The organism is Streptomyces sp. NPDC059668 (genome assembly GCF_042734135.1).
GTDB lineage: Bacteria > Actinomycetota > Actinomycetes > Streptomycetales > Streptomycetaceae > Streptomyces.
In genome coordinates, this window is the sequence record NZ_JBHWEL010000026.1 from 56865 (window position 1) to 98240 (window position 41376).

At 67.4% G+C, this 41376-nt stretch carries 39 protein-coding genes and 6 pseudogenes (1 of these 45 cut by a window edge); 12 read left to right on the forward strand and 33 right to left on the reverse strand.

Annotated features, from left to right (window positions below; genetic code table 11):
* Together ACFV2J_RS20405 and ACFV2J_RS20410 are read left to right on the forward strand one after the other, a co-directional pair.
* Positions 1 to 1069, forward strand: the 3' portion of a protein-coding gene (locus tag ACFV2J_RS20405) for a carboxylesterase/lipase family protein (protein WP_385085934.1). 503 nt of this gene lie to the left of the window's left edge; the window shows 1069 of its 1572 coding nt (coding positions 504-1572); its start codon lies off the left edge, out of view; it ends in the stop codon at positions 1067 to 1069.
* A 161-nt stretch (positions 1070 to 1230) separates the two neighbouring features.
* The gene (locus ACFV2J_RS20410; RefSeq protein WP_385085932.1) at positions 1231 to 1929 is read left to right on the forward strand and encodes a hypothetical protein; all 699 of its coding nucleotides are present in this window, start codon (positions 1231 to 1233) and stop codon (positions 1927 to 1929) included.
* Here the strand turns inward: ACFV2J_RS20410 and ACFV2J_RS20415 are convergent.
* From ACFV2J_RS20415 to ACFV2J_RS20440, 6 genes and pseudogenes are all read right to left on the reverse strand, one after another.
* Positions 1884 to 2432 carry an SDR family oxidoreductase gene (locus ACFV2J_RS20415; RefSeq protein ID WP_385085930.1) on the reverse strand — a complete coding sequence of 183 codons (549 nt, stop codon included), beginning with the start codon at positions 2430 to 2432 and terminating at the stop codon, positions 1884 to 1886. The genes ACFV2J_RS20410 and ACFV2J_RS20415 overlap by 46 nt on opposite strands.
* Before the next feature lie 124 nt (positions 2433 to 2556).
* Positions 2557 to 2691 (reverse strand): hypothetical protein, encoded by a 135-nt coding sequence (locus ACFV2J_RS20420; RefSeq protein WP_385085928.1) that lies wholly within the window; start codon positions 2689 to 2691, stop codon positions 2557 to 2559.
* A pseudogene (locus ACFV2J_RS20425) lies at positions 2688 to 3008 on the reverse strand (substrate-binding domain-containing protein); the annotation flags it as partial. The pseudogene ACFV2J_RS20425 and the gene ACFV2J_RS20420, both read right to left, overlap by 4 nt.
* Before the next feature lie 241 nt (positions 3009 to 3249).
* Positions 3250 to 4161 (reverse strand): CPBP family intramembrane glutamic endopeptidase, encoded by a 912-nt coding sequence (locus ACFV2J_RS20430; RefSeq protein WP_385085926.1) that lies wholly within the window; start codon positions 4159 to 4161, stop codon positions 3250 to 3252.
* A 154-nt stretch (positions 4162 to 4315) separates the two neighbouring features.
* Positions 4316 to 5002 (reverse strand): response regulator, encoded by a 687-nt coding sequence (locus ACFV2J_RS20435; RefSeq protein WP_385085924.1) that lies wholly within the window; start codon positions 5000 to 5002, stop codon positions 4316 to 4318.
* Positions 4999 to 6237 carry a sensor histidine kinase gene (locus ACFV2J_RS20440; protein WP_385085922.1) on the reverse strand — a complete coding sequence of 413 codons (1239 nt, stop codon included), beginning with the start codon at positions 6235 to 6237 and terminating at the stop codon, positions 4999 to 5001. Before ACFV2J_RS20440 ends, ACFV2J_RS20435 begins: the two co-directional genes overlap by 4 nt.
* Before the next feature lie 674 nt (positions 6238 to 6911).
* Here ACFV2J_RS20440 and ACFV2J_RS20445 point away from each other — a divergent pair.
* Entirely contained in the window at positions 6912 to 7694 is a 783-nt protein-coding gene (locus ACFV2J_RS20445) for a FadR/GntR family transcriptional regulator (protein ID WP_385439854.1), read from the forward strand.
* Here ACFV2J_RS20445 and ACFV2J_RS20450 read toward each other — a convergent pair.
* The 6 genes and pseudogenes from ACFV2J_RS20450 to ACFV2J_RS20475 form a co-directional block, all read right to left on the reverse strand.
* Complete coding sequence (locus ACFV2J_RS20450) at positions 7679 to 8095, reverse strand: amidohydrolase family protein (RefSeq protein WP_385439857.1); 417 nt, start codon at positions 8093 to 8095, stop codon at positions 7679 to 7681. The genes ACFV2J_RS20445 and ACFV2J_RS20450 overlap by 16 nt on opposite strands.
* A gap of 329 nt (positions 8096 to 8424) precedes the next feature.
* Positions 8425 to 8655, reverse strand: a pseudogene (locus ACFV2J_RS20455) (L-rhamnose mutarotase); the annotation flags it as partial.
* 33 nt (positions 8656 to 8688) lie between these two features.
* Positions 8689 to 9870: a mandelate racemase/muconate lactonizing enzyme family protein gene (locus tag ACFV2J_RS20460; RefSeq protein ID WP_385083137.1), complete on the reverse strand. Its 1182-nt coding sequence runs from the start codon at positions 9868 to 9870 to the stop codon at positions 8689 to 8691.
* Positions 9871 to 9901: 31 nt separating this feature from the next.
* Positions 9902 to 10804 (reverse strand): carbohydrate ABC transporter permease, encoded by a 903-nt coding sequence (locus ACFV2J_RS20465; protein WP_385083138.1) that lies wholly within the window; start codon positions 10802 to 10804, stop codon positions 9902 to 9904.
* A gap of 2 nt (positions 10805 to 10806) precedes the next feature.
* Positions 10807 to 11760: a carbohydrate ABC transporter permease gene (locus ACFV2J_RS20470; protein ID WP_385083139.1), complete on the reverse strand. Its 954-nt coding sequence runs from the start codon at positions 11758 to 11760 to the stop codon at positions 10807 to 10809.
* Position 11761: 1 nt separating this feature from the next.
* The gene (locus ACFV2J_RS20475) at positions 11762 to 13132 is read right to left on the reverse strand and encodes an ABC transporter substrate-binding protein (RefSeq protein ID WP_385083140.1); all 1371 of its coding nucleotides are present in this window, start codon (positions 13130 to 13132) and stop codon (positions 11762 to 11764) included.
* A gap of 335 nt (positions 13133 to 13467) precedes the next feature.
* On the opposite strand from ACFV2J_RS20475, the gene ACFV2J_RS20480 reads away from it, so the two are divergent.
* Positions 13468 to 13752, forward strand: coding sequence for a hypothetical protein (locus tag ACFV2J_RS20480; protein ID WP_385083142.1), 285 nt, complete (start codon positions 13468 to 13470; stop codon positions 13750 to 13752).
* Positions 13753 to 14104: 352 nt separating this feature from the next.
* Here ACFV2J_RS20480 and ACFV2J_RS20485 read toward each other — a convergent pair whose 3' ends face one another.
* From ACFV2J_RS20485 to ACFV2J_RS20515, 7 genes and pseudogenes are all read right to left on the reverse strand, one after another.
* Positions 14105 to 15247 carry an ROK family protein gene (locus tag ACFV2J_RS20485; protein WP_385083143.1) on the reverse strand — a complete coding sequence of 381 codons (1143 nt, stop codon included), beginning with the start codon at positions 15245 to 15247 and terminating at the stop codon, positions 14105 to 14107.
* Positions 15248 to 15323: 76 nt separating this feature from the next.
* The gene (locus ACFV2J_RS20490; protein ID WP_385083144.1) at positions 15324 to 16604 is read right to left on the reverse strand and encodes a sugar ABC transporter permease; all 1281 of its coding nucleotides are present in this window, start codon (positions 16602 to 16604) and stop codon (positions 15324 to 15326) included.
* Positions 16601 to 17377: an ATP-binding cassette domain-containing protein gene (locus ACFV2J_RS20495; protein WP_385083146.1), complete on the reverse strand. Its 777-nt coding sequence runs from the start codon at positions 17375 to 17377 to the stop codon at positions 16601 to 16603. Before ACFV2J_RS20495 ends, ACFV2J_RS20490 begins: the two co-directional genes overlap by 4 nt.
* Before the next feature lie 120 nt (positions 17378 to 17497).
* Positions 17498 to 18592: a sugar ABC transporter substrate-binding protein gene (locus ACFV2J_RS20500; protein ID WP_385083147.1), complete on the reverse strand. Its 1095-nt coding sequence runs from the start codon at positions 18590 to 18592 to the stop codon at positions 17498 to 17500.
* 786 nt (positions 18593 to 19378) lie between these two features.
* Positions 19379 to 20835, reverse strand: a pseudogene (locus tag ACFV2J_RS20505) (NF041680 family putative transposase).
* A gap of 141 nt (positions 20836 to 20976) precedes the next feature.
* A complete protein-coding gene (locus tag ACFV2J_RS20510; protein WP_385083148.1) occupies positions 20977 to 21705 on the reverse strand; it encodes a hypothetical protein in 729 nt (242 codons plus the stop codon).
* Positions 21706 to 22376: 671 nt separating this feature from the next.
* Positions 22377 to 22787 carry a hypothetical protein gene (locus ACFV2J_RS20515; protein ID WP_385439866.1) on the reverse strand — a complete coding sequence of 137 codons (411 nt, stop codon included), beginning with the start codon at positions 22785 to 22787 and terminating at the stop codon, positions 22377 to 22379.
* 33 nt (positions 22788 to 22820) lie between these two features.
* Here ACFV2J_RS20515 and ACFV2J_RS20520 point away from each other — a divergent pair, with 33 nt between their 5' ends.
* The 4 genes from ACFV2J_RS20520 (at position 22821) to ACFV2J_RS20535 (ending at position 26384) form a co-directional block, all read left to right on the forward strand.
* On the forward strand, positions 22821 to 23204 hold the full coding sequence (locus tag ACFV2J_RS20520) for a hypothetical protein (protein ID WP_385083151.1): 384 nt from the start codon (positions 22821 to 22823) through the stop codon (positions 23202 to 23204).
* 32 nt (positions 23205 to 23236) lie between these two features.
* Positions 23237 to 24577, forward strand: coding sequence for a caspase domain-containing protein (locus tag ACFV2J_RS20525; protein ID WP_385083153.1), 1341 nt, complete (start codon positions 23237 to 23239; stop codon positions 24575 to 24577).
* 483 nt (positions 24578 to 25060) lie between these two features.
* Entirely contained in the window at positions 25061 to 25729 is a 669-nt protein-coding gene (locus tag ACFV2J_RS20530; protein ID WP_385083155.1) for a hypothetical protein, read from the forward strand.
* Between the two features lie 157 nt (positions 25730 to 25886).
* Positions 25887 to 26384 (forward strand): GNAT family N-acetyltransferase, encoded by a 498-nt coding sequence (locus ACFV2J_RS20535; RefSeq protein WP_385439870.1) that lies wholly within the window; start codon positions 25887 to 25889, stop codon positions 26382 to 26384.
* A 36-nt stretch (positions 26385 to 26420) separates the two neighbouring features.
* Here ACFV2J_RS20535 and ACFV2J_RS20540 read toward each other — a convergent pair.
* Positions 26421 to 26612 (reverse strand): annotated as a pseudogene (locus ACFV2J_RS20540) (IS630 family transposase); the annotation flags it as partial.
* Between the two features lie 110 nt (positions 26613 to 26722).
* On the opposite strand from ACFV2J_RS20540, the pseudogene ACFV2J_RS20545 reads away from it, so the two are divergent.
* A pseudogene (locus ACFV2J_RS20545) lies at positions 26723 to 26917 on the forward strand (ATP-binding protein); the annotation flags it as partial.
* Positions 26918 to 26984: 67 nt separating this feature from the next.
* Here the strand turns inward: ACFV2J_RS20545 and ACFV2J_RS20550 are convergent.
* The 4 genes from ACFV2J_RS20550 to ACFV2J_RS20565 form a co-directional block, all read right to left on the reverse strand.
* Positions 26985 to 27650, reverse strand: coding sequence for a hypothetical protein (locus tag ACFV2J_RS20550; protein WP_385083157.1), 666 nt, complete (start codon positions 27648 to 27650; stop codon positions 26985 to 26987).
* A gap of 206 nt (positions 27651 to 27856) precedes the next feature.
* The gene (locus tag ACFV2J_RS20555) at positions 27857 to 28090 is read right to left on the reverse strand and encodes a hypothetical protein (RefSeq protein WP_385083158.1); all 234 of its coding nucleotides are present in this window, start codon (positions 28088 to 28090) and stop codon (positions 27857 to 27859) included.
* 43 nt (positions 28091 to 28133) lie between these two features.
* A complete protein-coding gene (locus tag ACFV2J_RS20560; protein WP_385439873.1) occupies positions 28134 to 29090 on the reverse strand; it encodes a PDR/VanB family oxidoreductase in 957 nt (318 codons plus the stop codon).
* Positions 29087 to 30394, reverse strand: coding sequence for a Rieske 2Fe-2S domain-containing protein (locus ACFV2J_RS20565; protein WP_385083161.1), 1308 nt, complete (start codon positions 30392 to 30394; stop codon positions 29087 to 29089). Before ACFV2J_RS20565 ends, ACFV2J_RS20560 begins: the two co-directional genes overlap by 4 nt.
* Positions 30395 to 30663: 269 nt before the next feature.
* On the opposite strand from ACFV2J_RS20565, the gene ACFV2J_RS20570 reads away from it, so the two are divergent.
* Positions 30664 to 32058, forward strand: a complete 1395-nt coding sequence (locus ACFV2J_RS20570) for a carboxylesterase/lipase family protein (RefSeq protein WP_385083162.1) — start codon at positions 30664 to 30666, stop codon at positions 32056 to 32058.
* Between the two features lie 64 nt (positions 32059 to 32122).
* On the opposite strand, the gene ACFV2J_RS20575 is transcribed toward ACFV2J_RS20570, so the two are convergent.
* The 7 genes and pseudogenes from ACFV2J_RS20575 to ACFV2J_RS20605 all read right to left on the reverse strand — a co-directional run.
* Positions 32123 to 32902 carry an IclR family transcriptional regulator gene (locus tag ACFV2J_RS20575; protein WP_385083164.1) on the reverse strand — a complete coding sequence of 260 codons (780 nt, stop codon included), beginning with the start codon at positions 32900 to 32902 and terminating at the stop codon, positions 32123 to 32125.
* Positions 32899 to 33795, reverse strand: a complete 897-nt coding sequence (locus tag ACFV2J_RS20580) for a sugar phosphate isomerase/epimerase family protein (protein ID WP_385083166.1) — start codon at positions 33793 to 33795, stop codon at positions 32899 to 32901. Before ACFV2J_RS20580 ends, ACFV2J_RS20575 begins: the two co-directional genes overlap by 4 nt.
* A gap of 19 nt (positions 33796 to 33814) precedes the next feature.
* On the reverse strand, positions 33815 to 34354 hold the full coding sequence (locus ACFV2J_RS20585; protein WP_385083167.1) for a MarR family winged helix-turn-helix transcriptional regulator: 540 nt from the start codon (positions 34352 to 34354) through the stop codon (positions 33815 to 33817).
* Positions 34355 to 34556: 202 nt separating this feature from the next.
* Positions 34557 to 34892 (reverse strand): non-oxidative hydroxyarylic acid decarboxylases subunit D, encoded by a 336-nt coding sequence (locus ACFV2J_RS20590; RefSeq protein ID WP_385083169.1) that lies wholly within the window; start codon positions 34890 to 34892, stop codon positions 34557 to 34559.
* Between the two features lie 248 nt (positions 34893 to 35140).
* Positions 35141 to 36370: an Ig-like domain-containing protein gene (locus ACFV2J_RS20595; RefSeq protein WP_385439879.1), complete on the reverse strand. Its 1230-nt coding sequence runs from the start codon at positions 36368 to 36370 to the stop codon at positions 35141 to 35143.
* A 784-nt stretch (positions 36371 to 37154) separates the two neighbouring features.
* A complete protein-coding gene (locus ACFV2J_RS20600; RefSeq protein WP_385083170.1) occupies positions 37155 to 38153 on the reverse strand; it encodes a YdcF family protein in 999 nt (332 codons plus the stop codon).
* A gap of 242 nt (positions 38154 to 38395) precedes the next feature.
* Positions 38396 to 38922, reverse strand: a pseudogene (locus tag ACFV2J_RS20605) (integrase core domain-containing protein); the annotation flags it as partial.
* Between the two features lie 82 nt (positions 38923 to 39004).
* Here ACFV2J_RS20605 and ACFV2J_RS20610 point away from each other — a divergent pair.
* The gene (locus ACFV2J_RS20610) at positions 39005 to 40153 is read left to right on the forward strand and encodes a serine hydrolase domain-containing protein (RefSeq protein WP_385083172.1); all 1149 of its coding nucleotides are present in this window, start codon (positions 39005 to 39007) and stop codon (positions 40151 to 40153) included.
* 115 nt (positions 40154 to 40268) lie between these two features.
* Here ACFV2J_RS20610 and ACFV2J_RS20615 read toward each other — a convergent pair whose 3' ends face one another.
* Positions 40269 to 40580, reverse strand: a complete 312-nt coding sequence (locus ACFV2J_RS20615; protein ID WP_385083173.1) for a hypothetical protein — start codon at positions 40578 to 40580, stop codon at positions 40269 to 40271.
* A 135-nt stretch (positions 40581 to 40715) separates the two neighbouring features.
* Here ACFV2J_RS20615 and ACFV2J_RS20620 point away from each other — a divergent pair, with 135 nt between their 5' ends.
* The gene (locus tag ACFV2J_RS20620) at positions 40716 to 41114 is read left to right on the forward strand and encodes a hypothetical protein (protein ID WP_385083175.1); all 399 of its coding nucleotides are present in this window, start codon (positions 40716 to 40718) and stop codon (positions 41112 to 41114) included.
* A 9-nt stretch (positions 41115 to 41123) separates the two neighbouring features.
* On the opposite strand, the gene ACFV2J_RS20625 is transcribed toward ACFV2J_RS20620, so the two are convergent.
* Positions 41124 to 41264, reverse strand: coding sequence for a hypothetical protein (locus tag ACFV2J_RS20625; RefSeq protein WP_385439884.1), 141 nt, complete (start codon positions 41262 to 41264; stop codon positions 41124 to 41126).
* Between the last annotated feature and the right edge of the window lie 112 nt (positions 41265 to 41376).

The following is a 41376-nucleotide window of genomic DNA, read 5'->3' on the forward strand; positions in this document are numbered from 1 at the left end:
CGGGGCGCTCGGTTTCCTCGCGCACAGCAAACTGCCCGGCTCCGGCACCCTCGGCCTCGCCGACCAGCAGGCGGCACTTCGCTGGGTACGCGAGGAGATCGGCGCCTTCGGCGGTGATCCGCACAACGTGACACTGGCCGGAGAGTCGGCGGGCGGCTACAGCGTCTGCGCCCAGCTCGCCTCACCCGCCGCCATCGGGCTGTTCGACCGGGCAATCATCGAGAGCGGTCCCTGCACAGGCCGCCAGGACAGGCCGTTCGCGCCATCCTCCCTCCCGCTGCGGGCTGCTCGCATCGACGGCTCGGAGTTCACGGCGAAGGTCGGCTGCGGCTCCGCCCCCGACGCCCTGACGTGCCTGCGGCGCCTACCCGTCTCCCGTCTACTCGAGGCCCAGGACACCGATCAACCGCCGGCTCACGACACCCCGTTGCTTCCCAATGATCCGGCGACGGCCATCGCGACAGGCCGCCTCCTCCAGGTTCCCGTACTCATCGGCAACAACCACGACGAGGGCAACGGCTGGGCAGCCGGAATCGTCCAGGCCGGCCATCCCGTGACCCCCGACACCTGGCCCGAGATCGTGGCCGCCTTCTTCCCCTTCCCTGGACAGGCGAAGGCGATCGTCCGTGAGTACCCGGTGCACCGCACCGACGGCGGTCCGGTGTTGGGAGCGGTCATCGGCGACGCGAACTTCGCGTGCCCTACGGCATCCACCGCCGGCCTGCTCGACGCCGAAGTCCCCGTCTGGCGCTACGAGTTCGCCGACGAGCACGCTCCACCACTCACCTCGGGCACACCACAGTTCCCCCTCGGCGCACCCCACGCCAGTGAACTGCCCTACCTCTTCGATCTCGGCGGCCGCACCCGCACCCTGACCGCGGCCCAGCACCGGCTGGCCGACACCATGATCGACTATTGGACCCGTTTCGCCCGTACTGGCAATCCGAACGCCCCGTCCTTGCCGCATTGGTCCCGCCAGACGGTGCTGTCCCTGGCACCCGACCACATCGTTCCCACTGACACGGCGAAGTCCCGCCACCACTGCGCGTTCTGGGACACCCTCGGGTGACCCCGAAGGCGATGGCCGTGAGGGTCGGTCAACTCGGCCGGCAGACCGTCAGGATCTGTCCGACTAGATGTGCGGTCCAACGACGAGGAAGTCTGCGGGCCACGGAAAACACATCGCCGCACCAATGAGGAACCCACCACACGAACCCTGAGGGGACAGCCATGAACGAAACCGTCGTCAGGCGGCTGACGGGCCTCGCAAGCATCGTCACTGCGGCCGCCTTCATCGTCGAAGTACCCCTGTACTTCGTCTACTCCGGTCCGCCACCGGACTCGAACGTCCTCGCCAGGCTACTGATCGGCATCCTCGCGCTGGCGTTTCTAATCGTCTTCGTCACGGCCTTCCGTGAACTGGTCAAACAGGTGAACCCCGCCTACGAATGGATCGGCACGATGGCCTTCGCCACCGGACTGGTCTACTCGACGATCACACTGGTCTCCAGCGGGTTGGAAGCAGGTGCGGTCATCGCCGCCGACCATCCGATCGACCCGACCGTCACGGTCAGCGGCACATACGTCCTCTACGGAGCGATAAGCCGCCTCATGATCGCTCTCTTCCTGACCGCCGTGGGCTTTGCCATCTCCCGTACGAACCTGTTGCCGCCCTGGACCGGCCGATCTGCCATCGCTCTGGCGGCGGTCAACCTGCTCTTCGTGCCGTCTCTGTTCTTCGGTAACACCCCCGCACACTTCTACGCGGCGAACGGCTGGGGCACTACCGCTCTGATGGGCGCGATTTTCAGCTTCTGGATGCTCGCCCTGGGTACCTCCATGTATCACAGCGCCACGCATCCCAGAGGCGCGCCCATGGGTCATCAGACGGCGGTGCGTCCGGCGTCCACCGGAAAAGGTACGCCCTGAACGAAGCTTGCGGCGTCGCCGGCGAGGTAGAGGACGGCAGATGCGATTTCCTCGGGCGTGGAAGTGCGGGCAGTGGGTGGTCGCGCGGGGCGAACGGGTACGGTCGCCGATGCGCGAAGGAGATCGGCGTTACCGCCGACTCCGTCAACCGCTACGGGCGCGGCGCCCGCAAGCCCGCCCGCCCGCCCCGACGTCACGTAGCCGGCGGTCCGGACGACGAACAGCCCGCCGAGCCCCTGGGCGAAGATGATTTCGGCGGCCGAGGAGGAGTCCGAAAAGCCTGGCGCCACGCCGAAAGGCGCCTGGCCCGCGGCGAGTTCACCGAGCCGAACGGCGCCCTGGCTCGGATGCAGCGAAGCGCCGCTCACGAACGACTGGTTGCCGTCGAGGAGCGCAGTGGAAGCTTGCGCCGGGGACTGTCGGACAAAGCGTGCTGGATGGCGTCTTCGGTGGTCTCGCTCTAGGGTCCGGTTCTCCTTGCTGGACTGAAGATTCTCGGGCACCTGGTGAGGTGGGTGCGGTCCTGAGCGGATGGCACCGCTCTCATCCGACGGGCTGGCGATGGCCGCCTGGCCCTGGCCCAGGAGTGCGGCGACGTTCAGGAGCTCCGCTTGACTCCCGAGAGCATCAGTCGAACGTCGCCACCGTGGCGCGGGCCTGCCGGGCGAGATAGAGACCCCAACAGAAGTTGTTGATCATGTGACTTCGGCGGTCCGCGCAGAAGTCGTCTCCGACCCGTTCACTGATGCTGCAACCCCTCACCTGCGTACCGAAGTCTCTCCGCGGGGTCTCGCCGTTGAACCGCTTACCACGAGTTCGGTAGCGAGTTCGATGTGGTGGGACTCGACCTATTCGCCGTTGGCCAGCCGAAGGGCGGTGCGCAGGGCGGCACCGTCCATCTCCCGGAGTGGCTGGCGCACGGTGGTCAGTGGCGGCGAGGCCATCTGGGCGAGGCTTGTGTCGTCGAAGCCGACCACGCTCAGATCGTCGCGAACGCGAACGCGAAGGCCTCGGGCACGGGCACTTTCGATGACACCGACGGCGATCTCGTCGTTGCCTGCGAAGATCGCCGTCGGAGGTGGGGTGCCGCTGGTTTTCCGACGCCGTTGTGCTCCCAGGACGTACGGTCCGACCCGTGCGGCGCCAGGCTCCAGTGACGTCCACCGCCGAAGCCGGCTCATGCTGGGCGACGCTGAACCCCTCGCTCCCCGCTGCCACGCCGACTGCGACGACGTCGGCCCCTGGCCGCCGCGAGCTCAGCCGTCCGACCCGTACCGAGCTCCCAGGTCGGCGGTACGGGTCGGCGATCGTGTCCTGTGTTCAGGGCGCCGTCGTGGTCTCGACTCCCGTGCCCGTGGTCATTTTCAGTTCCGCGCGGGTGTGCAGGTGGCCCCGGCGCTTCGCCGTGCGCAGGAGCAGGACCGTGGGGACGGCGCAGATGATGATGGCGAAGATGCTCGCCTCGGGACCGAAATGACCGCCAGTGATGGCCGCCGGACCGGACAGTACGCCGTGGAGCAGGCCCGCCGGGGTTCCCTCGTTGCCGGAGACCGTAGTGCCGAAGATGCCGCTCTCGGCGAAGTTCCAGCCGAAGTGCAGGCCGATCGGCAGCCACAGGGTGCGGGTGGCGGCGTAGGCCGCGCCAAGCATCAAGCCAGCCTCCACCGCGATAGCCAGCGCACCCCAGACCGTGGCCCCGGAGTTGACCAGGTGCAGGCCGCCGAAGAGCACACCGGTGATAACCAACACATTGCGGGTTCCTACGAGTTGTTCGACCAGCCGGAAGACGATCCCGCGGAAGAGCAGTTCCTCGACGACGGCGACCCCCGCCATCGTCCCGAGCACGGCGATCGCCGCGCCGAACGAGACACCGCCCTTCGTGCCGTATCCGCCGAACACGGCGATCAACGCGATCGTCGCGGTGAACAGGACGAGTCCGAGAAGGGTGCCGTTCCGGAGTCCGGAGACGGCGGCCGTCGCGTCCAGTTCAGGGAGCGCGCGCTTCTCCACCGCCCGTACGACCACCGAGTAGACCTTCAGCGCGCCCACCGCCACGACGGCGCCGGCGATCACCGACAGGAACGGGTTGGTTCCCGCAACAGCCCGTATCCCGGCGGCCAGTGCCGTCACCACCAGGAACAGCACCACCATCAGCACCAGCCGTCCGCCTGTGGACATCGGCGGCCGCACGTTCTTGAACGGGGTGCGCGACCTGAGCGAACTCTGCGTCATTGCGTTTCCTCACCTGCGGCACTGCGGCCCGACTGCCGCTGTGTTGACGACAGGAACGCTACGAGTGAGTACCGGCGAGGCACGTCGCCCCCGGGTGGACAGTCGCGTGTAGCTCGCTCGGGGGACAGTCGCGTCCGCGGGGCAGAGGAAGGGGTCAGTCGTGGGCGGTGACCAGGCCCACCCGGTGGGCGAGGACGACCGCCTGAACGCGGTCGCGCAGGTCGAGCTTGGTCAGGATGCGCGACACGTACGTCTTGACCGTCTCGCGGCTGATGACCATCCGGTCGGCGATCTCGGCGTTCGACAGTCCCTCGGCGATGAGCTGCAGCACCTCCGTCTCCCGGGGCGCGAGAACCGAGAGCGCCTCGGTCGCGACGGTCCGGCGCGGGGTACGGATGCGGTCGGCGAACCGGCCGACGAGCTGCCTGGTGACGGCGGGCGCCAGCAGCGACTCGCCCGCTGCGATCGTCCGAATCCCGTGTACCAGATCACGCGGCGGCGCGTCCTTGAGCAAGAACCCACTGGCTCCGGCCCTCAGCGCCTCGTACACATACTCGTCGAGGTTGAAGGTGGTGACCACCAGGATCTTCACGGGATCGACGACGCCAGGTCCCGCCAACAATCGGGTCGCCTCGATGCCGTCCAGGACCGGCATCCGGATGTCCATCACCGCCACGTCCGGGCGCAGGCGCCGCGCGGACTCCACCGCCGTGCGGCCGTCCGCGGCCTCCCCCACGACCTCCAGGTCCGGCTGTGCGCCGAAGATGGTGACGTAACCGGTACGGACCAGTTCCTGGTCCTCACAGACCAAGACGCGTATCAGAGTATCGGCGGCAGTCATACGGGCTCTTGGGAGGGAATGCGGGCATGGACGACGAAACCGCCGTCCGGACGACTGCCCGACAGTAGGTCGCCGCCGAACACCCCGACCCGTTCACGCAGTCCGAGCAGCCCGTGTCCGCCGCCGCGGACGGGCGGTCCGGATCGGGATAGGGCAGCTACACAGGGCGTTCCGTCGGTAGTCACCTCGACCTCTATTTCCGCCTGTCCGTAACGGACTTGGACTGTCGTGCGATGCCCGGGGGCATGCTTGAGCGCGTTGGTCAGAGTCTCCTGCACCACGCGGTAGGCGGCCAGTTCCACGCCCGTGGCCATCGGGCGCCGCTCCCCCGTCTCGGTCAGCTCCACGGGCTGTCCCAGCGCTCGCGACTGCTCCACCAGGTCGCTCAGCTTTCCGAGGGCCGGTGTCCGGCCCCCCACGGTGTCGCCCGCGGGAGACGTATCGCCGGACGCCTTGAGCACACCGAGCAGAGACTGAAGATCTGTCAGAGCGTGCCGGCCCGAGTCGCTGATCGCTTCGAGCCCCACGGCCACCCGGTCCGGCGCGCCGGCGAGCAGGTACTGTGCAGCGTCCGCCTGTACGACCATCGCGGTGACGTGATGGGTCACTACATCATGCAACTCCCGCGCGATGCGTGCCCGTTCCTTCGCCATTGCCGCCTCCACGCCGAAACGTCGTTGCTCCTCCTCGGCCGCCCGCCGCGCCCGCACCGTCCGACCGACACCCCAACAGCACACCAGCACCAGGTAGATGAGGACGAAGTCGGTCGCCCGTTGCGGCGAGCCCCTGCCGTGCAGCCCGAGCGCGAACAGCACGTAGAGCCCGGTCGCCGCTGCCGCCGCCAAGCCGAGGCGTACGCCTCCCGCACGCCTCCCGTGAGCACCGAAGTTGTAGAGAGCGATGTACAGTCCCCAACTCGCCAACGTCTGCGGACAGCCCATCAGTTCGTGCACGCCGAACGCACTTGCTACCAGTGCCAGGCAGATTCCGGGCCACTGTCGCCGCAGCACCAGTGGCAGCCACAGCGCCATCGCCAGCAGGACTCCGGCCAGGTCGTAGGAACGCTGCGGCAGATCGCCGAACTCCGCGCCGATCCGGGCTGTCACGGGCACATACACCACAGGAGTGAGCAGCAACGTGAACGCCACGTCCCGCTTCCAGACGCTCAGCGCACCCCAGCGCGCCGCGCCGGCCCGCACGTTCTCGACGAGAGATGACGCCGTTGGCTTGGACACGCGCAGAGCCTAGTCGCACCGGGGACATCGGAGGATCGGGTCCGGACAAGACATATGTACGGGAGCGTCACCCCCCGGTACCGCGGACACGGCCTCCTTCCTTGGCCGGGTCATGACCCGGCTCGCGGTCGGCAGCGGCGTCGACTTCAATTCCGCGTCTGTGTCCGCGATCAGCCTGCCCTTGGAGTGGACGGAGCCCACGCCTCTGATGGCACCGGGCTCCGGCCACTTTCGCGTGGCCGCAGCAAGTTCCCCCTCGGTCCGCTCATGGGAACCTGTGCGCTCCGCTCGGTGCACCGTGCTGTTGGCGATGGTGCTGCGCACCGCACGAGGCGGCGACACCATGGTCAGCAGCGCGCGGACGCCGGCGACCGCGCGCGAATAACTCGTGCGCGTCGTCCCCGTCCGACTTTCAGCTCAGGCGCGGCTTCGGACCGGACCACGGTCACGATCCGCGTCCGGAGTCCAGGGGATCGACTACCGCCCGCCCCGGACACACAGCACCTTCCGCGGCAGACATCAGCGGCCCACGCGCCAAGGCAAGGGCCCTCTGCGCACCTTCGGATCAACCCTCCACTCCTGATCCGCTCACCGCACGGGCGCGGATGGTCCCGGCATGTCGTGACGGATGGACCTCTTCAACCGTGGATTGATTGAGCGATAAGGTCATACGTATGCCAACCGAGTCGCAGCCCTCGAACCGCCTGTTCCCGCCCCGTCTGCCCGCCGGCCGCTTGGGTGTCGCAGTCGTTGCCGAGCTCGTCGACCTCATCGTGACGGGTCAGCTGCAGGAAGGCGCATTGCTGCCGCCGGAGGGTCCGCTGAGCGAGCACTTCGGCGTGAGCCGCACAGTGCTGCGTGAATCGGTGAAGCGGCTCGAAGAGAAGGGCCTGGTGATCGTTTCCCAGGGGCGCGGCACCCAGGTGCGCGCACCTGGGTACTGGAACATGCTGGATCCGGTGGTGCTGTCCGCGTTGATCGACAACGACGCGACGCTCGGTGTCCTTGACGAACTGACGATCGTGCGGGCGAGCCTCGAGTCGGCGATGGCGGGCGCGGTTGCCGCGACTCGCGGTGCGGACGGACTGAGGAGACTGGAGCACGCGTTGACCACGATGCGTGAAAGCGAGTCCGAGACGGACTCCTTCCGACAGGCGGATGTGGTGTTCCACTACGCCCTCATGGAGATCTCCGGCAACCGGCTGGCGGAGAACATCGCCAAGCATCTGTACAAGCGAGCCGTGGAGTCCAGCCGCTACCAGGGCATCGACCCTCCGGATGCAGTCGCTCTGACGCTGGACGAACACGCGGCGATTGTGGATGCCATCTCGAGGAAGGACGTCGCCGCGGCCCAGAAGGCGATGCATGATCACATCCACATCTCGTGGGAGCGTCGGCGGCTGCCCGACCACGCGCCACGGGCGCGCGGCCGGGCAGCCGATCAGAAGAGCGGGTAGACGTCGGCGGCGTTGCCGCCGAATACACGTGCCCTTTCCGATACGGAGAGCCCGTCGAGCAGGGTTTCGGCAGCGGACTTCCAGAGCTGCGCTCCCTTGCCGAGTTCGACCAATGGCCACTCGGAGCCGTAGAGCAGACGCTCAGGGTCGAAGGCTCCCAGGGCGACCGTCACCGTCTCGGTGAGATCGGCTGCTCGCCATGATCCGCGGGCGAGACCCAACGTCAGTCCTGAGACCTTCGCGACGACGTTCGGTTGCCGCGCGAGATCCCGCAGCCGCATTGCCCAGCTGCTCCTGTCCTGCCCTGGCTCGGGCGGGCCGCCCAGGTGGTCGAGCACGAAGCGCAGTCCGCCGTGGCGCGCGGCCAGGCGAGTTGCCTGCGGGAGCTGCCACTCACGCACGACAGGTCGAAGCAGAGGCCCTCACACTCAAGTAAGGCGAGGGCCGCGCCGACCTCCTCGCGCATCATCCACTCCGGGTCCGGATCAATATGGGCCAGATGCCGCACCCCGACGACGGGGACAGCGGCGTTCTCGCCGATCTGGTCGAGTTGAAGTTCCACCTGCGCCGCGAGGTCGACCCACGCGACGAGGCCGACGATAGCCGATGAGTTCAGCCTGGCGAGCCGGATGCCCTCATCGAGGCTGTTGCTCGACTGCACGACCACGGCACCGTCGAGTCCGGTCGCGGCCAACATGTCGCTCGGAATACGCTCCCCGGCGATCCTGACCTGGCACGGGTCGGTCTGCGTCCACCGCTCCCGCGAAACCGGGTCAGCGGCGATCCGTCGCATGTCCGCCTCGTGGTCCTCGCCGAAGTATTCGTAGTAGGCGAACAGGATGTCTCCGAAGATGAAGATGCCGTAGTTGCCCATGTTGCATTCGGTGAGCTTTCGCTCGACGTCCGGCCACTCGGAGCGGTGCAGCGCCAGATATTCCTCACGCTTCTCGGGGCCGCACACCCACGACAAAGGCCCTGCGCTCAGGTCGACGGGTCACGAGAGTCCGCCTCCGCGGTACGACGGGTCACCCGTCACGTCCGGCTCGTCCACCAGCCGCAGGGCGGCCCGTTCGGGCCGGATGTGCGGTCCGGCCGCCGCGGGCCGGGATGTCGCGGCGCCCGCCGGTGACATCTGGGATTCGTCGATCACGATCCCGATGCCCGGGCGATCGCCCAGGACGATTCCTCCGTCGTCGAACTGCTGGTCGACCTCGAGGCCGACGGGAAAGCCGAGATCCTGGACTTCGAAGGCCAGGTGGTTCGGCACGGCGGCGGCGGCGTGTGCCACCGGGTTCGCGTGGTACGCGACGGGACTCACCGGCAGATCGTGGGCGTGCGCGAGCGTCGCGACGCGGAGGAAGTGGGTGATCCCCCACACGTTGCCGACCTGCACGATGTCGACCGCGTTGGCGTCCAGCAGGGGCCGGTACTGCTCGAGCCCGGTGAGGTTCTCGCCACTCGCTATCGCCGCGCGCACCTTCCCGCGCAGCGTGGCCATTCCGGCCGCGTCCCACCGACGCAGCGGTTCTTCCACCCAGGTGAGGTCCATGCGCTCCTCGATGGCCGCGACATAGCGAGCAGCCTGGGCGTGGTTCCACGACTCGTTGGCGTCGAACATGAGCGCCGGCCGGCGGGTGTTGCGGCTGAGGATGTCGTGCATGATCTCCAGTCGGGGCAGGTCGCGGTCGAGGTCGCGGCCGCCTTTCAGCTTGCCGGCCTTGAACCCGTGATCCGCGAAACGCCGGTAGAGGTCTGCGAGTTCGTCCTCGGTCAGGCCGTACTCGAGACCGGACGCATAACCGGGGACGAAGCGCTCCCGGGCACCGAGGGTCCGCCAGAGGGGTTCGTCGGCGGCCTTGGCCTTGATGTCCCAGAGGGCCATGTCGACGGCGCCGATGGTGCCGAAGGTGGATCCTGAGTGACCGGCCTTGAACACCCAGTCGAGCATCCGGTCGTAGAGCCCCGCGACCGACCGCGGGTCGTCTCCGTCGATCGCGGGGAAGACACGGGCGATGTCGGAGTGGGACCCGAGCCCCACTCCCTCGATTCCGGTGTCAGTCTCGATGATGAGCACAGGGACCGGAGTGACGTGGCCGGGCTGGACTCCGTTGACGTCCCCGGTGATTCTGCCCCAGTCGTGAACGGTGTTCAGACTGCGGTATCCGGTGATCTTCATCGGGAGTGGTTCTCCTTGCATGTGCGAGTGGTCATTCCTTGGTTCCCCCCGCTGTCATGCCCGCGACCAAGAATCGCTGGGAGAACAGGAAGACGAACAGGACGGGCAGGATCGACACGATCGTCCCCAACGCCAAAGTGGGCAGCTGAACGGAGCCGGATCCCGCGGAGCTGGGATTGAAGGCCGGGGTCGAGGCCAGCAGCGAGGTGAGCCCGACCTGGATCGGGTACCCGTCGCTCGATGGCAGCATCACAAACGGCAGGAAGAAGTTGTTCCAGTTCTGCACGAAGCTGAAGAACGCCACCAAGGCGACGATCGGGGCGGCCAGCGGAAGGGCGACCCGGGTGAAGACCTGCAACCCGTTGCAGCCGTCGATGCGCGCGGCGTCGAGGATGTCACGGGGGATGCTGGTCGAGAAGTAGATGTAGGTGAGATAGACGCCGAACGGGAAGAACGACATGGGCAGGATCACCGACAGCGGGCTCCCGATCAGATGGACGCTGTTCAGCTCGAGGAAGATTGGCAGTACCAGTGCGGTGTTGGGGATCAGCATGACGACGAGCGTCAGCACGAGCATCGCCTGCCGTAGCCTGAACTCCGTGAGCGCGAGCACGTAGCCAGCCGGGATGCTCACGAGGAGCGTGATCACCAAGGCACCGATCGCATACAGCGCGGAGTTCCCGATCCAGGTCGTCACCGCGCCGTCCTGGAAGTCGAACAGCTGATGCCAGTTGGCGACGAAGTCCGACCACGACCCGAATGAGAAGGGGTCGGCCACGACGAGTGACTTCGAGGACTTCGTGACCGCGAGGAGCAGCCAGACGATCGGGACGGCAAAGAACAGGACGAAGACGATGAGCAGGACGCCGGTGATGGACCGCCCGCTCCACCCGCTGAGGCTCTGCCCGCGGCGTCCGGCCGAGAGTGCTGCCATGGTCATTCCTTCTCGAAGAGGCCGCCGCGGGTCACGAACACCCAGGACAGCAGGAGTGCGACGACCAGCAGGATCAGCGAGATCGCGGCCGCGCCGTTGAAGTCGTTCTGCTGGAAGGCGTACTGGTAGGCCAGCTGGTTGAGCGAGTAGTCGTTGGGCACCACTGCGTTGCTGGCCTGGCTGAGCAGCTGTGGCTCCACGAACAGCTGGGTGCCGGCGGCGAGCGACATGACTCCCATGTACGCAACCCACTTGCGAAGCATCGGCAGTTGGATTCGCAGCGCGATCTGAACGGCGTTCGCACCGTCGATGCGGGCGGCCTCGATCACCTCGGTGCTGATGTTGGTGAGGGCGCCGTACATGATGAGGATCCATCCGCCGGCTCCGGTCCAGAACGCGATGATCGCGAAGATCGCTGGAAGGTGGCTGGGCTGGATCACTTGTACGAAGCTCTCAAACCCCATAGTCCTGAGCAGAGCGCTGACCGGGCTCGCGGTCGGGTCGAGGACGAAGAGCCACAGCAGCACGCTGGACGCACCGGCGAGTGCGCCGGGCAGGTAGTAGACGAAGCGCAGGGTCGTGCTCATCCACCGGACACTGACGGCGTGCACCACCAGCGCCAGGCCGACGACGAAGACGAGCAGTCCGAGGAACCAGATGAGGAGGTAGGAGGCCACGTGGAACACGGCCGGCCAAAACCGGAAGTCGCCGACGACCTTGGTGAAGTTGTCGAACCCTGCGAAGCCACCCTCTGTGTTGGTGAACGCGAGTGTCACCGCATAGAGCGACGGGACGATCCCGAAGACGATGGCGAGCAACGCGTAGGGGGAGATGAAGAGATAGCCGATCGGGTTGCGAGTGAAGGCGCGACCGGCGAGCCGGCCGCCGCCCCGGCCTGACCGCCGATGCCCCGAGGCGTCCACGGCCGGCCGGCCACTCCGGGAAGCGACGGTCATGTCAGTTCACCTTGTATCCGTTGACCTTGGCCTGGTTCTCGATCGCCTTCTGCCAGGTCGGCAGCAGGTCCACGATCGATTTGCCGCCCGTGATCCCCGGGGTCACCGTCTTCGCCCATATCGCCTCCTGACTGAAGATGGGGTAATCCCAGCCGTCCCACACCTGCGACGCCGCGGTCACCACCGGCTGCAGCGGGGTGGCGTAGTACTTGCTCGCCTCCTTCTTGGCGATCCACTTCTGTGCGGCGGGTGCGTACGCCGGGTATCCCGGTGCGACATCGACCTGATAGCTGTCGACCGTAGTGACGAACTGGACGAATTTCTCGGCAGCCTTCAGGTTCTTCGAATGGCTGGATACGAACCAGGTTCCGCCACCCACGTTGCCCGTCGCAGGCTCGCTCTCGCCCTTCCACGGCAATGGCGCGGCGACGCCCAGCCGCCCAGCCGGCACGTTGAGCGAATCGGGGTTGTTGAAGATCGCGCCGGCGTACCAGGCCGGACCCGGCATCATCAGCACTTTGCCTGAGTACTTCTTCAGGAACTCGGGCGTGAAGACGCTGACCACCGGCGCGGTTCCGTTCTGGCGGAGGGTGTCGAGCATCGACGCCGCCCGCTTGCACTCGCTCGAATCGGTCTTGACGGTGACGGACTTGGGACCGGTCACGTCATTGGCCTGGCACCTGCTCCCCCACATGAACACCTCGGGCGTCCAGGCATCCCCGGCCGTCCCGATGATGTAGCCGGGGTGCTCCTTGGCGACCTTCTCCCCAAGCGCCTGGTACTCCTCCCATGTGGTCGGGAGGGTGTAGCCGAACTGCTCGAGCAGGGACTTGTCGTACCAGAGCACCGCCTGGGCGAGGTCGTTGCGCAGGCAGTAGACACGGCCGTCGACCGTGCAGGGGTTGAGCGAGCCTGCGGTGAAGTTGCTGAGCGTGTCCTTCGGGACCAGGCCCTTGTCCAACACGGCCGCGAACGCCTGCTTGCCGCCGCTCTTCTGGCCGGCCCATGCGGCGTCGTTGTTCTGGCTGGAGAAGACGACATCGGGCCAGCCACTGCCCGCGCGGTCGAAGAGCTGCATCTTCGTCCGGAAGGAGTTGGACCCGTTGGCCGATCCGTCATAGCTGACGACCTTGATCTTGGTGTCCGGGTTCTCCGCCTGGAACGTCTTCGCGGCCGCCTGGCGGTCGGCGTCCACCCAGACCGTGATCGCCGAGGAGGCTTCCTGTTTGGCTTCGGGAAACCCGTACGCCCCGTTCGCCGAACTGCCTTGACCGCCGCAACCGGCGAGGGCCATAAGCGCCGTCGCGACGCACATTACGGCGATGGTCGACGTAGTACGGCGCCAAAGCACCACAGAGTGGATTCCGACCATGGGATGTCCTTGTCTTGTCGACTTCGTTGACGACTCCGCGCCTGGACTTTAGGGCATACGTATGATGTTTGTCACGAGCTGGAGTGACAGCACCTTGGGCAGCATTTCCCTTGGGGGATGGCGAGTTGACGGTGGTCTCGTTCGTTTGATCCGCGTCGACCCCAGGTGGAGAAGCGGGGCCTCTTCGCAACCCGAGGTCGCGAAGCCGGCCGACATCCGGGAAGCCCTGTCGCCGCACCGCTCGGTCCAATGGGGTTGAATTCGGCGGCGGACGCACCAAGGCCGGAAGTTCGGCCGGGTATGCGGTCGTCGCTGTTACCGCCCGCAGCGGTGTCGTGTTCGACTGGGACGCGGACGGTGACGGATATCTGGACACCGACGCCCGCGCCAGCGTCGACAACTACCGCCCCATCTGGGTGGAGCTCACCCGATCGGGCACCTCGCTCAGTGCCTCGTACTCCTACGACGGCGCCAACTGTGTACCCGTCGGTCGGTCCGTGGCGTTGACCTCGGTGGCGGCGAAGCAGGACGCGGGGATCTTCTCCACGTCCCATGACGCCGCCCAGTCGGCGATCAAGCAGTTCGACTCTGGCTCCTTCACGGCTGCAATGATCCCGTAGGCGCCGCTCAGGATCGGTCGACGGCGGGCACGGTGGAATCTTCTGGAAGGCGTCGACAGACCGTCCCCTCGCATACCCCGGCTGAGGGCGCGACGGAGGGCCAGGGCACTGACCTGCCGTCTACCATCCGGCTGCACGGGGCGGGCATGAGCTCGCCCCGTCTGCCTCCGTGAGCCGTATGACGACCGTCCACCCCACAACCAACCACCCCACCGCCGCCCAGAGCGACGGTCACGCTCTGTCGCCTCGCGATCCGCCGGACACGGGCCAGTCGGAAGGGTTCGCGACATCAGGGACGCGGGCCGGGTGGGCGCCGCGGTCCGGCCACGTGCCGGCCCCGTGGCCGTGACCGCTATGCACCCGCGCGAGCCAGCGTCTCCAGAGGGCCGTCCAGGATCTCGGAGAAGGCGAGTTCGGCGGCTCCCACGAGTACCGCGTCGTCACCGAGTTCACCCGTCCGCAGCCGGAGGTTCTCGCGGGAGGCCGTGAGGACGATTCGGTTGATGCGGCTGCGGATCTGAGCTGCCGAGGCGAGAAACACCTCGCGAAGCGTCCCACCGAAGATGACCGTGCGCGGGTTGAGCACATTGACCAGGTTGGCGACGCCGACGCCGAGCCAGTCTCCGACATCGTGCAGGGCGGCGCGGGCAGTGATGTCTCCCCGGTCGGCCGCTTCGACGACGGCGTGCACGGCTTCCCGGCCGGTGGCCGACGGGTCGCGCCGCGCGGCCTCCAGCAGGGCCCGCTCTCCCGCCTCGGCTTCGAGGCAGCCGCGTGCCCCGCAGCCGCAGGACCTGCCATTGCGCGGGTTGATGACCATGTGCCCGATCTCGCCGCCGTATCCGCCGTCGCCGTACAGCAGTTGGCCACCGGTGATGACACCGCCACCGATGCCGATGTCGCCATGCAGGTACACCAGGTCTTGGCAGCCTGTTCCGGCACCGCGGAGGTGCTCCGCGAGCGCACCGAGACTGGCCTCGTTACCCACGGACACGGGAAGGCCGAGGCCCAGCCGGTCTGTGAGGTTCTTGCCGAACTCCTCGTCCTTCCAGCCGAGGTAGGGGACGGCGCGGACGAGGCCGTCGGGGCGGCGCACCATCCCGCGGACAGCGGCGGCCGCCCCGACGCAGTGGGTACCGTGCGGTGCTGTGCTCAGCATTTCCAGCGCGGAGCCGGCGAGGACCTCGGCCACCTTGTCGGCGTCGCGAGGGCCTGGGGGCATCAGGATCTCCCTGCGGTCGAGGAAGATGCCACCCAAGCCGATGCGGGCGGCGGCCAGCCGATCAACACCCACGTCGAACGCGAGGACGTACACGCGGTCGGACTCCGGCCGTACCACCAGAGACGGCCGGCCGGCCTTGCCGGTCTCACGGGGAAGTTCTTCGCGGACCAGGCCGACCGAGCCCAGCTCGCTCACCAGACCCAGGATCGTACTGCGATTGAGCCCCATGCGCTCCGCCAGGACGGCCCGCGACACGGATCCGCTGATGTGCACATGACGGAGGAGGGTGCCAAGGTTGTGCCGGCGAATCTCCTCCTGCGAGGGACCGGCTCTCATGGAACCCCAGACGTCATCGTTGTACGGCCCGGCGACGGGACAGCGCATCCACGCCTGCGGCCACCAGCAGAACCGAACCCGTGACAGCGTACTTGACGCCTGAGCTGTACCCCATCAGGCCCATGCCGTTCTGGATGACTGCGACCACCATGCCGCCGAGCACGGCATCCCTGACTCTGCCGCGCCCGCCGAACAGGCTCGTCCCGCCGATCACGGCGGCGCCGACCGCCAGCAGCAGCACATTGCTGCCACCGGTGTTGGGGTCGACCGAGTTGCCCCGGGACGCGGCGATGATGCCGCCGACCGCGGCCAGGGAGGAGCAGATGACAAACGCGGTGATCCGAATGGCTGCCACGTTGATGCCCGCCCGGCGGGCCGCCTCGGCGTTACCGCCCACTGCGTAGATGTGCAGGCCGAACGAGGTGCGCTGGAGCAGGAACGTACCGGCGATGAGCAGGACGGCGATGACCGGCACCACGATCGGCACGCCCTTGAGCGAGTCGACGATGATGTTGCGGCTGCGTTCCTGGTTAAGCAGGTGGACGGCGATCGCACCGAGCACGGCCAGGCCCCCGATCCTGACCGCGAGCAGGGCGGGCGGATCGGGGGCGAGCCGACGCCGCCGGCGGTTGCGGCTCTGCCGGAGCTGGATCGCCGCGTACACCCCGACACTGACGGCGAGCAGTACCCAGCCCAGCACGGGTGACAGGTTGTTGTTTGCGACGGCCAGGATCGTCTCGTCCCGGATCGAGATGTTGGTGCCTTCCTTCAACAGCATCAGCACGATGCCCTGAAACCCAAGGAAGGCCGCCAGCGTGACCACGAATGAAGGGATGCCGACCTTCGCCACCAGCAGACCGAGCACCAAGCCTATGACCGTGCCGGTGAGTATCGCCGCGCCGACCGCGCCGTACCAGGGCCATCCGTGGTCGGTGAGCAGAATGGCGAGGACAGCGGCGCAGACGCCGCTGGCGTAACCGGCCGACAGGTCGATCTCGCCGAGGAGGAGGACGAAGACCAGACCCATGGCGATGGCGATGCTGCCCGCGCCCTGAGTCAGTAGGTTGGCGAAGTTCAACTCGGACAGGAAGACCGGGCGCAGGACGGCGAAGAACACGCACAGGACGATCAGGCCGAGAACAGCAGGGACAGCGCCCAACTCGCCTCCCCTGACCCGTTCGACATAGTTCCGGGCGGCCGAGCGCAGACTCGCGGCTTTGACCGCCCCGTTCGTCTTCGACTGACCGGGACCGCGCGGCATTTCCGGCTTCTCGGGGGCGACTGCGGCAGTCATGCGGTGACTCCGTTGCTGTGGGCGAGGCCGAGGTCTCCGCTGCGGCCCGAGGTGATGAGTTCGACGACCTGGGAGTGCGTCACGTCCGACGTGCTGACCTGAGCGGCCATCCGGCCCAGGTAGAGGGTGGCGATCCGGTCGGACACCGCGAAGACGTCGTTCATGTTGTGCGAGATCAGGACGACGGCGAGACCGTTGTCGGCCAGGCGCCGGACCAGTTCGAGCACCTGTGCCGTCTGGGCGACACCGAGTGCGGCGGTCGGTTCGTCCAGGATGACGACCTTGCTGTTCCACAGCACAGCCTTGGCGATTGCCACGGTCTGCCGCTGGCCGCCGGAGAGACTGGAGACCTGTTGGCGGATGGACTTGACGGTGCGTACCGACAGCCCCTCGAGGGTGCGGGTGGCCATCTCCTCCATCGTCGTGTTGTCCAGGACGAGCCCCCGGCGCTTTTCGCGGCCGAGGAACATGTTCTGCACGATGTCGAGATTGTCGCAGAGCGCGAGGTCCTGGTACACGATCTCGACGCCAAGGGCCCCCGCATCACGGGGGCCGTGCACCTGGACCTGCTCGCCTTCGAACCAGTACGCGCCGCCGTCAATCGCGTGGATCCCGCCGATGCACTTGACCAGTGTGGACTTGCCTGCACCGTTGTCTCCGACGAGAGCGGTCACCTCCCCCGGATGGACGTCGAAGGACACGTCGTGCAGCACCTGCACGGCGCCGAAGCTCTTGTCGATCCCGCGCAGTTGAAGGATCGGGGTCGCTGTCATGGAAGGCGGCTCCTTATGGTCGTGAGGTCGCGGGTCCCGGGTCCCGGCCAGGTGGGAGCCCCGGGGCCCGCGGTCGGGTCGGCCGCACCAGGGGGCAGCGGTCCGAGCAGCCGGGCAGGGCTACTTGATGCCGGCCTCGGCGCACAGGGCGGCGTACTTGCCCGTGCACAGCTGTTCTTTGGTGACGTAGCCGTCGTCCACGACGTCCTGGACGTTGTCCTTGTAGATGGCCACGGGTGTCTCCAGCACGGACGGGACCTTGCGCTTGCCCTCGGGATCCTCGACCGTTGCGTTCGTCTCGCCCTTCTCGGCCTTGGCGAGCGAGACGGCGAGCTTGACCGTGGCGTCCGCCTCTTTCTTGACCGCCTTGTAGACAGTCATGCACTGGTCGCCCGCGAGGATGTTCTGCAAGGCCTGCACGGTGGCGTCCTGGCCGGTGACCGGGACCTCGCCGTTGCGGTGCTGCTTGCGCAGGATGGCGATGGCCGCGTTGCCGAGAGTGTCGTTGGCGGCAAGCACGCCGCCGATCTTGGGCTCGCTGGTGAGCATCTGCTCGAAGATGGTGCTGGCCTCAGCGCTGTCCCAGTCCGGGACGGACTGGTCCGGGCCCTTGACGTAGTCGCCCGACTTGTACTTCGGGTCGAGGACGCCGTTGTAGCCGTCGGCGAGCAGGGTGGCGTTGTTGTCCGTCGGCGAGCCGTTGAGTGTCGCGACGATGGGCTTCTTGGCCTTCATGTCGTTCAGACACTTGCTGAGGCCCTCGCCCTGAAGCTTGCCGACCTCGGTGTTGTCGAAGCTCACGTAGTACTGGGCGGAGCCGCCGAGGGTGAGCCTGTCGTAGTCGATAGTGGCGACGCCCTGCGCCTTGGCCTTGTCGAGAACTGCCTTGCCCGTGCCGCTGTCCAGGTTCACGATGACCAAGACGTTCACACCGCTGGTGATCATCTGGTCCGCGATGGTCTGGAACTGCTGCTTGTCGTTCTGGGCGTTCTGGATGTCAAAGTCGACGCCCGCCGCCTTGAACGCCTCGGAGAGGTACTTGCGGTCCGCGGTCTCCCAGCGGGCGGAGGACTTGCTGTCCGGCAGGATCACGCCGATCTTCGGCTTGGCGTGGGAGCCGGAGCCAGTGCCGCCCGACGAGGAGTCGTCGCAGGCAGCGAGCGAACTGACCAGTGCCACTAAGGCGACGGTGAGGAGGAGGAGTCCCTTGCGCATGGCAGGGTCCTTTCTGGTGTTACGGCCGGAGACCGGACGTTCGAGCGCGGTCAGGAAGCCGAGAAGTGCGCTCTCGGGAATTGGCGGGTGTGGGGCGGCCCGGATCGAATGTTGTGAGCGGGAACTTACGGCGCTCCGGACCCGCTGCCCAGAGCACGGGAGGCGGTATTTGTCATCCGCCATAACAATTAGGTGACGCCCGTCACAACGTGCTATCCCCTGCGCCTCGTGAACCCCGTCAGGCACACGAGGACCTGCTGTGGGCCAAGCAGTACAAGTCCCCACAGTCGCGTGGCGCGAAATGTCCGAACTGCAGGCCCTTCCCAGACCGCGAGCACGCCCAATGCGGACTGCACTCCAGCGCAGCCCAATGCCAGCGGCTTCGGGCGGCGAATGGCTTTCCAACCAGCGACCGGCGTGGACAACCGATACCCGGGCCGGCAGCGCCCCCTCGCCGACCTCGGCCTTACCCTCGAGCGGCCTCCGCGGCCCAGCCCCGCCACAAGCACATGGCCGCTTCCCGCGCCGTACGACCTCGCTTGCGCCAGCCGATGCCCACACCCACCGCACACCCGGAAGCGCGACCACCGACACCGCGAGGACGGGCTGATGTTGGGGCGATCGCTGTCCAGCCAGCACAGCGACGACCCAACGCTCCCCCGATGACCTCCATTGCCGCACACGGCCGCCCGGAGCCCTGCCCGACGGGCCGTGGGAGACACGAGCCGCTGCGGTACCTGTCTGTCCTGGACATCGTCGGTCTGTTAGGAGTTCGTACCCTGTTTTTTATGGTTTGCGAGCTTTGAGTTGATTACGTTCGGCGATGCTTTCAGGACGTCTGATTGATTTGCCCACGTCGTAGCGGGTGGCCGGTCGTTGGTTCTTCGAGCCGAGTGGGCGCCCTGGGTCTGGAGTTGAGGGTTTGGGCGCACGGGCCGGGCTGTGCAGGTGAGGGCGGAAGCTCCTGAACCCGCGGCGGACGCGGGCTGGGGTGAGTCGGGTAGGTTCGGTCGGTTTCTCCCAGGGACGGCGGAGATCGGCTGCGGCCTCGCGGGTGAGCCTCAGTTGGGTATGCGCTGCGATGACGAGCCATGTCCACCGGTCCTCGGCCTCGGGCTGCGGAGCCTGGGACGGGTCCAGCCGAGCGTCTGCTTGACGAACCGGAAAGTGTGTTCAAGGTCGAAGCGCCTCAAGAACGCTTGCCACCGCAGGTCGACGCCTTCGCTGGTCACGCCGGTCTTGGAGGACCACAGCCAGACGGGCAGTGGGTCGCCGCCGCCGGGCAGATGGTCCACCGTCAGGCGGATCAGGGTGCCCTCGATGACGGGGAGTTCGCCGTCGTGGTCGATCCACGCGGAGCGGGTGGTGAGCCGGGGGTGGATGCGGTCCCAGGCCAGCACCTGGGCGGTGCCATAGCGGTCGGTGACCTGCGCGGTCTCCGCGTCGGGCTCGCCCCACGTGTCCGGTTTGGCGAAGCGGAACTCCTTTCCGTGCTTCGGCGGCCGCCGGCCCTGGGGGTAGGCCAGGGCGTACTCCAGTTACGTAGGTGTCGGACGGCGCATGACCCGGTCCGAGCGCATCCGTCCGAGCACCTCGATGGGCAGGCCGGTAAGGAGGTAGGCCATGCGCGGGGCGTCGTAGCCGGCGTCGAACACAACCAGGATGTCCGGGTCGCCGTCCTCCCACTGGCCCTGGCCGATCAAGTCGTCCACGACGCGGCGGACCCGCCGGGCGGTGAACTCGGCAACATCGTCGTGGAGGCCGAGACGGGTGGCGTCCAGCAGTTGGCACCACGAGGTGCGGCCCGTCTCCAGCGCGGCGACGAACGAGTACGGCCAGCCGGGGATGAACTGGTTACTGGAGCGTCCTGAGCGTCCGTAGACGTGGCAGAACAGGCGGTCCGGGCTGGTCGGCGCGTCCGGACGCAGCCACGGCGAGACATCGACCGCCAGGACCAGGCGCCCGTCGGCGGCCTTCGGCTGCGGCAGCACGGCCAGTGCCTTACGCGGCCTGTCGACCTCGACGCAGCCCTGGTTGAGGGCGTCGTACAACGCGCCGTGCCCACGCCGGTGCTCGGCCAGCAGCGTCAGATCGACAGGGGAGGTCACCGGGCCGTCCTCGCAGAGGATCGCGTCGCAAAGCACGAACAGGGTGTTACCGCGCCGGGTCAGGCCTGTGTAGAGGTCTTCTCGGAAGTGGGATGTGAAGTCGAATGCTTCGTGCCGGGCATCGTGGTGCAGCAGACTCGCCCCTGGGGCCTTCGTGTGAGTGCGGTTCTGTGACGGAACGCATGCTCGTGCGTGGGCCGTCCGCCTGTCCTGTGAATGCCCAGGTGAGTGAACCTGTTCGATGCATTGTTCGACGTTGAAGGACAGAAGCCAGGCTCAGGTCGCGGCGGGTATGTGCCGCGCTGCTATGCCATGGGCCATCGTCCGAAGTCTTGTGAAGTAGGAGGCGCAGTACTCCTCGTTGACCAGGGGCACGATCTTGTCGAGGTCGGTGATGCAGCCCCAGAGGGAGGCGATGCCGCTGTCGTCGAGTCCGCCGTTCAGTTCCCTGTGCACGAGGCTGGCGGCGCCGGAGTCCAGGAGGGTCAGGTCCACGCCGTCGAGGTCCACGCCGCGGAAGCCAGCGGGAAACGGTGCGCGCAGGTGGTCCTCCCACAGCTGGGCGAGTCCGCTGTCGGGTCGTGCTCCGCCTATGTCGGCGGCTGTCGCCTGTGCCGCGGCCGGTGGGTGAAGGAGGAGGGAGACGGCGTCGAAGACGGCACGCACCATTGCAAGGGCCTGGAGCGGGGGGAGGGCGGCACTCGACTGGGAGCCCTGCGCAAGCTTGTCGCGCAGCAGTTGGCTGCGGTCGAGTTCGGCGGCGAGTGCGGCCGTGATGAGCCCAACGTCAGCGGCCCGCGCGATCAGATCATGGAACGGGTCGTTCGTTGCCAGCCGCTCGGCGAGGACGTGCTCCAGGGCGAACAGGGAGTGCGTGACGGCGACGGTGGCGAACTCGTACCGGAAGTAGGAGTGCCGGATGAGTTCGCGAGAGGTCTCCAACGCACTCATTTCGTACATCGATGCGCCCTCGGGCAGGACCAGGTCGGCAACCAGAGCGTGCATGCCCGCATAGTCGAGAACAAGGGTGCGGGCGCGTGGGTCCGGTACCGGCACAGGGAGCGGGCCGGGCAACGGCGGCAAGTTGTTCACCAGCGCAGTCTTGTCGCTGGAAGGCCATCGATGCCATCGGATTTGCCTGGGGTGGTTGGTGGTCCACTGCCGCATGCCGCCCCCGGCCCGCCCCGACCTTAAAAAACAAGCTAAGACGTCGCCAGCGTCAATGCAGGAGCAGGTCGATGGTGTTGCAGTCACCGTTGAGCCGTCGGGGCCCTTCCGCCCACTGACGATCAAAGGTGGCCGCAGCGCTGTGTGGTAGCCAGTTACCTCAGTGGTCTCAGCCGCGATAGGTGCCTGATGCTGTGATAGCTCGTCCGCTGGCGGTGCCTGTCGCACGGCCCGGTTGGCCGTGGTGAGAAGGCGAGACCGAGCAGCCATACTCCGCAGAGCCAGACCAGCGGTTTGGCGCCCAGTGTGGTGATCAGCGCGCCGCCTGCGAGTCTGCCGATGGGCAACGCTCCTGTGGTGAATGTGGAGACTGCGCTGATTGCCCGGCCCCGCGGCTCGTCGGGGGTGATGGGCAGCTGGTGGGTGGTCATGGCCACCGCGTAGACGGGAGCCACCAGCGACTCGGCGGCCGCTACCCCTGCCAGCACCAACGGATTGGGCGCGAGCGCTTACAGCGGGAGCATCAATGCCTCCAACCACAGCATCACCACAGCGATCCGGCCCAGCGGAAGGCGGCGCGTGGCCCTGTGCGAGACCAGCGACCCTGCCATGGCACCGATCGCCGTGCCGCTGAAGATGACGCCGATCCACAGGGGCGAGGCACCTGCCTGCCGGGCGAGGGTGATGATCAGCAGGTAGCCCGCGCCATAACGCACCTTGTCAGCGGCCGAGATCAGCGTGAGGAAGCGGATGACCGGCGGGCGCCAGAACCAGCCGAGTCCTTCTCGGCTCGGTGGTGAGGCGGGACCGCGTCCGCGCGTCCTGCCGGTCCATCTGGAATCGGGCGGATCGAACGCGAAGACATGAGCACTCCCCTGCGGTGCAAGCATCATTTCGACGCGGGAAAGGGTTGAGTTCATGACAGCCTGATCGATCCTTGTCACGATGGCGTCATGGACACCACACCGGAGGCTAAGTCGCTGCTGCAGATCACCGTGGCCGATGACCCGGACACCTTGCAGTCGTTGTACGACTGGTTACAGCTTGAGGATGAACTGCGCGGGCGGCTGCATCTGGCGCCTTCCTCCGCCGGCACTGGCGGAGAGATGGGCGGGTTGCTTGACGTGATCACCATCGCGATGGGCTCCGGCGGGGCGGGCGCCGTGCTCTCTGGCTCGCTGTCCACCTGGCTCGCCAACCGTCACTCGGATGTGAAGGTCACCGTCAAGGGGGCCGGCGATCGCACTGTCGAGGTCGACGCGCGGCTGCGCCAAAAAGACGTACCCGGTCTGATTCGCGAGATCAGGGAACTCGTTGACGGGCCAGAGCAGCAGTGAACCGTTTTCCTGACCCGGCCCGGTCGCGCGCTGTGCTGATCGGCGTCAGCCACTTCCCAGAATCTCCCGATCTGGCGGACCTCGAGGCTGTACGGGAAAACGTGGCCGGCCTGTGGCGGCGCCTGACCGACGACGCCATGGGCGTCTTGGAGCCTGAGCACTGCGCGGTCGTGGACCCGAAGGGTTCGACCGCCGACATCGGCCGGGCCATCAGCAAAGCCGCTGCGGAAGCATCGGACGTGCTGCTCATCTACTACGCAGGTCACGGCCTGGTCGATGACCGGGGACGGTTGTACCTGGCCACGAACGCGACCCAGTCGGGAGCGCCGAAATACAGTGCTCTGGGCGTCGATCTGTTGCGTGAAGACCTTGGTGGCAGCGGTGCCGCTGCCCGTGTCCTCATCCTGGACTGCTGCTTCTCCGGTCGGGCCATCGAAGTCATGACGGGCGAAGAAGGCCTGGTCGATGGCCAGTTGTTGATCGCCGGCACTTACACGATGACATCCACGTCCTCCAACGCCCCCTCCTACGCGCTGACCGGTGAGCGATATACCGCCTTCACCGGAGCGCTTTTGGCGGCACTGGACAGCCCCCGGCCGCTCACCCTCGACGAGATCTACCGCAGTGTCGCCACAACCCTCCACTCCCGTGGCCTGCCCAAACCACGCCAGCGCGCCACCGACACCGCCGCATCCCTGGCACTCGCTCGGGGGCCGGTCGAATCTGACAAACCGCCGGACAAGCGGGTGAAGGAAGTACGCTTCCGTCGCGACCTCGTGGCGGAGAGGCCGTCGAAGAAGACCATGCAGCAGTGCCTCGGAAATGCCTTCCTGTTCGGCGTCGGCGGGCCCGTCCTCGTAGCCGGGCTGACCCAGGACACAAGCTGGCTCTGGGCAAGTTTGGTGATCGCAGGCATGTTGACACTGGGGGCGGCGATCGCCACCGCCCTACAGCGCGTAAGTGCCACAGAGACAGAACTGATCATTGACCGATCAGGCATCACCGTTCGCTGGCACATGGGACGCGACCGGGACGCCAACACTCGGCATGTGCCGTGGACGGACGTCTCGCACGTTGGTGTCCTGCCTCCGAAACGCGGCTCGGTGTACCCGGCGCAGACGAAGATCTACGAGGGCAACCACCTGCTGGTGGTTCGCCTCCGGCCGGGAGTTCCGTTCCGCTCGGCCAAGGGCCTGCTCTTCTCGGACAGGCTGCACGAGCTCGGCTACCGTGCCGTCGCTACCGTCGGGACCTTCCAGGTCGGCAAGGAACAGGTCCTCGCAGCGCTGGATCAGTTCGCAGGAGACTGTGTCCTGCACACCACGCAGGAATTCCTCGCCCGTGACCCCCGGATCGAGCCGAAGATGTTCTGACCGCGCACGCCGGGCCCCAAATCATGGCCGTCCGCCCCACGGGGCTCGGCCCCCACGACGGCGCGCCATGTGGTCAGCACCGATGGCTCCGGCTTCTCAACTGCCGAGTCGAGACAGACCGGTTCCCCGAGGAGCATTTCCGTGTTCTGTGGGAACCCGGTGTCCTGTGGGCGTGACGCTCCTGGCCGACAGGTCGTTGAGGACCCGGTTGGAGATCCCCACAGAGCGCAGAGAGACCCCGGGCCGAAGAGGTCTGGGGTCTCGTACTGTCCCGCTACGTAAGTCGAAGCTGATGTTCGAAGAGCGCACCAGCTCTGAGGCGCTACCGCGCCGAACAAAGCATCTTTGTGACGTCCCAGAGGAAATTCTGGACTGGTATGCCCGGTTCTGGCGTTGGCTGGGGAGTGAGGCACCGGTCGGGCGACCGCGGGGTCCTTCGGCGGCTTCTACAGTGTCCCGGTGGAAGGGGTAGGGCGAGGGTCGGTGGACCAGAAGGGTCGGCTCAAGAACGTGGTGCGGATCGAGCGGCCGGCGGGCCTGAAGCCCGTCCGCCAGCGTCAGGCTGCCGTCCTGGCCCTGTGGCGGTGGCGTGCGCCCGTGCTCGCGTTCGAGCTCGATGCAGAGTGGGGCATCGACCCGGCGGTGCTGGAGTCACTGTTCCAACTGGCAGCTTCACCTTCCGGTGAACAGTCGGATCGTGCCTACCGACGGGCGATCGCCGATCTGTGCAGGGCCCCGCTCTTCACGTCTGAAGTCGACCCGGACACGGTCCAGCTCTTCCAGTTGGAGACCATCAGCAGCCTGCTGACCTTCGGCGAGCTGCTGGACAACCCCGCCACGGACGTGACAGACCGAGTGATCGAAGGCTCAGCCGACCTGGCGGACTATCTCGACGACCTCGTCGCCGACTCGTTCTACCCGCACCCCTCGGAGGAGGCCCACCGCGAGTACCTGGCGGGCCTGGCGGGCGAGAGGTATTTCGCGTCACGCAACTTCACCGCCCAATCCGCCGGCCACCGCGCCCTCCGGTCTCTCCCCGATACCGCTGGGCTGCTCGACTCGTCCGCGGGTCGCGAGTTGCTCACACTGTGCGAGGACTTCGGCGAGGAGCTCGTGACAACGATGCAGTGGCTCCGCGCGACGGGTCACTAGTGCCGTGACCGGATAGGTTCACCGAGGTCTCCGTGGTCTGCGGGTGCGTGTGTGACCGCTGCTGCCCGGTTTCGGCTGGTCGCAGGGTTGAGCGACCTCGTTTGCATGGTGGTAATCAATTTGCTGTCCGCCTTGGCGGGCGGGCAGGGTCTGGATCATGTTTGAACTACGGACTGTTGAATCAGACGACTGGCCTCTTTGGCGGGATTTGCGACTGGCCGCGCTTGCTGAGGCGCCCTACGCGTTCGGATCGACGCTGGCCCAGTGGCAGGGCTCCGGCGACCGGGAGGAACGCTGGCGTGCCCGTCTGTCGATTCCTGGCGCGCACGATCTCGTCGCGTTCCTCGACGGTCTTCCGGTGGGCATGGCCAGCGGAGTGCCGGGCGAGGGAGCAGGGAACGTGGAGTTGATCTCGATGTGGGTCAGCCCCCCGGCTCGGGGCAAGGGTGTGGGTGACTGCCTGATCCAGGCGGTCGAGCGGTGGTGCGCGGAGCGCGGTGCCGCGACGCTGCGGTTGTCCGTCATGCCGGACAACCGCAGGGCGACCGCGCTCTATGAGCGGCACGGTTTCACGGACACGGGTGAGCCCGGCGATCTTCTGCCCGATGGCGTTGGCAGGGAGCGGGTCATGGCGAAGAGCCTGGCCGCTGTCTGATCTTCACATCCGGGCACGGCGGGATCCCTTACTTGGTCAGGCTGCGGCGGCGAGGGGGCGTCCGCCCCAGCGACTGCCCTTCTCGCTGCGGATGCGAGCGCGTTCGCGGCGCTGTGTGGCCAGGACGTCGGGGTGGCGGGTGTTCTGGTTGCGCCAGCGCAGATAGCGGTCCAACTGGCAGGTCTGAAAGGTGTGGTTGAGGTGGTGGGAGTTGGCGAGAGTGAACTGTCACAAAGGAGCAGGTGTCGGCGCACAAGTGAACGTGCGCCACTGAGTCCGGATGAAAGTGCACCGATCTTGATGCGGTGAGGTTGGTGTCGCGCGAGTCTTCTGTCGTCCTGTTCGGGGTCGGCGGAGGGCGGCGAGAGTGGGCAAGACACATATCGCCGTCGCGGCCTGCCGGGCGGCTGACCAGCAAGCTCGGCAGCTACCTTCGGCCGGCTGTTCTCGTGGTCGACGAGGTCGCCTACCAGCCTCTGGAACGTGCGGAGGCCAACCTGGTCTTCCAGGTGATCTCAAAGCGTTACGAACAAGAACCGACTCGCCACCATCGAACGCGACACAGACACACCCTGAACTTGAGTTCGCGCGTCACTGGTGTCAGGCGATCTCCGGGCGCCTGCGGTGGCCTTCCGGTGTGAACGTGAATCGATCAGCGAACGGGCCACCACCACAGCGGACCGCGAGAAGCAACGGCGCTTCCCGATCCGGGGGCCATGACGAGTCGGATCCAGGCTCGGTGCCGTTCCACAGGTGGAAGGAGATCATCGGCTCCGCGATGTCCTTGGTGACATAACCGAGGGTTTTTCCGTAGAGCGGGTTGGTTCCGCCGAACAGCACCGACGGCGGACCGAAGGCAGCAAGAACATCCGCCCACACTCGGTCGTGCTGGGCCCACGGACTGATGACGCTCCGCATTGACGCGTATGTCTCGGCATCCAGCACTCGGTCGGGCTTGAGCCACCCCTGTCGCCATGCGAACTCCGCGTATACGGAGGCCACGCTGCCATCGTGGTCGGATGCAAGCAGACGACTGATGGCGCCTTTGACGCCAGTCGGAGGCCAAAGGCCTACTTCGCCCCAGGCGCGCTTCTGGTCATCCCAAACTTCGGGCCGTTGCTCAAGAAAGAGCAGATGGTCTATCGCCATCCAAGCGGCGAGCTCCACATCGCCGTACATCCCCGGCCTGCGCAGCACAAGGTTGAACTGATCGACGAGGTAGTTACGCATGTCGTCCGATGATGCGAGCATTGTGTCCACGGCCATCCGGACAGTCTGGCCTACGGCACCGGCAGACCGGCCAGCAGGCGGCAGAGGTCAGAACTCGACCAAAGCACTGGTGCACATACCTCTGTACTCCGTGATGCAGCCAAAGGAGTACGCCGACAGCAGGTCGGCCGAAACGGACCTCGTCTCCTGAAGCGCCGCCAAACACTTCCGCAGATACCTCTCTCAGCTGCAGGAGTGACCGCTCAAGGCCAGATTAGGAAGTCGTCGGCGGCAAGTCGGGGGTCTTCGGTGACCGGCGTGCCCAGCACAAGGAGAGGGATGCCGTCGGCCAGTTCGCGGTGACGCAGCCGTACGAAGCTGCGGTAGACGGGGCTGCTGACGCGGAGTTCAGCGGGGTAGCAACCGTCGTTCTCGAGGGCGAGCAGTCGGGCGCTGGCATGGTCGAGTACCGAGCAGATCCATCCGTCGGTGTTCATCTGCTCCCCTTGTCTCGGGGTGGCTGTCTGGGGTGGTGGTGAGTCAGAGGTCGAGGACGAGGTGAGTGCCTCTGGTGCCGGAGCAGCAGATCATCATGGTGTCGGCGGCCGCGCGTTCTTGCGGTGTCAGGACCGCGTCGTGGTGCTCGGGTTCGCCGGAGAGCACGGTGGTGCGGCACGAGCCGCAGATGCCCTCCATGCAGGAGAAGTCGGTGCCGACACCCGCGTCGAGCACGGCGTCGAGGATGGTCTCTTCCGGGGTTACGTGGAGGGTCTTGCCGGAGCGCGCGAGCTCGACGGTGAAACCCTGGCCCCCGAGGGCGGCCGGTGGATCTCCGCGGAACCGTTCCAGGTGCACGTGTTCCGGGTTGAGTCCCCGGGTCGCCTCCTCGAAGTCGGCCAGCATCGATGCGGGTCCGCAGCAGTAGAAGTGGGCTGTGCCGGGGGCGTCGGCCAGCAGAGAGGCGATCTTGAGCGAGCGTGGGCCGTCCTCGTCGGCGAGGTAGGTCTGCAGGAGGCCGGTGCCGGCGTCGGCGAGGGCCGACAGCTCGGTGAGGAAGGCGGCGGCGTGGTGTGAGTGTGCCGCGTAGTGCACCTCCCAGGACGCCCCGAGGTGCGTCAGGCGTCGGGCCATGCTCAGGATGGGGGTGATGCCGATGCCGCCGGCGATCAGGACGGTGTGCGGGGCGGTTTCGGTGAGGGGGAAGTCGTCGACCGGTTCGCTGATCATTAGGTGGGAGCCGGGGTGGACGGATTCGTGGACGGTGCGTGAGCCTCCCCTGCTCGCCGCGTCGAGTGCCACCGCGATCTGGTAGGACCGCGGTTCGGGTTCGGGGGCGCCGATCAGGGAGTAGCTGCGGGTCAGCCCAGGGGCGAGCGTGAGGTCGATGTGGTCGCCGGCGGCGAACCGGGGAAGCGGGCCGCCGTCGACGGCGGCCAGGTCGAGGAGCCGGATGGATGCGGCCACCGGGCGTGCGGCTCTTACGACGGTCTCGATCACGGGCGTGCCTCCTCCATCACGGCGGCTGTGCCGGGCTGCGTGTTGCCGGGCACCAGGTCCTGCCAGGGTTCGGCGTGGGCGATCACCGTGTCCGGCAGGGAGCGGACGTCGGCGAGGTCGACGCCGTGGGCGATCGGGTTCTGGCCTTTTTCGTGGCGGCGGACGGACTCGAGGAGGCGGGCGCGGAGGTGGATGACGGCGCGGTCGGCGGCGACCATGTGTTCCTTGCTGCGGTCGAGGATCGGGCCCATGCTGATCGCGAGGACGGCGTCCTCCTGCTCGATGCCGTCGAAGCCGGTCCAGCTGGTGGTCATCCGGGAGCGGTCCTGGCCGAGCCCGTTCGCCCAACTGGCGCGGAAGTCGCCGTCCTTGTCATTCCAGAACGGCTCCTTCAGGCCCATGATGCGGATGATCTCGTCGCGGTCGATGGGTTTGGCGCCGTGCGCGATGATGTAGGTGCTGGTGACCGTATCGCTCTGCGGAACCTCGAAGACGAAGAACTGGAAGGCAGGGGCGGGGATGATGCGGGTGACGGGCAGGATCGCCGGCGTGATGCGGATGCTGTGGGTGGGGCTGCCGTCGGCGGCGGGGGGACCTTGCCGCTTGGCCGCGTAGTGGAAGCCGAACTCGGTGTCCTCGACGTCCAGGGTGGGCGCGTTGTCGCCGCTGGCCAGGGCCCCGGGGTTGAAATCCTCGTCGTCGCGGGCGGTGAACTGGTCGTCCATCCAGGTCGGATTGGCCTGGTTGCTGTGCAGGATGCCGACGTGTGAGCTGTCGACGCCGCCTTCGAACAGCTGGAGGTAGTTGGCGGGGGTGTTGAGGCGGATCACGGCGCGGTGCTCGGCGGCGCCGTCCATGAACGTGTAGTGGGGGAACGGCGGTTGCTGGTCCTTGGGGCCGAGGTAGGTCCACACCAGTCCGCCGGCCTCGCGCACGGGATGGGCGGGGGCCTTCATGCGCTGGCGGAAGCGGGCGTTGCAATGGTTGGGGGTGTCGAGGATGGTGCCGTCGGCGGCGAACTTCCAGCCGTGGTAGAGGCAGCGGATGCCGCCCTTCTCGACCCTGCCGAGCGCCAGTGAGACGCTCCGGTGCATGCACAGTTCCTCGAGTACGCCCACCTGGCCGTCGGTGTCGCGGAAGACGACGAGCGCCTCGCCGAGCAGGCTGGTGCGCAGGGGATCACTGTCGGGTGCGGGGAGCTGGGCGGAGGTGCAGATCGGGAACCAGAACCGGCGCATCATGCGGCCCATGGGGGTGTCGGGTCCGACACGGGTGAGGATCTCGTTCTCCTCTTTGGTGAGCATGCGGGGATCCTTTCGTCATGAACACTCAGTTCCGACGGACGTTACGAGAACTTCGGCAACTTCCATGGAAGTCGACTTCCTTGGAAGTTAGAATTGAAGGCGGCTGATGTCAATGGATGCAAGAAATTCCGCCTCCTTTCCGTGAGGCGGAAAATATTGCTTGCCAGGCCCGGGGGCGAGGCGTTGGCTGGCAGGCGGAACACCGGACGGTCTGTTCAAGGAGGAGTGGTGGCCGGTCGTGCTGCTCGGCGTCGGTTGAGGGCCGAGACATGAAAGTTGCACCCAGGGATTCAGTCGAGGTTGCCGTACGGACCGGTCGCCTGCGAGGCCGTCGCACGAAAGCCGGCACCGAGTTCCTCGGTGTCCCCTATGCGGCGGCGCCCGTCGGACCACGCCGGTTTCGGCCACCGAAGCCTGCCCTCACCTGGGACGGCGTGCGTCGGGCCACCCGGTTCGGCGCGGCGTCCCTGCAGCCCGGGAGCGCCCGCGCTCGCCTGCTCCAAGGCGACCCCGGAGCCACCGGTGAGGACTGCCTGAGCCTCAACGTGTGGACACCGGCGGACGCTCCGCCCGGCCTTCCGGTACTGGTCTGGGTGCACGGCGGTGCGTTCACGAACGGATCGAGTTCCGTACCCGCACTGCGCGGCGGACTGCTTGCGGAAGCGGCGTCGACCGTAGTGGTAACCGCCAACTACCGGTTGGGAGCGCTGGGCTTCGCCTGTCACGACGGGCTGGGCGGCGACGCGGCCAACCTAGGCCTGCACGATCTCGTGGCCGCGCTCGAATGGGTGCACGAGAACGTCGCGGCGTTCGGCGGCGACCCCCGGCGCGTCACGCTGGCCGGTGAATCCGCCGGGGCGATGTGCGTCGCCCTGCTGTCCCTGTCGTCCGACCACCGGCACCTCTTTGCCCAGGTGGCGCTGCACAGCGGAGTGCCGTCCCTGCAGTCACCGGAGGCTTCGGGGCGAGCGGTTGAGGCGCTGGCGGCCCGTCTCGGCGTCCGCGTGCCCGAACTGGAATCCGTGCCGGGCGCGCTCATCGTCTCCGCGACCCGGGACATCGCCCCACACCACCGCTTCTGGCCGACCGCCACCGGATGGCTGACGAGCCCGCTGGCCGATCTGCAGTCAGTGGCACCGGTACGCCCGACTCTGATCTCGTCCACGGCCGACGAGGGAACCTTCTTCTTCGTGGACGACGCATGGCCCCAAGACGTCAGCCACGACAAGGCGGTCTCCGTGCTCACCGCGATGCTGGGACCGGGTGCCGCAAAGCGCTATGCGGAGGCGGTCCTACCCGCTGAGGCACCGCGTGCGGCAGCGGCGGCGATCACCGAGCAGCTGTACACCCGCCCGGCCGACCAGTGGGCCGGGCGGGCAGCAGCGGCTGGTTCGGCTGTGTTCCGGGCTCAGTACGCACATCCCAGCCCTGCCTGGGGAGGCCGGCTCGGCGCGACGCACACCATCGACATCCCTCTGCTCTTCGGCACTTTCGCCGCTTCCGAATTCGCTTCGCTCTACGGACTCGACGCCCGGGCGCCGGACTTGTCGTCCACGTTGCAGCAAGCGTGGTCCCGTTTCCTCCACACCGGCTCCCCGGCGACTGCCAGGAGCCCGTGGCGCCCCTGGCTGCCCAGCGACCCCTACCAGCGGCGGTTCCAGTAGGACGGTGGACGCAGAGCCACTACGGGGGTGCAGCCGGCACGGCGCGCAGAGCGGCCCGTCCGGGTCATACCTGGGGACGCAGAGCCGCCACGGCAGTCGAGATGGCGGTGGCGGTCGAGCGAAGCACGGGCAGCATCCGCGTGAGGTCGCGGTGAGGCGCGGGCGACAACGCGGTCAGTGCCATGGGCATGCGTCCTGGTTCGGTATCCACCGCGACCGAGATGGAGGCCTGGCCGACAGCCGCTTCGTCGTGTGCCGTCGCGTAGCCGTGCTGACGGGTGCGTTCGACCTGTGCCACAAGCAGGTGCGGCGCCACGAGGGTAAAGGGAGTGAGGCGCGGCAGTGGTGTGCGCAGCACGGTCGTCAGCCGGTCCCGTGCCGTGGTCGCCAGAAGCATCTTCCCGGCGCTCGTGGCCGTCAGGGGGAGTTCGTCCCCGGAAGCGGCGAGCTCCAGGTCGGCCCCGGGCGCGGCGACGGTGTCCAGGCACAGCAGGCGGTCGCCGCTGAGGGCCGCCAGGGCCACCCCTGCGCCGGCGTTCCGTGCCAAGGCGTGCAGGTGCACCGCCGCGGCCCGGCGGAGCTCCCGCTCCCAGGGCGCAGCGGCACCGAGGCGCCAGATGTGCTCGCCGAGCTGGTACCGGCCGGATGCGGTGCGAACCAGCGCGTCACACCGCAGCAGTTCGCTCAGCAAGCGGTGTGCCGTGGAGACCGGGAGACCGGCGCCGCGCGCGATCTCGCTCAGCGTCAGAGGCCGCGAAGCGGTACCGACGATGTCGAGCAGACCGAAGATACGGCGTGGCAGCGACCGTGCGGGACCGTCCTCCGCCATGCCCGTCGCGCTCACCGTGCTTCTCGTGTCGCCACGATGTCGAGCGCCGCCGCGTGGGCCAGGTCGAAGGCTTCTCGCGCCTTTTTCAGAAACCGGTCCGGCGGCATGGCCCAATACGAGTCCGGGAGTGCCGTGCCGTAGGTTCCGTCGTCCGAGAAGATCTCCAACTCCCACCATCCGCGATACCCGGACTCGATGAGAGTGGCCATGATCTCCGGCGCGACTCCTCGCCCCTGTCCCGGAAGCTCACGATCGAATGCACAGCGCTCCGGATTCCGGATGTCGCACACCTGGACGCTGTTGATCCGCGAGGCATATTTGCGCAGGTCCTCGTGCAGCCCGGGCTCGGACCAGCTGTGGAAGACGCTGAACATGATCCCCACGTTGTCCCGGCCCACGGCGTCGAGGACGTCGATCAACTGACGCATCGACGGCACCGCCGAACCCCGGCGCCTCGCCAGCAGTTCCAGCCCGATGCGGACGCCGCAAGCGGCCGCGGTGTCCGCGATATCGGGCAGGACATCGAGAACGGCGTCCAGCGGACCCGCGGGATTGTCAGGATCTCCGGACGCGCCAGGAGCAAGGGTGACCACCTCCGGCGCGAATGCGGCGAGCCGCTCGATACTCGCGCAGATGAGGTCACGTCTGTCCCGGATGTCCTGGGGCGCGCCGGGAGGGTCTATCTGGGAGGGAAGGATGCAGTTCACGGCTGGTACGCAAAAGGTTGCGGTCAGCCCTGCCGCACGCATCTCCCGCGCGACCTCTTCATCCTGGACGTCGGCCAACTTGCGCTCCCAGAGCCCCAGGCCCTGGGTGCCGGTCGCGGCCACGTTCGCGATGTCTTCCCAGACGCTCGAATGCGGCATCGAGGTCGCGTTGACGGCATAGGGAACGGCGAGTGACATCATGATCTCCGCTTCTCGTACGTCATCCCTGCTTCGCGGCTTCGGCCGCATCCATCGTCCGCTGCAAGCTGCGGAGCAGGTCGAGTGCCTGGTCCGCGTCGGCGGCGCTCAGGTTCTCCAGGCCGCAGAAGGACGTCGCAATCTGATGCATAGCGTCCTCCGCGATCGCGCGCCCGGTCGGCCGCAGGGTGATGAGCACCCCGCGCAGAACCTCGGGATCCGCTACACGTTCGACCAGCCCCAGCTCGGCGAGGCGGTCGACCTGTTTGCTGACCGCTCCCGAGGTGATCATCAGCCGTTGGAACAGTGCCGTCGGACTCATCGCATAGCCCGGCCCGGACCTGCGGAGCGCTAGGAGGACGCGTAGATCACCGGGTCCGATGCCGCTGTCTCGCGCAATATCCGTGAAGGCTCGCTCGACATGCTGTGCGAGGCGCAGGATCCCGGCAGAAACCAGAAAAGGCGTGAGATCGAGACCGGGCAGTTCGCGTGTCCAGGTGCGAGCGATCTCGCTCAGCTCCGACGTCTCGGCCCGGGAGTGCTTGTCCGATCGCAGTACCACGAGAACCACTCTCCTTGCCCGAACTCCAGCAATGACTTCCATAGAAGTTAGCTTCCATGGAAGTCTATTCGTGATGCCTCGACCCGTCAATCGTCAACCCACGACGCTCGTCGCTTGGCATCCCCTGCTCCTCGGCCCGCCGGTACTGCGGGGCGCGGAACAGGCGGCCCGACTGCCGGGTGAGGCGAGGGTGTGTTCAGGGCTACCGGAGCGGGGGGACGACGGGAAACTCGACCGCGTTGCGGATGTCGTCGATGGTCATCTTGAAGCTGTCCGGATAGGCGTCGCGCTGGCTGCGGCCGGCCCGTTCGGAGGTGCGCCGGCTGTACATGCACTGCCGACATGGGTAGATCTCCCAGGCCCCGGCTGCGGGGAGGTGCAGATCTGATCCATCTTGTCGTGGCCGCGGCGCGGACACTCGGCGGGCGTTGCGTTCTTCGTGGTCTCGGTGGCCACGGCGATGGGGTCTCCTTTCAGCGGGGCCGGCGGGTGGACACTGCCTGGCGAGCTGCTGCAGCTTGGTGAGCCACTCGCCCATCTCTGGCAGGTCGTGTACCTGGTTGCCGCGGCTGTCCGGCCTGGCCGGGGTGGTCGCGTCGATGATGGGCTTGGCGCCGGTGCCGGCGCACGGCCTCGATGCCGTCCATGCTGGGCAAGCGGACGCGGGGTCTCCCCGGGCCGAGGGCTACTCGGGCGCCCTGACGACGCCGGGCAGCGGTCGACATGGCGTCGACCGCTGCCCAGCGGAAGGGATTCCGGTTCGGCTGCGCGGAGAGTGGCGTTGTGTCAGTGGGTGGTGCTCCCCGCGACCCACTCGTTCCACGGCATGGTCCAGTCGTTGAGGCCGTTGTCCGGTGCCAACGTGGTCTTGTCCTCGGAATTCTTGACGATCACGACGTCACCGATCATCGAGTTGTCAAAGAACCAGGCAGCGGGCTGCTTGCCGTCGCCGCCGCCCTTGACGTCCTTCAGGCCCACGCAGCCGTGGCTGGTGTTGACCTTGCCGAAGACCGCGTCGGCACCCCAGTAGTTGCCGTGGATGAACGTGCCTGAGGCCGTCAGACGCATGGCGTGCGGTACGGCCTCGATGTCGTAAGCGGGCCTGCCGTCCTTCTTCGTGAGGCCGACGCTCGCACCGTTCATATGGAGATTCCTGAACTTCTCGGAGATGACCATCTGACCGTTGTACGTCGGGTGCTCGGTGCTGCCGGACGAGATCGGGATGCTCTTGATCGTTTTGCCATCCCGTACGACGGTCATCTGCTTCGTCTTGGCGTCGACGGTGCTGACCTGGCTCCGACCGATCTCGAACGTGACCGTCTTCTGGATGCCGTGGAGGTTGAGCTTGACAGTGACGGTCGAGCCGGGCTTCCAGTAGCTCTCGGGGCGAAAGTCCAGGCGGTTGCCGTTGAACCAGTGACCGACGACCCGCTGCCCGCTGCTCGAGCCGACCCGGATCTCCGACTCCACGGTCGCCTTGTCACTGATCGCCTTGTCGAAGGAGACCGTCACCGGCATGCCCACGCCGACGGTCGAGCCGCCCTCGGGGGAGAGATGCCCGATGAAGTCGTTGGCCGGGGAGACCGTGGAGATCGTGGCGTTCCCGGTGATGGAGCGCCCCTTGGTGTCCTCGGCCTCTGCGGCGATCTGATATTTGGTGGCCCGTTCCAGCCGGCCGTTCGGCTTCCAGGAGGTACCGTCCGCGGACAAGGTGCCCGGAATCTCGGTACCGCTCGCGACGGCGGTCATGGTCACCTTGGTGAGTTTTCCGTTACTGACGGTGACTTTGACGGAAGCTTCGATCCCGACGTCGAAGGCACCCTGCCCGGGCGTGATCTTTATTCGCGCGTCGGAAGCGTCTGCGGCCGCCTGATCCGCCCGCGCCTGCGGTTTCGGGGGATCGTTGGGGCTGGTCGCAGCGCTGCTGGTACCGCCGAGGGCCGTGACTACGAGTACGCCGCCAAGTACGCCGGCCGTAGCCACCAGCCCGGTGTGTCGTTTACGTACCGTGATCAAACGCTTCTCCCATGCCACTGGACTACGCGTACCTGCAAGCTGATCGCCGGAGGAAGTACAACCGGCTTGTAACCACTTATAGGCATGCATCTATCCAGAAGTGGGCAAATTGTGGTGAAGGCCACGCGCCAGGACGCAGACACGCCGCGAGGCAGGCGGACCCTCGGTCCGGGCACCACCGGGACGGTGTAGGAACCGCCCCACCTCCCAGCCGCACCAGGCATCACCGCGAGCGTGCCGTGCAGGAACTACCGGACGCTGTCTCGCTGCCTGAGGTGCAGCACCGGAGTACTGGTCAGCAGCGTTGTCCGGACACACAAGCCGCAGGACGACCGTCCGGACCACTCCGGCATCCCGCATCGCTTGAACCCTGCGCTGGCCGTTGATGAAGCCGTTGCTGATGTAGTCGTCACCGGAAGGCTGGATGGCGACGGGCGGGCGGTACAGGGAAGAGATCGCTTCTGATCGCGGACGTCACCACGGAGGAACTCACCGAGACCGTCCGCAGAATCCCGGCTGGCGACCGCAGACTGACCACTACCTGCGGCTCCTCGAAGCCCGACGTGACGCATCCCAGGGTCGGCAACCTGATCTTCCACCCCCGGCCGGACTGCTGGACGCCTCGCCTGAGCAGATCGTCCACGAAACTCTCAGATACCATCCGATCGCGCTGTGACCTGCAAGCTCCGGCAGCCAGCGGCCACCCCCGCTGTCGGCACGGGCGCGGGTTGCTGGCGAACCCAGGCCGACCCTGCTGCCCGGGGCGGCACGCGCGACGGGTGCCTCAGCGCTGGAAGACCGCTGTCGCCACAGGCACCGCCAGCAGCAGGCTGAGCCCGATCAGGGGCAGCCGATCCAGCCACAGGACGGCGGCGAACTCACGCAGGGTCGCGGAGAGCCAGTACGCGGGAGAAGTCGGCGCCCCCACGACGTGGACAAGGACGCCGGCGCGACGGGCCAGCAGGGCCGTGCGGTAGACGTGGAAGCCGCTGGTGACCACCGTGGCACGGTGCCCGGAAGCGGTGCGGTCCATGAGAGCCGCGCTGAAGCGGAGGTTCTGCCCGGTGTTCACGGAACGGTCCTCCCGCACGATCCGGTCGGCAGCCACCCCGCGTGCACGCAAGTAGTCGGCCATGGCGTCCGCCTCGGAGCGCACCTCGTCGTCGCCCTGGCCGCCCGAGACGACGAACACCACACCGTCTGCGTCCGGTGCGCCGGCGCCGTCGACCGCGAGGGCCCGCTCCAGCCTGCGGCGCAGCAGCGGACCGGGCCGGTCGCCATTGAGCCCGGCGCCCAGGACCACGACATGGGTGGTCTCCGGCGGCGGGGTGCTGCGGCCCCAGACGAACACATAGACGCTGAAGGCGAGGAAGAGCAGACTGAGGTATCCGGCCACCGCATTCACCGCCACCATGAGGGCACCCGCCACCTCGCCCCCGGCAGTCTGGACGACCGCGTCAAGGCCGAGCACCGCCAGCAGGGCGCAGCCGGCGACGCCGGTGGCCAGCAGGGACGCCTGCGGTCCGTAGCGCCGGACCAGAACGATGCTGTCGACCAGCAGGAGCAGGCCCAGCGCGAGGGTCATGAGCAGGGCGGCAACGGCGAGCACGGTCGCGACGGTGGGGTGAGTCTCCGCACTGCGGGCGGCCTCGCCGAGCCCGGCCGACGTCACCGCGAGGCAGAACAGGACAGCGGTGGAGAACCGGTGCGGCGCCAGCACGGCATGGACGACGCCGCCCACGGCGAACACCGCCGCGGCAACGTACTCCGGGTACTCCGTCACATCCCCCACCACTCCGCTCTCCCGCCCGCCGGGCCCGACCCCGTCCGCCCGTCGCCGCCTGCGCATTTCCGGCCCCGCGCACCGCTGCTGGGCCCGGTGCGGACGCCGCCGGACATCCTCGCAGACCCGTCGGAGCGCGCCGTGCGCGGGCGGGCGCCGACGCGATCAGCCGGGACCGGCGTACGCCCGTCGACCAGGTCAGATGCACCAGGAGCGCAGGAACTCGGCGACGGCGTAGATGCTCAGCCGGGTGTGTATTGACCCGCAGGGCTGTTGACGCGGGTGATGGGTGGCTGTCCGCCGAGTGCGGTGGGGCAGCGGTGATGGTTGTAGGTGTGAAGGAAGTCTGCCAAGGCTTCGGCTCGTTCTTGGTTGCCGGTGTAGGGCCGTAGGTAGGCCCATTCGTCGGACAGGGTGCGGTTAAGCGTTCGACCTTGCCGTTGGTCTGGGGCCGGTAGGCGCGGGTGAGCTTGCCAGTGGCGCCGAGATTGGCCAGTGCGGCCTTCCAGGCAACGCTCTTGCGGTAGGCCCAGGCGTTGTCGGTCCTGACCCGCTCGATGTGGGTGATACCGCAGGCGTGGAAGAACGCGGCCGCGCGGGTCGGGAAGCCCGCGCAGGTCGCGGCTTTCTCGTCGCTGTGGATCTCGCTGTAGGCGAGGCGGGAGTGGTCGTCGACGGCGGAGGGGACGTAGTCGAAGCCCATGCGGCTGCGGGTGGCCCGGCCGGCCCGGCGGCCCAGGGTCTTGTGGCCGCCACCGTCGGGGATATGGCGGGGAGCGATGAGTTCGCGGCGCGGGGAGAGTCGTATCCGATGTGTTCGACCACGACTGCCCGTACCGGAAGGCCGACCGATGAGTTCTCTCCGCGACACCCTGCAACAACGCGTCGACGACGGCACCGTGCCGGGGGCGGTGGGCCTGGTCGCCCGCGGCGAGGATGTCGAGGTGGTCGCCGTCGGCTCCGTCGACATCGAAGGAACCTCCGCGATGGCCCGCGACTCGATCTTCAGGATCGCCTCGGTCACCAAGCCCGTCACGGCGGCGGCGGTCCTGACGCTGGTGGAGGACGGGCGGCTGGCGCTGGACAGCCCGGTGGAGGAGTGGCTGCCGGAGCTGGCGAAGCCGACGGTGGTCCGCACACCCTCCTCGCCGGTCGAGGACGTGGTCCCCGCGGACCGGCCGATCACGGTCGAGGACCTGCTGAGCTTCCGGGCCGGCTGGGGCCTGCCCTCCGACTTCTCCCTGCCCGCCGCACAGGCCCTGTTCACGGTGCAGGATCACAGCCGCTCCTTCCAGGACTGGCCCGAACCGGACACCTGGCTGAGCCTGCTCGCCCAGGTGCCGATGCTTCACCAACCGGGCGAGGCCTGGCTGTACGGCACAGCGTCCGCCCTCCAGGGCATCCTGGCCGCCCGCGTGTCAGGCCGTGCCCTCCCCGACTTCCTGGCGGAGCGGATCTTCGAGCCGCTGGGCATGCGGGACACCGCGTTCGAGGTGCCCGCCTCGAAACGGCACCGCTTCACCTCCTCCTACGCTCCCGCCGCAGACGGCACCCTGCACCTGACGGACACCCCGGACGGCGCCTACAGCAGCCTGCCGCGCTTCCTGTCGGGCGGCGGCGGCCTGGTCTCCACGGCCGACGACCTCCTCTCCTTCTTCCGGATGCTCGCCGACAACGGCTCAACCCCGGACGGCACCCCCGTCCTCTCCCCCACCTCCGTAAGCCGCATGACCACCAACCACCTCACCGCCGCCCAGCGCGACGCCTCGGCCCTGTTCCTGGAGGGCCAGGGCTGGGGCTACGGCGGCCAGGTCGACGTCACCCCCGTCGACCCCTGGAACGTCCCCGGCCGCTACGGCTGGGTGGGCGGCACAGGCACGACAGCCCACGTCATCCCCACAACAGGCACCATCACCGTCCTGCTCACCCAGACAGCGATGACCGGCCCCACCACCACAGCACTGATGCGGGAGTTCTGGGGGTGCACGGTGCAGGGTTAGCAGCAGTCCGGCGGTACAGCAGTGGTGGAAGCCGACCTTGCCGGTGTGGACACAGACGGTCGAGCGTCCATCCAGGCGGTGGTGGTCGAACCGGACGAAAAAACCGCCGAATCAGTCAGGAGGTTTCCTTCAGCGGCTGTCTGTTGGTGGACGGGCGCAGGTAGCTGAAGGCATGGCCAACGTCAGGACACCGACGCCGGCCACGACACCAATCCGCGAGGTCGTATGGACCGTCCACGCTGGTCTCGAGGGTCAATGGCATGCCTTGGAAGCGCGATTCCACGAACGGGACGCCGCTGTTGACCACCTTGAGCGGTGCCGCCAGGCATGCGTAGAACTCGCCCCGGAAGCGTGATGGCTCTGCGAACGCTTTCCTTCGGACAGCATCAGGCAGCAGACTCACCCTCACGGCCTTCGTCGTGGTCACGTGCACCTTGGTCGGAGCACAGGATCAGACGAAGGCCACCCCCACGTCCGGCGAATACCCGGGTGAGCGAATTCGTTCGAGTCGCCATTCGAGGCCGTGGCACCATGTACCGGATGACGACGAACCGAAAGGTCCATGCCGCGTAGGCGGCCAGGACGGATCCGTGCCGGCGGCGCCGGCAGCCACCGGGCAACAGGTGCGCGGCCGGTCATCGACGGCCTGTCTTCGCGTGCGCTGTCCGAGATCATCGAACTCGAGCGCACCCGAAACTATCTGCAGCCGGACGACGTCAGCACGGCTGTGGGCCTGTGGAAGGACTACGTCCGCCAGCCCGAGCGTGCACTGTGGCACGACTACGAGTGGGGCAACGTGCACTGGTACTGCTGCGGCGACCCTCTCGAAGCCCGAGCTCTCCTCGACATCGTGATGCAGGCCTTGTCGCCACGAAGCGCCCGCGAACTTCGAAAGATCGTCAGCCGGTCAGACGTCGTCTGGAACCTTCCGTCCCCGCCCTACGACGCGGACGGAAAATAAAGAGCAAGTTCAGCGGCGCATCACGATGCAACGGATGCCTCCCGGCTCAAGGTCGTACCAACTCCCCCGCTCAAAATGAACGGTGACGATCGCAAGGTCCTGGGCGGTCACAGCGATGCTGCGACGGTCGGCCGGCTGCCGCTGGGCCATGGGTGTGGTGATCCCCCCCCCCCCCCCCCGGGGGGGCGGGGGGGGGGGCCGGGGGGCGGGGGAGGGCGTGGGAGGGTCAGACCCACGGGCGCGAACCCCCCCGGTCTAGCGA

Excerpts from the sequence above, each read along its gene's own strand:
- ACFV2J_RS20435 (WP_385085924.1), bottom strand. The coding sequence starts at position 5,002 with ATGACTGCCGCCGATACTCTGATACGCGTCTTGGTCTGTGAGGACCAG.
- ACFV2J_RS20500 (WP_385083147.1), bottom strand. The coding sequence starts at position 18,592 with ATGCGCAAGGGACTCCTCCTCCTCACCGTCGCCTTAGTGGCACTGGTC.
- ACFV2J_RS20410 (WP_385085932.1), top strand. The coding sequence starts at position 1,231 with ATGAACGAAACCGTCGTCAGGCGGCTGACGGGCCTCGCAAGCATCGTC.
- ACFV2J_RS20475 (WP_385083140.1), bottom strand. The coding sequence starts at position 13,132 with ATGGTCGGAATCCACTCTGTGGTGCTTTGGCGCCGTACTACGTCGACC.
- ACFV2J_RS20445 (WP_385439854.1), top strand. The coding sequence starts at position 6,912 with ATGCCAACCGAGTCGCAGCCCTCGAACCGCCTGTTCCCGCCCCGTCTG.
- ACFV2J_RS20590 (WP_385083169.1), bottom strand. The coding sequence starts at position 34,892 with ATGGGCGAGTGGCTCACCAAGCTGCAGCAGCTCGCCAGGCAGTGTCCA.
- ACFV2J_RS20535 (WP_385439870.1), top strand. The coding sequence starts at position 25,887 with ATGTTTGAACTACGGACTGTTGAATCAGACGACTGGCCTCTTTGGCGG.
- ACFV2J_RS20515 (WP_385439866.1), bottom strand. The coding sequence starts at position 22,787 with ATGAACTCAACCCTTTCCCGCGTCGAAATGATGCTTGCACCGCAGGGG.
- ACFV2J_RS20620 (WP_385083175.1), top strand. The coding sequence starts at position 40,716 with ATGCCGCGTAGGCGGCCAGGACGGATCCGTGCCGGCGGCGCCGGCAGC.
- ACFV2J_RS20520 (WP_385083151.1), top strand. The coding sequence starts at position 22,821 with ATGGACACCACACCGGAGGCTAAGTCGCTGCTGCAGATCACCGTGGCC.
- ACFV2J_RS20465 (WP_385083138.1), bottom strand. The coding sequence starts at position 10,804 with ATGGCAGCACTCTCGGCCGGACGCCGCGGGCAGAGCCTCAGCGGGTGG.
- ACFV2J_RS20490 (WP_385083144.1), bottom strand. The coding sequence starts at position 16,604 with ATGACTGCCGCAGTCGCCCCCGAGAAGCCGGAAATGCCGCGCGGTCCC.
- ACFV2J_RS20510 (WP_385083148.1), bottom strand. The coding sequence starts at position 21,705 with ATGCACGCTCTGGTTGCCGACCTGGTCCTGCCCGAGGGCGCATCGATG.
- ACFV2J_RS20570 (WP_385083162.1), top strand. The coding sequence starts at position 30,664 with ATGAAAGTTGCACCCAGGGATTCAGTCGAGGTTGCCGTACGGACCGGT.
- ACFV2J_RS20625 (WP_385439884.1), bottom strand. The coding sequence starts at position 41,264 with ATGGCCCAGCGGCAGCCGGCCGACCGTCGCAGCATCGCTGTGACCGCC.
- ACFV2J_RS20555 (WP_385083158.1), bottom strand. The coding sequence starts at position 28,090 with ATGAACACCGACGGATGGATCTGCTCGGTACTCGACCATGCCAGCGCC.
- ACFV2J_RS20565 (WP_385083161.1), bottom strand. The coding sequence starts at position 30,394 with ATGCTCACCAAAGAGGAGAACGAGATCCTCACCCGTGTCGGACCCGAC.
- ACFV2J_RS20470 (WP_385083139.1), bottom strand. The coding sequence starts at position 11,760 with ATGACCGTCGCTTCCCGGAGTGGCCGGCCGGCCGTGGACGCCTCGGGG.
- ACFV2J_RS20495 (WP_385083146.1), bottom strand. The coding sequence starts at position 17,377 with ATGACAGCGACCCCGATCCTTCAACTGCGCGGGATCGACAAGAGCTTC.
- ACFV2J_RS20550 (WP_385083157.1), bottom strand. The coding sequence starts at position 27,650 with ATGGCCGTGGACACAATGCTCGCATCATCGGACGACATGCGTAACTAC.
- ACFV2J_RS20580 (WP_385083166.1), bottom strand. The coding sequence starts at position 33,795 with ATGATGTCACTCGCCGTTCCCTATGCCGTCAACGCGACCTCGATGCCG.
- ACFV2J_RS20430 (WP_385085926.1), bottom strand. The coding sequence starts at position 4,161 with ATGACGCAGAGTTCGCTCAGGTCGCGCACCCCGTTCAAGAACGTGCGG.
- ACFV2J_RS20460 (WP_385083137.1), bottom strand. The coding sequence starts at position 9,870 with ATGAAGATCACCGGATACCGCAGTCTGAACACCGTTCACGACTGGGGC.
- ACFV2J_RS20610 (WP_385083172.1), top strand. The coding sequence starts at position 39,005 with ATGAGTTCTCTCCGCGACACCCTGCAACAACGCGTCGACGACGGCACC.